At 50.8% G+C, this 57,671-nt stretch carries 45 protein-coding genes (2 of these 45 running past the window's edge); 32 read left to right on the top strand and 13 right to left on the bottom strand.

Annotated elements, in window-relative coordinates:
- The 3 genes from Pan241w_RS20770 to Pan241w_RS20760 form a co-directional block, all read right to left on the bottom strand.
- Positions 1 to 627, bottom strand: the 5' portion of a protein-coding gene (locus tag Pan241w_RS20770; RefSeq protein ID WP_145219538.1) for a hypothetical protein. Its footprint begins 738 nt before the window's first position; only the first 627 of its 1,365 coding nucleotides appear in the window; its start codon is at positions 625 to 627; its stop codon lies off the left edge, out of view.
- A gap of 182 nt (positions 628 to 809) precedes the next feature.
- Positions 810 to 2,267 (bottom strand): APC family permease, encoded by a 1,458-nt coding sequence (locus Pan241w_RS20765; RefSeq protein WP_145219536.1) that lies wholly within the window; start codon positions 2,265 to 2,267, stop codon positions 810 to 812.
- A 52-nt stretch (positions 2,268 to 2,319) separates the two neighbouring features.
- The gene (locus Pan241w_RS20760) at positions 2,320 to 2,982 is read right to left on the bottom strand and encodes a class I SAM-dependent methyltransferase (RefSeq protein ID WP_145219534.1); all 663 of its coding nucleotides are present in this window, start codon (positions 2,980 to 2,982) and stop codon (positions 2,320 to 2,322) included.
- Positions 2,983 to 3,314: 332 nt separating this feature from the next.
- Between Pan241w_RS20760 and glgC the strand changes: the two genes are divergently transcribed.
- Positions 3,315 to 4,550 (top strand): glucose-1-phosphate adenylyltransferase, encoded by a 1,236-nt coding sequence (gene glgC / locus Pan241w_RS20755; protein ID WP_145219532.1) that lies wholly within the window; start codon positions 3,315 to 3,317, stop codon positions 4,548 to 4,550.
- Between the two features lie 516 nt (positions 4,551 to 5,066).
- Positions 5,067 to 6,485, top strand: a complete 1,419-nt coding sequence (locus Pan241w_RS20750) for an arylsulfatase (RefSeq protein ID WP_145219530.1) — start codon at positions 5,067 to 5,069, stop codon at positions 6,483 to 6,485.
- An 89-nt stretch (positions 6,486 to 6,574) separates the two neighbouring features.
- On the opposite strand, the gene Pan241w_RS20745 is transcribed toward Pan241w_RS20750, so the two are convergent.
- Complete coding sequence (locus tag Pan241w_RS20745; protein WP_145219528.1) at positions 6,575 to 8,461, bottom strand: DUF1598 domain-containing protein; 1,887 nt, start codon at positions 8,459 to 8,461, stop codon at positions 6,575 to 6,577.
- Positions 8,462 to 8,726: 265 nt separating this feature from the next.
- Here Pan241w_RS20745 and mutM point away from each other — a divergent pair, with 265 nt between their 5' ends.
- The 5 genes from mutM (at position 8,727) to Pan241w_RS20720 (ending at position 16,184) form a co-directional block, all read left to right on the top strand.
- Complete coding sequence (gene mutM / locus Pan241w_RS20740; RefSeq protein WP_145219526.1) at positions 8,727 to 9,575, top strand: DNA-formamidopyrimidine glycosylase; 849 nt, start codon at positions 8,727 to 8,729, stop codon at positions 9,573 to 9,575.
- A 201-nt stretch (positions 9,576 to 9,776) separates the two neighbouring features.
- Positions 9,777 to 11,504: an ATP-binding protein gene (locus Pan241w_RS20735; RefSeq protein ID WP_145219524.1), complete on the top strand. Its 1,728-nt coding sequence runs from the start codon at positions 9,777 to 9,779 to the stop codon at positions 11,502 to 11,504.
- A gap of 92 nt (positions 11,505 to 11,596) precedes the next feature.
- Positions 11,597 to 12,358, top strand: a complete 762-nt coding sequence (gene rlmB, locus Pan241w_RS20730) for a 23S rRNA (guanosine(2251)-2'-O)-methyltransferase RlmB (protein ID WP_145219522.1) — start codon at positions 11,597 to 11,599, stop codon at positions 12,356 to 12,358.
- Positions 12,359 to 12,747: 389 nt separating this feature from the next.
- Positions 12,748 to 13,722 carry an SDR family oxidoreductase gene (locus Pan241w_RS20725; RefSeq protein WP_145219520.1) on the top strand — a complete coding sequence of 325 codons (975 nt, stop codon included), beginning with the start codon at positions 12,748 to 12,750 and terminating at the stop codon, positions 13,720 to 13,722.
- A gap of 89 nt (positions 13,723 to 13,811) precedes the next feature.
- Positions 13,812 to 16,184, top strand: a complete 2,373-nt coding sequence (locus Pan241w_RS20720) for a polysaccharide biosynthesis tyrosine autokinase (protein WP_145219518.1) — start codon at positions 13,812 to 13,814, stop codon at positions 16,182 to 16,184.
- 12 nt (positions 16,185 to 16,196) lie between these two features.
- Here the strand turns inward: Pan241w_RS20720 and Pan241w_RS20715 are convergent, their stop codons facing one another.
- Positions 16,197 to 17,552 (bottom strand): sigma-54-dependent transcriptional regulator, encoded by a 1,356-nt coding sequence (locus Pan241w_RS20715; protein WP_145219516.1) that lies wholly within the window; start codon positions 17,550 to 17,552, stop codon positions 16,197 to 16,199.
- Between the two features lie 24 nt (positions 17,553 to 17,576).
- Positions 17,577 to 19,037: a sensor histidine kinase gene (locus tag Pan241w_RS20710; RefSeq protein ID WP_145219514.1), complete on the bottom strand. Its 1,461-nt coding sequence runs from the start codon at positions 19,035 to 19,037 to the stop codon at positions 17,577 to 17,579.
- 463 nt (positions 19,038 to 19,500) lie between these two features.
- On the opposite strand from Pan241w_RS20710, the gene glgA reads away from it, so the two are divergent.
- From glgA to Pan241w_RS20690, 3 genes are all read left to right on the top strand, one after another.
- The gene (gene glgA / locus Pan241w_RS20700; RefSeq protein ID WP_145219510.1) at positions 19,501 to 21,012 is read left to right on the top strand and encodes a glycogen synthase GlgA; all 1,512 of its coding nucleotides are present in this window, start codon (positions 19,501 to 19,503) and stop codon (positions 21,010 to 21,012) included.
- Between the two features lie 49 nt (positions 21,013 to 21,061).
- The gene (locus Pan241w_RS20695; protein WP_145219508.1) at positions 21,062 to 22,057 is read left to right on the top strand and encodes a galactose-1-phosphate uridylyltransferase; all 996 of its coding nucleotides are present in this window, start codon (positions 21,062 to 21,064) and stop codon (positions 22,055 to 22,057) included.
- A gap of 353 nt (positions 22,058 to 22,410) precedes the next feature.
- A complete protein-coding gene (locus tag Pan241w_RS20690; protein WP_145219506.1) occupies positions 22,411 to 24,606 on the top strand; it encodes an alpha-amylase/4-alpha-glucanotransferase domain-containing protein in 2,196 nt (731 codons plus the stop codon).
- Positions 24,607 to 24,639: 33 nt separating this feature from the next.
- Here the strand turns inward: Pan241w_RS20690 and Pan241w_RS20685 are convergent, their stop codons facing one another.
- Together Pan241w_RS20685 and Pan241w_RS20680 are read right to left on the bottom strand one after the other, a co-directional pair.
- Positions 24,640 to 25,920: a DUF1501 domain-containing protein gene (locus tag Pan241w_RS20685; RefSeq protein ID WP_145219489.1), complete on the bottom strand. Its 1,281-nt coding sequence runs from the start codon at positions 25,918 to 25,920 to the stop codon at positions 24,640 to 24,642.
- Between the two features lie 72 nt (positions 25,921 to 25,992).
- Positions 25,993 to 27,861, bottom strand: a complete 1,869-nt coding sequence (locus Pan241w_RS20680; protein ID WP_145219487.1) for a DUF1549 domain-containing protein — start codon at positions 27,859 to 27,861, stop codon at positions 25,993 to 25,995.
- Between the two features lie 175 nt (positions 27,862 to 28,036).
- On the opposite strand from Pan241w_RS20680, the gene Pan241w_RS20675 reads away from it, so the two are divergent.
- The 3 genes from Pan241w_RS20675 to Pan241w_RS20665 are packed head-to-tail and all read left to right on the top strand — an operon-like array spanning position 28,037 to position 30,771.
- Positions 28,037 to 29,740, top strand: coding sequence for a GntP family permease (locus tag Pan241w_RS20675; RefSeq protein WP_145219485.1), 1,704 nt, complete (start codon positions 28,037 to 28,039; stop codon positions 29,738 to 29,740).
- A 45-nt stretch (positions 29,741 to 29,785) separates the two neighbouring features.
- Positions 29,786 to 30,367 (top strand): hypothetical protein, encoded by a 582-nt coding sequence (locus Pan241w_RS20670; RefSeq protein ID WP_145219483.1) that lies wholly within the window; start codon positions 29,786 to 29,788, stop codon positions 30,365 to 30,367.
- Between the two features lie 20 nt (positions 30,368 to 30,387).
- Positions 30,388 to 30,771 carry a VOC family protein gene (locus Pan241w_RS20665; protein ID WP_145219481.1) on the top strand — a complete coding sequence of 128 codons (384 nt, stop codon included), beginning with the start codon at positions 30,388 to 30,390 and terminating at the stop codon, positions 30,769 to 30,771.
- Between the two features lie 127 nt (positions 30,772 to 30,898).
- Here Pan241w_RS20665 and Pan241w_RS20660 read toward each other — a convergent pair whose 3' ends face one another.
- The gene (locus tag Pan241w_RS20660; RefSeq protein ID WP_145219480.1) at positions 30,899 to 31,543 is read right to left on the bottom strand and encodes a leucine-rich repeat domain-containing protein; all 645 of its coding nucleotides are present in this window, start codon (positions 31,541 to 31,543) and stop codon (positions 30,899 to 30,901) included.
- A 266-nt stretch (positions 31,544 to 31,809) separates the two neighbouring features.
- Here Pan241w_RS20660 and Pan241w_RS20655 point away from each other — a divergent pair, with 266 nt between their 5' ends.
- Genes Pan241w_RS20655 through Pan241w_RS20640 form a run of 4 tightly spaced genes read left to right on the top strand, consistent with a single transcriptional unit; the run spans position 31,810 to position 34,437 of the window.
- Positions 31,810 to 32,223: a hypothetical protein gene (locus tag Pan241w_RS20655; RefSeq protein ID WP_145219478.1), complete on the top strand. Its 414-nt coding sequence runs from the start codon at positions 31,810 to 31,812 to the stop codon at positions 32,221 to 32,223.
- Complete coding sequence (locus Pan241w_RS20650) at positions 32,216 to 32,857, top strand: CDP-alcohol phosphatidyltransferase family protein (protein ID WP_145219476.1); 642 nt, start codon at positions 32,216 to 32,218, stop codon at positions 32,855 to 32,857. Before Pan241w_RS20655 ends, Pan241w_RS20650 begins: the two co-directional genes overlap by 8 nt.
- A 2-nt stretch (positions 32,858 to 32,859) precedes the next feature.
- Positions 32,860 to 33,792 (top strand): phosphatidate cytidylyltransferase, encoded by a 933-nt coding sequence (locus Pan241w_RS20645; protein WP_145219474.1) that lies wholly within the window; start codon positions 32,860 to 32,862, stop codon positions 33,790 to 33,792.
- Positions 33,793 to 33,795: 3 nt separating this feature from the next.
- Positions 33,796 to 34,437, top strand: a complete 642-nt coding sequence (locus Pan241w_RS20640) for a lysophospholipid acyltransferase family protein (RefSeq protein WP_145219472.1) — start codon at positions 33,796 to 33,798, stop codon at positions 34,435 to 34,437.
- A gap of 77 nt (positions 34,438 to 34,514) precedes the next feature.
- Here Pan241w_RS20640 and Pan241w_RS20635 read toward each other — a convergent pair whose 3' ends face one another.
- Both Pan241w_RS20635 and Pan241w_RS20630 read right to left on the bottom strand, forming a co-directional pair.
- Positions 34,515 to 34,922: a hypothetical protein gene (locus Pan241w_RS20635; RefSeq protein WP_145219470.1), complete on the bottom strand. Its 408-nt coding sequence runs from the start codon at positions 34,920 to 34,922 to the stop codon at positions 34,515 to 34,517.
- A gap of 136 nt (positions 34,923 to 35,058) precedes the next feature.
- The gene (locus Pan241w_RS20630; protein ID WP_145219468.1) at positions 35,059 to 36,012 is read right to left on the bottom strand and encodes a DUF1559 domain-containing protein; all 954 of its coding nucleotides are present in this window, start codon (positions 36,010 to 36,012) and stop codon (positions 35,059 to 35,061) included.
- Positions 36,013 to 36,302: 290 nt separating this feature from the next.
- Between Pan241w_RS20630 and Pan241w_RS29465 the strand changes: the two genes are divergently transcribed.
- Positions 36,303 to 36,461, top strand: a complete 159-nt coding sequence (locus tag Pan241w_RS29465; RefSeq protein ID WP_198000051.1) for a hypothetical protein — start codon at positions 36,303 to 36,305, stop codon at positions 36,459 to 36,461.
- An 85-nt stretch (positions 36,462 to 36,546) separates the two neighbouring features.
- On the top strand, positions 36,547 to 38,133 hold the full coding sequence (locus Pan241w_RS20625; RefSeq protein WP_145219466.1) for an arylsulfatase: 1,587 nt from the start codon (positions 36,547 to 36,549) through the stop codon (positions 38,131 to 38,133).
- Between the two features lie 39 nt (positions 38,134 to 38,172).
- Here Pan241w_RS20625 and Pan241w_RS20620 read toward each other — a convergent pair whose 3' ends face one another.
- Both Pan241w_RS20620 and Pan241w_RS20615 read right to left on the bottom strand, forming a co-directional pair.
- Complete coding sequence (locus Pan241w_RS20620; protein WP_145219464.1) at positions 38,173 to 39,738, bottom strand: hypothetical protein; 1,566 nt, start codon at positions 39,736 to 39,738, stop codon at positions 38,173 to 38,175.
- 152 nt (positions 39,739 to 39,890) lie between these two features.
- Entirely contained in the window at positions 39,891 to 40,859 is a 969-nt protein-coding gene (locus Pan241w_RS20615) for a C-terminal binding protein (RefSeq protein WP_145219462.1), read from the bottom strand.
- Positions 40,860 to 41,210: 351 nt separating this feature from the next.
- Between Pan241w_RS20615 and Pan241w_RS20610 the strand changes: the two genes are divergently transcribed.
- The 13 genes from Pan241w_RS20610 to Pan241w_RS20550 all read left to right on the top strand — a co-directional run.
- The gene (locus Pan241w_RS20610; RefSeq protein WP_145219460.1) at positions 41,211 to 41,657 is read left to right on the top strand and encodes a hypothetical protein; all 447 of its coding nucleotides are present in this window, start codon (positions 41,211 to 41,213) and stop codon (positions 41,655 to 41,657) included.
- A 155-nt stretch (positions 41,658 to 41,812) separates the two neighbouring features.
- A complete protein-coding gene (locus Pan241w_RS20605) occupies positions 41,813 to 43,309 on the top strand; it encodes an efflux RND transporter periplasmic adaptor subunit (RefSeq protein ID WP_232107217.1) in 1,497 nt (498 codons plus the stop codon).
- Positions 43,310 to 43,381: 72 nt separating this feature from the next.
- Positions 43,382 to 46,618, top strand: coding sequence for an efflux RND transporter permease subunit (locus Pan241w_RS20600; RefSeq protein WP_145219458.1), 3,237 nt, complete (start codon positions 43,382 to 43,384; stop codon positions 46,616 to 46,618).
- A gap of 67 nt (positions 46,619 to 46,685) precedes the next feature.
- Positions 46,686 to 47,249, top strand: coding sequence for a hypothetical protein (locus Pan241w_RS20595; RefSeq protein ID WP_145219456.1), 564 nt, complete (start codon positions 46,686 to 46,688; stop codon positions 47,247 to 47,249).
- Positions 47,250 to 47,600: 351 nt separating this feature from the next.
- The gene (locus tag Pan241w_RS20590) at positions 47,601 to 48,035 is read left to right on the top strand and encodes a hypothetical protein (RefSeq protein WP_145219454.1); all 435 of its coding nucleotides are present in this window, start codon (positions 47,601 to 47,603) and stop codon (positions 48,033 to 48,035) included.
- 133 nt (positions 48,036 to 48,168) lie between these two features.
- On the top strand, positions 48,169 to 48,870 hold the full coding sequence (locus Pan241w_RS20585) for an RNA polymerase sigma factor (protein WP_145219452.1): 702 nt from the start codon (positions 48,169 to 48,171) through the stop codon (positions 48,868 to 48,870).
- Positions 48,867 to 50,867: a hypothetical protein gene (locus tag Pan241w_RS20580; protein WP_145219451.1), complete on the top strand. Its 2,001-nt coding sequence runs from the start codon at positions 48,867 to 48,869 to the stop codon at positions 50,865 to 50,867. The genes Pan241w_RS20585 and Pan241w_RS20580 overlap by 4 nt, the downstream gene beginning before the upstream one ends.
- A 212-nt stretch (positions 50,868 to 51,079) precedes the next feature.
- On the top strand, positions 51,080 to 52,387 hold the full coding sequence (locus Pan241w_RS20575; RefSeq protein ID WP_145219449.1) for a tetratricopeptide repeat protein: 1,308 nt from the start codon (positions 51,080 to 51,082) through the stop codon (positions 52,385 to 52,387).
- A gap of 73 nt (positions 52,388 to 52,460) precedes the next feature.
- Positions 52,461 to 54,116: a CRTAC1 family protein gene (locus Pan241w_RS20570; protein ID WP_145219447.1), complete on the top strand. Its 1,656-nt coding sequence runs from the start codon at positions 52,461 to 52,463 to the stop codon at positions 54,114 to 54,116.
- A 188-nt stretch (positions 54,117 to 54,304) separates the two neighbouring features.
- Entirely contained in the window at positions 54,305 to 55,303 is a 999-nt protein-coding gene (locus Pan241w_RS20565; RefSeq protein WP_145219445.1) for a DUF1559 domain-containing protein, read from the top strand.
- A 431-nt stretch (positions 55,304 to 55,734) separates the two neighbouring features.
- Positions 55,735 to 56,733: a DUF1559 domain-containing protein gene (locus Pan241w_RS20560; protein WP_145219444.1), complete on the top strand. Its 999-nt coding sequence runs from the start codon at positions 55,735 to 55,737 to the stop codon at positions 56,731 to 56,733.
- Between the two features lie 170 nt (positions 56,734 to 56,903).
- Complete coding sequence (locus Pan241w_RS20555) at positions 56,904 to 57,224, top strand: hypothetical protein (RefSeq protein WP_145219442.1); 321 nt, start codon at positions 56,904 to 56,906, stop codon at positions 57,222 to 57,224.
- Positions 57,225 to 57,431: 207 nt separating this feature from the next.
- Positions 57,432 to 57,671: the beginning of a DUF1501 domain-containing protein gene (locus tag Pan241w_RS20550; RefSeq protein ID WP_145223455.1), read on the top strand. 1,206 nt of this gene lie beyond the right edge of the window; only the first 240 of its 1,446 coding nucleotides appear in the window; its start codon is at positions 57,432 to 57,434; its stop codon lies off the right edge, out of view.

Here is a 57,671-nt window from a genome sequence, read left to right as displayed (position 1 = left end):
TGGGATTTCTCCCTTGGTCCAGTAGCCAAAGGCGGTTCCCGACTGAAACCAGATTGCGACAATCCGTTCGGGGTATTGCATCTGCATCAGGCTCGACCAGAACCCGCCCCCCGAATGCCCCCACAGACACCAGGGAGCCGTTGCGACTTCAGGGTGACCGGAGAGCTTCGCCAGTTTTTTCAGCGATTCGATAAAGACTTTGTTCGAGCCGTTCCGAGGATCACACCACAGGCGGCAGTTTTGTTCTTTGGCCTGATGAAAGCTGGGGCCGAGCAGGGCACAGTTGTTTTTTCGCGCCAGTTCCTGCCAGTGTAGATCGTGGGCCGCGGTCACACTCCCCGTACAGGATCCTGAACCACAGCCGTGCTGATGCACGATAATCCCGCGGACTTCTTTGAGACCTTCGGGAATCCACAGCGTATAAGTCACGCCAATCTGCAGCTGCCCTTCTTTCGGATCGGTGGGCTGTTCGTAGGTCGTGCTATAATAGGGCGGCTGAAACGAAGCATCGACTTTCGGCAGTTCCAGCGGTGCAATTATTTTGGTTTCTTCCGCAGCGACAGGACAGATCAGCGTCTGTATCAGAAACAGGAGGGCGAGGGCAATCAAAGCGGCGCGTGATTTCATGGTTGTAATCCAGTAATAAAAGACCGGGGTGGGTTTCAGTTTCGATGGACATTCAGTTTACGCAATGATGCGTTTGCATGCCAGTTAGTGTTGCTTTATTCGAATGAGTCCCGGGAAAAGAAAGACATCAACATGTGCAGTCAAAAATGGAATGGGAAGGAACCGGGGCTAACGCCCTGCGGCTAATTGGGAACGTCTGACTGCTTGTTGCGGCTCATCCAGTACAGAGGTATGCCGATCAGAATGGGGATCACTCCCAAGAGCGTCAGTCCCCAGGCATACATCAGGCTGGAATACAGCATGTAAATCGAGGTGCCGCAAAACAGCAGCGGCGTGATAGGGTAGAGGGGCACGCGAAACGGGCGGTTCAGATGCGGGAGTTTGAACCGCAGCAGAATCAGACTCAGCCCCGTCAGCAGGAAGAAAATCCAGAACAGGGGCGCGGTCGCCGCCAGCAGGGTTTCAAAGCCGCCCCCATACATTTTCCAGTCGATGATATCCCAGTTCAACAGTTTGAAGGGGAGTTCCAGCAGACTCTGGCCGGCACCGGTGCCAACCAGAACAATCATGGCAACCGAAATCAACCCCTGCGTGAGTAGTGAGTATATCGGGGCGTTCACGCGATGATTCCACCGTGCCAGCATCGCGAAAAACCGATGATCCATTCCCAGACGCACATTCACCCGCGAACCGGTCAGGATCAAGCCGTTGATTGCGCCCAGAGAGGAAATCATGATGATCACGCTGATCATTTTCTGTCCTGGATCTCCCCAGGCATTTCCCAGCAGAGTGGCGGCCGGTGTGGGGGAATCGAGCAGACCCTGATAACCCAGCCCGAACAGGTACGCAGCGTTGATCAGCAGATAAATCACCAGGATGCCGATCGTGCCGACCATCAGTGCCCGCGGAATATTTCGGCCCGGCTCTTTGACTTCCGCAGCCACGAACGCGGCGTCATTCCAGCCGCCAAACGCATACAACACGAAAACCATCGCCAGACCCAGGTTGGCTCCGGAACTCGACTCGCCGACGACTGCTTCGGGCGCTGGTGTGGTGTTTGTTATGCCGAGGTAGATGCCGGCTCCGGCGATCGCGGCCAGCCCGATAACTTTCGCCAGCGTCAGAATATTCTGCGCCCATTTACCAACGACCAGCCCCAGCAGGTTTAAGCCAATCAGGATGCAGACCGAGAAACAAGCCAGCATTACCATCCAACTGTTGTAGACCTCGGAATTTGGCCCTTGTAAAAGTAAAAACGAAACCGCGTAGTCTGCGAAGACATACGACATGATGCCGATATTGGCCGGGTTGATCACGATGAACTGTGCCCAGCCAAACAGAAAACCGGTTCCGCTGCCGTATGTGCGCGAGAGAAAGACATAGTCTCCCCCCGTTTCAGGGATCGCAGACGCCAGTTCGGAATAACAGAGTGCGCCGGCCAGCATCAGGAGGCCTCCCAGTCCCCAGACGACAAAGCCCGCTTCGATGGATCCGGCAAAACTGAATACCGCGCTCGGCACTTTGAAGATCGAAACGCCGATCACAATTCCGATGATGATGTTGACCGTGTCCCACAGGCTCAGCTTTTGCAGGTAGCGTTCCGTCGATTCAGCCACTGGCTCTGGTTGATCTGAAGACATAGCTTGTCGGGTTCCCGAAAAGGCTGATTCTGAAAAGAAGTGCTACTCCGGATCAGTCCGGTGATTGGCCGACCAGAGCCGCCACTGGCATGGTCCAGATATCCAGCGTCTGTTCCGACTTGATCTCGAAACCGGCATCTTTCAGCAAACCAACGGCATTGATGGGCTGGCAGTCGACAATATGCGGGAAGTGCTGATGCATCCACTTGTAGGTCTTTTCCAGAACGCTGTCTTTTTCTCCCTCTTTAGGCAATGCCATCGAAACCACGCCCAGTCGTCCTTCCGGTTTCAGCACGCGTCGGATTTCCTTAAGCACTTCCGGAATCGTCTCCAGCGGGAACAGTTCCAGGGTAAAGCTCATACTGACGACATCAAACGTGTTCTCGTCGAACGGGAGGGGCGGCGTTATTGCGACAGAGAGTTCGACGCGATCGGCCAGCCCCGCTTCCGCGACTCGCTTTTCAGAGACCTTTTTCATCCCGTCCGAGATATCAACTCCATAGACTTTGCCCGATGCTCCGACCGCTTCGGCCAGCGCCACCAGGGAGTGGCCGGTGCCGTAACCGATTTCCAGAACGGTCTCACCTTCTTGAATCGCCAGTGCTTTCAGACCCTTTTCGCGAGCCACGTGCTCGTTGGAGTCGGCGATTAAGTCATAGGAATGACTGATACGATCGTAAAAAGATTTGGTGAGTTTTTCGTCAGAAGTACTCATGGATGCGTTCTCCGGAATCAAAGGTGAGAGTGTAACACCTCGGATTATAAATCGATCAATTCTCGGAGAGAAGTTAGAACCATGAAAACAATTCGAAGTTCATCAATTTGCAAAAGCCGTTCAGGAATTCAGGTAGTCTGTTTCAGAGCCGGGCATCCGGTTTTTAGGGAACAGAAAATACAACTTCTTCAAAACCGGGATTTTTAGAATTCCTTTCATTGCCGGAGCATGCTACAACATAGAGATCATACAATATTCATTTACGAATCGTGATCGCAGGCGAAGGAATGAGCCTGCTGAGATCGTGTTCCATATTTAAGGAGGGAGCAAGAATGCGAAATGTATTGGCTTTGGTTCTGGCCGGCGGTAAAGGGACGCGTCTGGAGCCGCTCACCCGGGATCGGGCGAAGCCTGCGGTTCCGTTTGGAGGCGGATATCGGATTATCGATTTCACTCTTTCCAACTGTATTAACAGTGGTTTACGTCGGATTCTGATTCTGACGCAATATAAAGCAGCCAGTCTGGACCGTCATATCAATTTGGGCTGGCGGTTTCTCTGCCGCGAGCTGAATGAATTTATTGATGTTCTGCCGCCGCAACAGCGGATTGATGAGCAGTGGTATCAGGGAACCGCTGATGCCGTCTACCAGAATATTTACACCATCGAACGGGCCCGCTCGGAACATATTTTGATTCTCTCCGGCGATCACATCTACAAAATGGATTATTCCAAGCTGATTCGGGACCATAAGGAATCGGGGGCGGAAGTCACCATCGGCTGTATTCCCGTCGATCGTACCGAGGCGACTCAGTTCGGTGTGATGGGCGTTGATGAGGATATGCGGGTCGTCAAGTTTGAAGAAAAGCCGGTTTCACCCGCACCGATGCCCAATCATCCCGATAAAAGTCTGGCGTCGATGGGAATTTATGTCTTCAACACGAATTTCCTGTTTGAGCGTCTCTGCTACGATGCGACTCAGTTAGACAGTTCGCACGATTTCGGAAAGAATATTATTCCCTCCATCATTGATGATCATCTGGTCCGCGCGTATCCCTTTCAGGATAAAAATACGGGCGACGGGCATTATTGGAGAGATGTGGGAACGATTGACGCCTTTTACGAGGCGAATATGGACCTGGTCTCGGTCCACCCGCAATTAAACCTGTATGACAATACGTGGCCCATTCGTTCCTACCAGCCGCCGGAACCACCTCCTAAGTTTGTGTTTGCCCAGAGCGAAGGTTCTAAGCCTCGCGTAGGGCAGGCGGTGGACAGTACGGTTTGCCCGGGGTCGATTATCTCGGGAGGCCGTGTCAGTCAGTCGATTATTTCGACCAACGTGCGCGTGAACAGTTGGGCGGAAGTCGATAATTCGATTTTGTTCTCCGGCGTCAATGTCGGCCGTCATGCCAAAATTCGGAACGCCATTATCGATAAGGGCGTCTCCATCCCCAAGAATTGCGAAATTGGCTATGACCTGGAGCAGGATAAGAAACGTGGGTTTACCGTTTCGGAATCGGGTATCGTGGTCATCGGCAAGATGGATGGATTCCCCGGCGAAGGGTAAAGCAAAAAAGCAAGCCGCGGAAGCATCTAAGACAATAGAGATGCTTCCGTCGGGCTATGCGCATAAAAATTCCCGGAAGCAGTAGCCCAGGGGGGGGAAGGACTTGTACTACTTCCGGGAGGCGATTGTTCGCCTTTGTATTTTCTGTTTCTTGATTGATTCGAGCCAGCTGACAGATTGCTTTAACTGCTTCAAAAGATCGATGCCGCAGCTTCCGTGCTTTGGGCATTCGATCTTTCCATTGAGAGAATAAAATCGCTCAACGGACACCGGTATTTGCTTGAAGGTTGAAAAAGGAATTGATAACTGTCAATCTGAGGTGTGATGTTATCAGGAATTGTTTTTTCGAAGTTTGTCAATCAGCGTGATTGCTGATGGTGCGGGGAGAATAAATTTTCAATCTGATTCGGTCAACCCCAATCTAAAACGTTTTTTAAAAATGATTTCTGAAAACATGATCCGCGTGTAAATTTTTCAAAAAGCGACTCCAACACAAAACAGGAAAGGTTCTGGCATATGCTTTTACGATTCGTTTTTCTTGCAACCCTGTTGTGCTGTCTGGCCGGGTATTATTCCCCAGTCTCCGAGGCGGCAGAACAAAAACCCAACATTATTTTTATCATGGCAGATGATCTCGGTTACGCCGAACTCGGTTGTTATGGTCAGACGAAAATCAAAACGCCGCACATCGACAAGCTGGCGGCAGACGGAATGAAATTCACCCAGGCATATGCAGGTTGTATGGTGTGTCAGCCTTCGCGGAGCGTGTTGATGACGGGGCAACACACGGGGCATACCGCCGTTCGTGCCAACGATCTAAATCAGCTGTTGTATGAAGAAGACAAAACCGTAGCCGAAGTGTTGAAAGCAGCCGGCTATGCGACGGGCATGTTCGGCAAGTGGGGCCTGGGTTATGCAGGAACGCCTGGACAGCCTCTGAAGAAGGGCTTTGATACCTTCACCGGTCAATTACTGCAGGTGCATGCTCACTTTTATTATCCCTTCTGGATCTGGCACAACAATGAAAAACGGATGCTGCCGGAAAACGAAAATAATCAGCGGGGCACCTATATCAACGACCTGTTGCACGAAGATGCGATGAAATTCATTCGCAAAAATCAATCGCGCCCCTTCTTCGCCTATCTCCCTTACATTATTCCGCACGTCGAACTGGTGGTGCCGGAAGAATCAGAGCGTCCCTATCGCGGGAAGTTTCCTAAAAAGCAGATTCTGGACCCGCGTCCCGGCTATATCGGCTCGGAAGACGGCCTGACGACCTTCGCCGGTATGGTTTCACGTCTGGATGATAATGTCGGCGAACTCGTCGCGATGCTGGAAGAACTGGGCATTCGTGACAATACTTTGATTATCTTCACCTCTGACAACGGCGGGCAGGGGGGAACCTGGAAAGAAATGACCGATTTCTTTAACGGTAATGCACCACTACGCGGTCACAAAGGAACGATGTACGAAGGGGGCCTGCGGGTGCCGTTCATCGCCAGTTGGCCGGGTAAGATCAAACCGGGAACAACGTCCGACCTGCAGATCGGCTTCTGGGATATTCTGCCTACCTTCGCACAAGTGGCGGGGACCAAAGTGCCGGAAGGCATTGACATCGATGGCATTTCGTTTTTGCCGACGCTGCTGGGGAAAGGGACACAGGAGAAACAGAAATATCTCTACTGGGAATACACGAAGGATAAAATCCGTTCGCGTGCCCTGCGGAAGGGCGACTGGAAAGTGGTGCAGAATCGCATGAATCAGCCGGTCGAACTGTATGACCTCAGCAAAGACATTGGCGAGACGAAGAATCTCGCCAAACAGAATCCGGAAAAGGTCAAAGAGTTGACCAAAGTCATGCAGCAGGCTCATACAGAGCCGCGTGATTTTCCTCAAAACTTGAAGCCCATCGGCATCAAAGGCTATGTGAAATAGAGCTGTTTCCGGCAGTCAAAAATAAAAACCGCGGCCTGATGAACGGGCCGCGGTTTTTTTATGTCGTCTGATTGAATTCAATCAGGGTATTAGTTAGCCAGATCCCACCACCAGCGACCTACGGGCAATGCAGGAGCCTTGGATTGCGTGGAGACAGCGCCGACTTTCGGTGAGACTTTCAGGTTGTTCTGGTTTTTGACAACCGAGCCAGTATCGACGCGAACGCCGCCTGCGACCTGAACGACAACGTCTTTGCCGTTGAACACCCGGTGATTCACAACGGTTTCGACGGTGTGAGCCGGTTCGAATTCAGCAGGATGATAAGCACCGTTAGAAGCGAACGCGGTCATTTCCCAGTCGGCACGATCAGCCAGTTGTTCATTCCGCATCAGAGCAGCTACGAGAGCCAGGTCAAAAATGTTCTGCAGGTCGGCATATACCAGATCCTGTTGTGCCAGTTCCTGATAGTGTTTTGTGAAATTGGCAGCGAATTCCCGGTTCAGCTTTTCAGCCTGACCAGTCTGCAGCCGTTGACCTTCTTTGGTTACGATCTGATTTTCAGACTGACACAGAACGGAGGAACCAACCACCTGATACGCGGTCCGTTCGGCGTTGTGCAGGACGGAATCGTACTTCATGGTCAACCACCAGCGGAGGGCTTCCAGGTTTTGTGCTCCTTTGTTGTTCTCTTTTGCCAGCAGATCAAAGTAGCTGGGGATATTTTCGCCAGCATCCATTTTTCCGATGCCGATCAGCTTCATGCGGTAGTCGGCTTCGATCAGGACGCGGGCGACGCGTGAGGTATTAGGAACGCCGTACAGGGTGATGTCCTGCACGCCGAGCTTTTCTTTCAGTTGACGAGTCCAGCTGCGAACGCCGGCTCCGGCACGCAGCGGGCCGCGTGCATTGGACTGAGCGACGAATTCTTTGACGCGGGCCAGTCCTTCAGGACGAGGGTCAAAAGAACAGCCGAAGATTTCTTCACCTTGATTCGAGAACGTACGCAGGACAGTCACGAGGTCGTCCAGCTGCAGGACAGGGCGGCCGCTTTCCACGCCGACTGCCAGTCCCTGTTCGTTGTAGATCCAAGCTTCTGCCGGACCGGCAACGACAACTTCGTTTTCTTCCGGATAAACAAATACGTATTCAACTTTCGTCAGTCCTGCCAGCATCTTCATCGTTTCGACAGGAGAACGTCCTTCTTCAATCAGCTGCTGGACTTCTTTTTCCAGACGGGTCAGCGAAACAAGACGCAGTTGACTGTTCTGAGCCACGTTTTGATTCAGGTCGGCTTCACGGGCTTTAATTCCCAGAGCCGCCAATCGACCGTTGAGTTCCTGTTTGCTGATGTGGTGCAGCAGACCGTTGGGATCAACGCGCACCCCACTGTCAAACTGTCGGATCGATCCTTCACCTTCACCGGTGTCTTCCCAAAGTCCTGATGTCTGTGTCTGAATCAGTTCAATCAGCTGAGTAAAGTCAGCCAGCTGTGATCCCCCGGCCATTGACATGGCTTTGGTGCGTTCGCCCATGGCTTTCGTGCGTTCTTCTGCCAGTGGAATCCGATTGATGGTTCCCAGGGCGGCGACAAAGTCACCCGAGTTCAGTTGAGCTTCGACAACCATTCGCAACAGTTGTGTCCGTTGGTGAAGGTTCTCAACCGTTTCAGCCACTTCAATGGCCTGACCGAATTCACCGGCTTCTAAATGAGCGGCGACCTGTTCTTCAGGAGCGACGCGCGGTGTTTCGACGACAGGTTCCGTCTGCACTTCAGGAACCACAGTCACTGTTTCTTGTTCTTCCAGAACAATCGGCGATTCTTCTGGAGCTTGAATTTGTTCCGGAGTGTTTTCTACAGTCACAGCCGGTCGTGGTTTGACCAGATAAAAGGTGACTGCCAGAACGATAGATAAACAGGCGACTGTTGCCAGAACTGAAACAACACTGGAGCCTACTCGAGGGTTTTTAGGGCGCATGGACGCTCTCCGATTGGGCACTTATGACTAACGGACTATCTTGCGGTTCGTATGTATACTTTCTGCAAGATCGGGAAGTTATAGACTTTAGGTCTAGGATCGTCCAACTTTGCCCCAACGTCAAGCGTAATCTTAAATTTCTTGGCCTTCCTATTTCAGCTCAGCTCCGAGATCCAGAGAACAGTTACAAGTAGTAGAATAGAAACACATCGTTCAAAATCTGTTACGCCGTCCAAAACCTTTGATTGATACAGAGAGAATATCCGTGCCAGAGCTACCTGAAGTCGAAACAATGGTTCGCGGCATTCGCGAGGCGGTCGAAGGCCGTCAGATCACTGAATTTCGAAAATGCCCCTGTTCCTGTAAACCGCTGACGATGACTCCTAGCTTTAAAACCATGCAGACAAGGGCTTTAAATCAAACAGTGATCGCCGTCAGACGACTTGCCAAACGGGTCATCCTCGATCTGGAAAATGAGAGCTCCTTCGTCATCGAACCTCGGATGACTGGACTGATGCTACTATCGGACCCGCCCGATGTAGAACACTTGCGCCTGGAGTGGCGATTGAAAAAAGGGCGTTCCCAGCACTCACTCTGGTTCTGGGATCGCCGCGGTCTCGGAACGGTGCGGCTCTATCGCAAAGCGGAATTAAAAACCGCATTAGGACCAGAAAAACTGGGTCCCGATGCCCTGCTGATCACGTTGAAGGAGCTCAAGCAGCGTTGTGCGGCAACCAGCCGTGCGATCAAAGTCGCGTTATTGGACCAGAAACTGGTCGCCGGCATTGGAAATCTGTACGCCAGCGAAATCCTGCATGTGAGCCGAATTCACCCCGAACGCACCGCAAATCAATTAACAGATTCAGAAATTAAGACGATGCATCAAGCCATCAAACGCATTCTCAAAACCGCCATTCGCTATGAAGGTTCGACGCTGGGAGATGGGACGTACCGGAACGCCTTGAATCAATCCGGCAGCTATCAGAATCAGCATCGAGTCTACAGTCGCGAAGGAGAGAGATGCGGATCCTGCAAAGGGGCAGAAATTGTGCGCATCGTTCAGGCACAACGTTCTACGTTTTACTGCCCCTGTTGTCAGGTGGTCCAACAATAGTGTTCTTCGCTGGCGATTTAAGATAGAGACAGGAGTGGCTCTGGTGAACGTTCCTGCCAATATGAAATCTGACAAATTTCAATGAATTGCAGTGAGATTCTCAGAATCATGCTTTTCTATTCCGACGCTTATGGCTTAAGATCAAAGGGTATCAGGCGCAAGTCCCTGCTCTCTTTCTGATCCATTGGTTGATGGAACTTCATGTCGTACCGTGCTTTCAAAAAACTGTTGGGCGAAACCAACCTCGAACGGAAGTGTCGTTTTCTGTTTGGCGGCGGTTTAATGGTACTGATTACCGCCAGTTTTTCATTGAATACCTGGTTGAACAACCAGGTGCTCGACGACCAGAATATCACGTCTGCCCGTTTACTAGTGGCGCCCATTATTCTGGAAAAGCATTGGAAGTGGTCTGAGAACGATAAGAATTACAAAGACCTGATTGAGAAAATCGTTCAGTCAGTAAAATCAAAAGATCTCGGCGATTACAGTTGGGCCGTGTTTAAACCCAATCCCTCTGATGCCGATTCCAATGAGCGTCCGATTGACAGTGCCGGTTACGAAGCGCTGGAACGCATCAAAGAAGGCGAGACGGAAATCTTTTATCAGGATGAGACTGAGGGACGATTTCAGTATTACAGCGCGATCTATGCTTCGGAGTCCTGCGTCGACTGTCACCGACTGCACGACGATCCGAATTTACAGCTCGGCGGTCTGATCGGGATTGTTAATATCCGCTTTCCCTCTCAGAAGGTAGAGCAGGCGTTGAACTGGAACAAAGCGATCAACCTCGCTTCCGCGATCGTGACCGCCTTTCTGGCGATGCTGGCTGCCTATGCGATTGTACGATATGTGATCGTGAAACCGGTCTTGCACTTAAAAGATGTCAGTGACGAAATTGCCCACGGAAACCTCGACTTAAGAGCCGACATTCGCACGGGAGATGAATTCGAAGAACTGAGTTACGCGTTCAACCGCATGTTGCGGCACCTCGTCACCGTGCAGGAAGAATTGCGAACTGTGAATACCGACCTGGATACCAAGGTCGATGAACTGGCGCAGGTCAACTTGCGGCTGTATGAAATGAACAAACTCAAAGACGAGTTTCTGGCGACGATGAGCCATGAGCTGCGCACGCCGCTTAATAGTATTCTGGGTTTCAGTGATTTGCTGGCGAACTCCAAAGATCTGGGAGAGAAACAGAAACGCTACGTGGCCAACATTCAAATGTCTGGCAAAAATCTGCTCGCCCAAATCAATGATGTTTTGGATCTCGCCAAGATCGAGAGCGGCAAGATGGAATTGCAGCTTTCTGAAATTGCCATTGCCGATCTGATTGAACGCCGGGTCGGCACGATGCTGCCTCTGGCCGATAAGAAAAACATTGAAGTCACTTCGGAAATCGACCCGAAAATTCCGATCCTCTTTCAGGATTCCGTTAAGATTCAGCAGATCCTGAATAACCTGATTTCCAACGCGATCAAATTTACGCCCGAAGGGGGTCGCGTTCATGTTGCCGCAACTCTCTGTGAAGATGATCCTGATATGATGGAACTGGTTGTGGAAGATACCGGCATCGGGATTCCCCTGGATGAGCAGGAACACATCTTCGAAAAATTCCGCCAGGGCAAGTCGTCTCCTGAATCAAGAGACGCGTTAACCCGTTCCTATGAAGGGACCGGCTTAGGGCTTTCCATCATTCGCGAGCTTTCGAAGTTACTGGACGGCGAAGTCTTTCTGGAAAGTGAGTTCGGCCGCGGGAGTAAATTTACCGTCAGGCTGCCTGTGAAGATGAGTGTCGACCAGGAGCATCTGCTTTCTGATTTGAACGATACTGCTGTAGGCATGAATCGCATTAATACCTCAGATCTGGCCGAGTATGCACAGGAAAAACTCGCACAGAACAAACATTCTGAGACGCGCACTCCTTGAAACTGCCGTAAAGAGACTCTACCCTTTGCCTTCTACCCGGCGATTGCCGTTCTTCTTATTCGTTCCCGTTGTTGACTCAGGAAGTGAATTCTGTGGCTCTGGAGTTGAAAAATCCTCATAGTGTTCTGGCTGCGCTGCAATCGCGGCCCATCGATGTCACAGAGATTCGGCTTTCAGCGGGTTCCGCACAGGGGAACTGGGGGGATGTCGCCGATGAGGCACGCAGCCATCGCATTCCCGTGGTCATCAAGAAGTCGGCTCCGCAGAAGATGAAACGCAAGCAATCGGAAGAGCAGGGGCGTCGCACCGCAGGTTCCGTTGCGCTGGTCAAGCCGCGTACGCCTTCTTCACTGAGAGAAATCTTTGCAGGATCGGAAGACGGCACGGAACTGAGTGGTCTCTGGCTGGCGCTGGATTGTATTCAGGACCCGCACAACATCGGCGCCATTTTTCGTACGGCTGCCTTTTTTGGTGTGCGGGGCATTGTGCTCACGAAAGATCGTTCGGCTCCACTGAATGCGACCGTGTACGATGTCGCTTCAGGCGGAATGGAAGCGGTTCCGTTTGCAGTGGAAACAAATTTAAGCAGAGCCATCACCGATGCAAAAGAATCCGGCGTCTGGGTGATGGGAACCTCCGAGCACGCCGAAGATGATGTCTCGACGTTTCATCAGGATCGCCCCTGGATGGTGGTCATCGGCAACGAAGAAAAGGGACTCAGACGTCTCACACTGGAACAGTGTGATGTGGTCTGCCGCCTGACGCCCACCGGGCTTGTGGATTCACTGAATGCCTCTGTGGCCGCCGGAATCATGATCGCGAGATTCTCTCCCTTTGGCCCCGGCGTGAAATAGCGCGACGTGCTTTCACGCGAAATTCATCTGATAATGGGTACAATCATCAAAATGTCGATGATTGCTACAACACGTGTTTCACGTAGCGATTAAATCGGATTTACCCGTTATCTCTCTGCACCAGGTTCCAAATCTACAGGTGCACTCTGCCGCAGGACTGCTCATTATTTTGGTTGTATGGGAAATGCCTGTCTATAATATGAAGTAAGGCCGCGGGTTGAGGATGTTCGATAATTTCTAAGAGGAATACTCGGAATTCATAACTTATTCCGCGCAAAAGTCATGCTACATTGAAGGTATAGATTCGGGAAACTCCGATTGAGAGGCCAGGGCGTCTGCTGATTGATCGTGAGACCCAGTACAACATTATCAATGCAGGAAATAATCACGTGACAAATTATTTAGTAACCGGTGGTGCAGGATTTATTGGTTCTCATATCGCAACGCGTCTGGTCAAGGAAGGGCACACCGTGCGTGTGTTTGATAATCTCAGTACCGGGGCATTGAAAAACCTGGCGCATCTCAAAGATCAGGTCGAATTCGTGGAAGGCGATCTGCGAGATTTAAAAGCAGTCGAACAGGCCACCAAAGGCATTGATATTGTTTTTCATCAGGCCGCGCTGGCTTCGGTCCCACGGAGCATTGATCATCCGCTCGATACACACGAAGCCTGTGTGACGGGAACCATTCATGTGCTGGATGCCGCCCGCCGTCTGGGTGTGCAGCGTGTGGTCTATGCCGGTTCGAGTAGTGCGTATGGGAATCAGAAACAAATGCCCAAGCACGAAGGCCAGACACCGGAAGTACTCTCGCCGTATGCTGCAGCCAAACTGGCAGGGGAACTTTACTGTCAGGCGTTTGCGAATTCTTACGACCTGGAAACCGTTCGTATCCGCTACTTCAATGTCTTCGGCCCACGTCAGGATCCCAACAGTCCCTATTCCGCCGTGATTCCTTTGTTCGCCTCCGCATTGCTCGAAGGGCGACAACCTGTCATTTACGGCGACGGCACTCAGTCACGCGATTTTACATACGTTGACAATGTTGTGCAGGCGAATCTGCTGGCTTCACAGGCAGACGCCAGTGTCGTCTCGGGAAATGTTTACAACGTCGCCTGTGGCAGTTCTTTGAACCTGATTGATCTCTTGAAGTCGATCTGTGAGCAGTTAGAGAAGCCTTACAATCCCGATTTCCAGCCGCGACGGACTGGAGATGTGCTGCACTCATGGGCGGATATCTCTGCGGCGCAGCGGGATCTCGGCTATGAGCCCGTGGTGGATATCAAAGAAGGCTTACGCCGCACGATTGACTGGTATGCCGAATATGTCAAATCGGAATCCAAACCCTGTCTGGGCGGCTGTTAGTCAGACAGCCAGATCAACGATTTCTTAAAGATTAATTTTGAATATTTGCTGAAGCATCTCAGCGTTTAGATAGACCAGGACCTGGTGTCGTGAATAACGAATTTCAACCTCTGGATCAACAATCCGATTTTGCCATCGATGGCATGGAAGAGCATGCGCCGATCAATTCTTCCGGTCCCGGAGTTGATATTGTACGTCTGTTGTTTCGGAATAAATTTCTGCTGGTCACCGGCCTGGTCGCAGGTCTATTGCTGGGGCAGGTAGCTTACATGAAGCTGGGCCCCATCTATTCTGCCAGTACCAAGGTCCAGGTTTCACAGAAAAACCCCGTCCCGATTAAAGAGGGAGAAGTTCAGACATTCGGTGAACTGACCGCACACATCGACGTGATTAAAAGCCCGCGGATTGTAGGTGAAGCGGTCAAAGAAGCGAAACTGAATGAACTGCCTTCACTGGCGGGAGAGAAAGATCCCACGCAGGATATTATCGATACGTTAAAGGTTAAACGCATTTCGGGGAATGACCGCGCGTACTTGAACATTCTGAGTATCACTTACGAAAATCCATTGTCGGCAGATGCCAAAGCGGTGACGGAAGCAGTCGTCAAAGCATATCGCAAATACCTGAACGATGTCAGTGACGAAAACACCAAAGACATTATCAAGCAGCTGAATGTGGCGAATCAGCAGATTTCGACTGATCTGGAACAAAAGAAAAAAGAGTACAAAGAGTTCCGGGAAAAGGCACCCCTGTATTGGGAAAATACACCCGGTTCCGAAGCCGCCGTCGCCGGCAGCACCAACGTGCATCAGGAGCGGGTCAAAGCCATCGACAATGAACGCCGCCTCAATTTGCTGAAACTGACTGAACTGAAATCAAAAATCGATTCACTCAAAGCGGCAATCGCCAGTGGAGAATCTAAAGAAACACTCGAACTTCTGGCGCAGCAGTTCCTGATGGGACAGACCCGCGGACAAGCGGGCAACGCCAATGCGAATCAAGGTCAAATTGCCACACCCAATACGACGCAGGTTGACCGCGCGCGTGCCGCTCTCGAAACACATCTGATGCCGCTGTTGATTCAAAAACATCGTCTCGAACGCGACTATCAAAAAAATCATCCCGATCTGGATGCCGTTAATCGCAGTATTGAAACTGTGATCAACCTGTATCGACGACAGGGGCTGGATATCTCGGCTGAGAATCTCGAATCGGGCGACTTCAAAATTGCCAAAGTGAAAGACGTCGATTTTGTGAACGTCTATCTCAAATCGATGGAGCAGCAGCTCAAAGAACTAAATAATCGGGAAACCGAACTGACCAAACTGTTCGATCAGGAAACGGCACTTGCTAAAAATGTGGGGAACTTTCAAGTTGTTGATCAGTCATACAATGAAGAAATCGCCCAGTTGAAATCACAACGCGAAGATATTTTCAAACAGTTGCTGTTGGAAAAAGTCTCGCAGGGAGATGCTGGTTATACATTGACTCAACTCGCTCCGGTCAAAGATGAACTGGTCATCAAACGCCAGTTGAAATTCCTGATGGCAGGTGGCGCCGTTGGTCTGGGGCTCGTTCTGGCCATTTCCTACTTCAGAGAAATGCGTGATACCACCGTGAAGTCGGTCGATGAAATCAGAAATCAATTCCACTTGCCAATTCTGGGCGAAGTTCCCGCATTCGCCGAAAGCGAAGCGGCTATGGACGACAGCGATTTTGATCCGGCGCTCTGGTATTATTATCGCCCCGCTTCCCGGGAAGCCGAAGCATTCCGCTCTCTACGTACGTCGCTACTGCTGAAAACAGATCGCAGTGGTGCCAAAGTCCTGCAGATGACCAGCGCTGAACCCGGCGATGGAAAAACGACTTCCATTTCCAACCTGGCTCTGGCGATCGCGCAAACAGGCCGCAAGGTTCTGATTGTCGATGCCGACCTGCGGCGACCCACCGTACATAAATTGTTCGGCCTGGCGAACGCCATTGGGTTAGGCGATGTCATGGCTGAAGAGATCGATGCCCAGACGGCGATTCGTGAAACCAGAATCAGTAATCTCTCGATCATGACCGCGGGAACGCTGCCGGAGAATCCATCCGAAATGCTGATGTCGCGGCGTTTCATCGATTTAATCAAACAGTTGCGTAATGAATATGACTATGTTCTCATCGATACGCCACCTCTGGTCGTTGTCAGCGATCCGTCAGTGATTGCCTCAACGGTGGACGGTGTGCTGCTGGTCGTACGCCTTGATAAGAACCGCCACGGCGTGATCCGCAAAGTGCAACAGATCATTCAGACTAACGGCATCAAAGTGACCGGCGTCCTGGCCAACGGCATCTTCTCTGGCCGCTATGGCGAATACGATTACGGGGCCGGCGAAGGCTATCAGGAATATTTTGAGGCGCAGCCGAAAAAGAAAATAAGGCAGCCTGCTGTTCCGGTAAATTCGGATATCACCGGCTAAGTCTGATCGCTGTTATTCGAGCTCAATATCCAGCTCTTCAATTTTACGATACAGACTGGAAAGGCCGAGCTTTAACCGCTTGGCTGCTTCCCGCTTGTCGGTGCTGTCTTTCAACACGCGCGTAATATGCATCCGTTCGTAATGCCGCAGCGCCAGACGCAGATCGTCCACATCCGGTAACGGAGGCTCATTCTGATGCAACTCTGGCGGCAGATCATTCAGACAAATCAGTGTGTCATCGCACATCATGACGGCGCGTTCGATCGCATTGTCCAGCTGTCGCACATTGCCTTTCCATTCCGCTGACATCAGCGTCCGAATCGTTTCGCTGGTCGCACCGGTGACCCGTTTCCCCATTTTGCGTGAGTGCTTTGAAATGAAGTATTCAACCAGTTCCGGAATATCATCCACGCGCTCGCGTAATGCCGGAATGTGAATTTTCATCCCGTCCAGGCGATAGAACAGGTCTTCTTCAAACTCTCCTTTTTTGACCATCTCGGCTAGATCCTGTGTCGTCGAAGCGATCAGGCGGACATCGACTTTTACCGGCTCGGCACTTCCCAGCGGCAGGATCTCGCCATACTCAATCGCCCGTAACAATTTGCCTTGTGTGCCTAGAGGGAGTTGAGAGATCTCATCCAGATAGACGGTGCCGCCATCGGCATTTTTGAAAACTCCCGTCTGTTCTGCCTGAGGATACTGCAGTGAACTGGCGGCAGAACCAAAGAGTTGTGACTCCAGTAATTCAATTGGACGCATCCCGCAGTTCACCGCCAGAAAACGTTGTTCCTTTTTCGGTCCATTCGCATGAATCGAACGGGCAAACAGTTCTTTTCCCGTTCCCGATTCGCCAAACAGCAGCACGTTCGAATTAGTGGCGGCAATCTTACGAATCGTACTTTGCAGTTTCTGCAGTGCTTTACTGCTGCCCACAATCTCTTCGATGCCGGGACTGCGTGCCAGTTCGCGTCTTAAGATCTGGTTCTCGTAAAAGATTTTCTGATATTCAAACAGGCGATTCAGTTTGTGCGACAAGTCATCAAAGATCACCGGCTTGACCAGATAATCAAAGGCACCCGCTTTAAACGCCGAGATCGTGTTTTCCACTGTCGCATACGCGGTAATGATCAATACGAAAATGCTCGGCTTGATATTCTGTAACCGCCGCAGCAGTTCAATGCCGTCGCCGTCCGGTAATTGCACATCACAAATTGCGACATTAAAATCCCGGTCCCGCGCCAGCTCCAGTGCTTTGGCGACGGTTGAGGCCTGCATGGTTTCGTAACCTTCGCTGGTCAGAAATTCCGCCAGTGAAGTTCGGATGACTTCTTCGTCTTCAACGATGAGTACAGATCGATTCAGTTGCACGTTGGGTTCAATCCTGTTTTCTGCTTATGTCGTTATTACAAATTTGATTTCATTCGCCGGGCCGGGAGGAATCTCCGCCAACCCCTGTAGTTCGTCACAGTTCAATGAGACGATAAATTTCGCGCCAGCTTTGACACTTTCATCAATTTCAATTGTTCCGGAATTCGAGTGCTCAAGAATATTTTTACACACAAATAAACCGAGGCCCGTTCCTTTTGACTTTGTTGTAAAGTAAGGCTGGAACAGTTTTGGCTTGTCTTCTTCTCGAATGCCCTGACCATTGTCATGCACGGAAATCAAAATCTGGCCGTCGCGGGCTTGTGTGGTGATCTCGATCGATTCCCCTTCTTCCGTCGCGTCCATCGCATTCAGAATCAGATTCAGAAACACCTGCACGAGCTGATCCCGGACCACCTGCACCACCGGCAGATTCTCAGCAAAGCGGGTGATGATCTTTTTGCCTTTTTTGCGTTTATAATACTTCGAAATATTCAAAGACTCGGTAATCAGCTCGTTGATGTTGCAGCGATTGCGTTCCGTCGTCGCCGGTCGACTGAAATCGATCAGTTCCCGCAGGATGCGTTGAATCCGGTGCAGCTGGCCATCGACCTCCTGCAGACGTTTGCACGTGTATTCGTCGTTATTATGCCGATTCAAAAGCTGCACCAGCGAACTGATTCCTGCCAGCGGGTTCCCCACTTCATGCGCAATTCCGGCGGCCAGCAAACCGAAGGCGGCATGCTTTTCCTGCTGCACCAGTAACGCCTGTGATTCCTGCAGATCGTTGGTACGGCGGGCGATGCGTTCTTCCAGCAATTCCTGGTTTTGCTGAAGCTGGGCATTCGCAGCCGAAAGTTCCATACTCGTTCGCTTCACCAGACTCGAAAAGGCAATACTGGCCCACGCGACCCAGCCCATCCAGACAATCATCAGCAGTAATTGCGTCAGCCAGTCGGCAGGGATGGAAGGGCTCGTAAACAGAATCGTCGTAAAACTGATCAGGTGCAGTCCCAAGGTCATATAGGCGATCGCCGGCGAATGCCGGATCGAGCATACAATCAGCGAGAGCAGATAATAAAAACGGAACGGGCTGTTCAGGCCGGCATCGTAATGACAGAGCAGACCGATAAACAGCGCCTCCATCACCGAAATGATCAGCGGCCATTCGCCCAGAAACACGCGACCGCGAAAACTGAAATAGGTATCGGCGAGTGCATAAATCGCACCCAGTGTCAGGATCCAGTTGAGCTGGGGAACCTGAATCGCTGAGTCGTTCCCTACAAAGTTGACCAGCACGTATCCGACACACAGACCAAACCAGCGGATACGCAGCGTGATCTCTTCGGCCGGCAGTTCCCAGGTAAAGGCATCGTGATGAATTTTCGCTTGTGCTGCTGGTGCGGGGGTAGACTGTGCCTGCGCAGACTCATTTTGTGAACTGTCTGTTGAATTCGGTTGATTTTCCAGAATCGAAGGATCATTCATATCAGAAATTAAGACTCAGAGTCGTACTCTCGAAGGGCGGCAAAAGAAGGTTCATAAATGCTACGATTATTATATGCGTGTCGCTTTGAATGACTGGTTGAATGATGGACGCGTTTCACCCGAACCGGGGATTGATGCGGAAAACCCAGGCTATACTATCTCCAATCTGAAATTGATCCGCAATTACACATTCCCTATTTTGCAGCAGAAGTTCGCTATTTTTACTGAACAAACAGGTAAAACCAGACCACCGCACCAACGAGAGTCGCACACACTCATGGGAGGCCTTCCCAAATAGACACTTTTGATGTCGAGATTTCTGAAAAATCTTTATGAATTGAGCGATCCAATACCGGGTTTCGACTCCACTTGTGTTTACAGATCCGTTACTTTCAACCGATAATACCCTATATAATATTGTAGACACGTTCAGAGATCTGAAATCCAGATAGATCGGGAATTTATGAAAATCGTTTTAGCGAGTTCCGAAGCGATTCCATTTGCAAAAACAGGTGGTTTGGCCGATGTCGCCTCGGCCCTCTCAAAAGCGCTGGCAGAAGCCGGGCATGAAGTCACTCTGTTTATGCCGTATTACCCTCAATCGACGGCGAAACGGGGATTGAATCCGGATGACTTTGAAGTCTGCCCGGAAAAGGTTTCGATTACCGTCGGCAGCAAGGAAGTCGAAGCCGGTCTGCGTAAAGCCAGCTTTCCCGAGTCCAGCGTCACCGTCTATCTGATTGATCAGCCCCGCTATTTTGATCGACCGGAACTGTATCACGAAAGCGGTCGCGATTATCAGGACAACTGCGAACGATTCATTTTCTTCAGCCGATCGGTTTTGGAGTTTGCTGACAAACTTGGTTTGAGCCCCGATATTATTCACGCGAATGACTGGCAGACCGGATTGATCCCCGCACTGTTGAAAATTGAATATCAGGACCGCCCCGGTTTTGAAAAAACGGCTTCGGTGTTCACCATCCATAACATGGCCTTTCAAGGTCAATACTGGCATTGGGATATGCTGCTGACCGGCATCGACTGGAAATACTTCAATCGACATCAAATGGAATTCTTCGGTCAGCTCAACCTGTTGAAGACCGGCATCGTGTTTTCCGACATGGTCACCACCGTCAGTCCGACCTATGCGCAAGAAATTCGGACCGAACGTTTCGGCTACGGCTTGAACGGCGTTCTCGATACGCACGCCGAGCGTCTGGTCGGCATTCTGAATGGAGTCGACCCCACAGAATGGAATCCCGAGATCGATCCCAACATCGCGGCCCACTATAACGCGTCGACCGTCACACAAGGCAAGCCGCTCTGTAAAGCCGCCCTGCAGGAACGGATGGGCTTGCCCCAAAAGCCGGATGTCCCGCTGCTGGGAACTATTTCACGCATGACCGATCAGAAAGGGTTCTCTCTGATTCTGGACGCTGCCGAAAATCTGCTGGCGATGGATGTGCAAATGGTCTTTCTGGGGACCGGCGATCCCTATCACGAAGCCTCCTTTTCCGATCTGGCAAAACGCTTTCCCGACAAAGTCGCGACCTACATCGGCTTTGATGAGAGTTTAGCCCATCAGATCGAAGCCGGCCTGGATATCTTTCTGATGCCGAGCCAGTTTGAACCGTGCGGTTTAAACCAGATGTATAGCCTGATTTATGGAACTGTGCCGCTCGTGCATGAAGTGGGCGGACTCGCCGATTCGGTCGTCGATGCCTCGGGAGAGAACCTGGAAAACGGCACTGCCAACGGATTTTCCTTCTGGCATTTTGACTCGACCGTGTTGTATCGACAAATGCGCCGTGCGATCGACATGTACCTGGATAAACCGACCTGGAATCAACTGCAGCACACAGGCATGTCCAAAGACTGGTCCTGGAAACAGAGTGCGCAGAATTATCTCTCGGTCTATCAGCGTGCCGGCAGCTACCGTGCCAATAATACCGAATCGGTTTCTGCCTCGCATTGATGAGCGGTGAACGTCTCTTTTTTTCTGTCCCCAATAGCTAACTGTTTTTATGTCTGAGATCCGCACCGATCCTCTTACGGGTTATACCACTATCTTCGCACCGGAACGTGCACAGCGTCCGATTGCGCTGTCCAGTGATGCGACTCCCTACGAGATGACACAGGAACAACTTGACTCGGATCCGTTTGCCGAAGGCAAAGAAGACGAGACGACTCCCGAATTGTACGCCGTGCGTCCGGCCGAGACTCAACCCAACCAGCCTGGTTGGCGTTTGCGGGTTGTGGCGAATAAATATCCCGCACTGACTCCGTATGCTGTCGCTGCCTGTGGTTCGAATCATTACGGCGTGCATGAAGTCATCGTAGAATGTCCGCAGTTTGAGACGCAGATCACGCGCTTGGAACCATCCCAGTTTCAAGAGATTTTCCGCGCTTATCGACAGCGCGTCGCCACGCATCGCGACGATCCTCAACTGGAGTATGTGATCATTTTCAAAAACCAGGGGATTCTGGGAGGCGCCTCACTGGGGCACGCACACTCGCAACTCGTCGCCAGTCAGATAGTGCCAGAGGCCATGCAACAGGAACTACAGGCCGCACAGAAACATTTCACCGAGACAGGCTGTTCTCTGTTTGAAACATTTTTACGGGAACAGCCGAATCACGTTTCAGGTCTGGTGATGTCGACCCCGCATTTTCATGTGATCTGTCCCTATGCCAGCCGTTTTGCGTTTGAAACCTGGATCGTTCCGCGGACGCTGAAAACCCACTTCGATCAATCCACCGATCAGGAGCTGGAGGATCTCAGCGACCTTAGTCGTCGCCTGCTGCTGGCTTTGGAAGACATCCTCGGCAGTCATGATTTCAACTTTGTCATCCAAACCCCTCCCTTCACGACCAGCGATCAAGGCGGCTATGCCTGGAGTCTGCGCATCTATCCGCGGCTGGCCCATCTGGCCGGCTTCGAGCTGGCGACAAACATGTATATCAATCCGGTCTTCCCCGAACAGGCCGTGGAACGGCTCAAAAAACAGCTTGGTTCCTGATTCTCTCACCCCGTTTGGCTCAGGTGTAAAATAGAGAATCCAGCCCCGGATTCGGACTTGTCCCAGTTAATCAATCTGGCGAAAAATTACCTGCTTTAACATTTGACCTTCCTTCGACAGTATTTCGGGACCGCGAGTATCGATTTTACGGGGACTTGGATTTTATTCTCATAAAAAGTCCTCTATGATTAATAAAAGATTGGCTTTACTATAAGCCGGATTCGTTCCAAGTCCTGCGGGATCAGCGATTAAAGCAGGAGCGGGCGGTGCTCGCTCGTGTCATAAATCAAATAATACTATTTCTTAGCGTAATCGATAGTTCTGTGTATTACACAGATGAAAGGATGCGGCCCATGGGCTGTCGACTTCGGCTCGTCTTAGTCATTCACAACCATCAGCCAGTCGGGAATTTTGAAGGGGTTTTTGAAGAATCCTATCAAAACAGCTATCAACCCTTTCTGGATGTTTTGTCGGAATACCCTGATATCCCTTTTTCTCTCCATACTTCGGGCAGCCTGATGGAATGGCTGGTCGAAGCACATCCCGAGTATATTGATCGAGTACGGGGACTGGCGGAATCCGGACAGGTAGAGATTCTGGGCGGACCATTTTACGAGCCGATTCTGGCGGGCATTCCCCGCTGTGACCGCATCGGCCAGATAACCGCGTATACGGATTACCTCAAGAAACTTTTCGGCACACCGATTCGCGGAATGTGGGTTCCTGAGCGCGTCTGGGAACAGGCTTTCGTTTCTGATCTTGTTGATGCCGGCATGGAATACACGCTGCTGGACGATTCCCATTTCAGTGCCGCCGGCGTACGGGCTGAGAAAATGCATGGGTACTATCTTTCGGAAGATGAAGGCCGTCTGCTCAAAATCTTTCCCGATAACGAAACCCTGCGTTATCAGATTCCGTTTACTGACCCTGTCGAAACGATTCACTACCTCAAAGAAATTGCCGATCATCATCCGCATTCCGTCGTGGTGTTTGGCGATGACGGCGAAAAGTTTGGCGCCTGGCCTGGCACGTACGATCATGTGTACCGGGATGGTTGGCTGAAGCGTTTTCTGGATCTGCTCCGCCAGAACAGCGACTGGTTAAAAGTTACTACAATGTCCGAATCCGTGGACACCGTCTCGCCTATGGGCAGTTGTTATCTTCCTGATGCCAGTTATCGCGAGATGACCGAATGGGCGCTCACCTCAGATCGCCAGCTCGAACTGGCCGACTTGAAAGAAAAATTTAAGGACGTTGAAGGCTTCGATCGCTTGAAGCCATATTTGCGTGGCGGCTTCTGGCGCAACTTCCGTGTGAAATATTCGGAACTCAATGAAATGTATTCCCGGATGTTGCTGGTCAGTAATCGGCTGCAAAGTCTGGAAGCGACCGGCGTGGACGCCGATGATCTGCCGATTCTGCACGAAGCACGTACCGAACTCTATCGCGCACAATGTAACTGCCCGTATTGGCACGGTGCCTTTGGCGGGCTGTATCTCCCGCATCTGCGGAACGCCATCTACAAACATCTGATTGCCGCAGACAGTCTGCTGGAAAAAATCACACACCGCGATGCCAACTGGCTGGAAGTCGAAGCCGCCGATTTCAACCTGGATGCTCGCAAGGAAGTCCGTCTGGCCAGCAATCGCCTCGTCGGATTTCTGGCTCCTGCCCACGGCGGTCATCTCTATGAACTGGATGTCCGTGGTGCCAAACACAATATTCTGGCAACGTTGAATCGTCGTCCCGAACCCTATCATGACATCATTCGCAAAGCAGCAGAGGAACGGGCAGAGGGATCTCAAAACGGCGAAGACATCGGTAAGATTCATAACGCCGTCCGTTTCAAACAGCCTGACTTGGATAAAAAACTGCACTACGATCACACTCCCCGAAAATCGCTGGTCGATCATTTCTATCAACCCGGCGTTGATCTCGATACCGTGGCCAACGGCGGCGGAGAAGTCGGCGACTTTGTGCAGGGCGTGTATCTCAGCTCACTGCGTCGCACCGATGATTACTGTGAAGTGCGGATGACCCGCAAAGGGCACGTTGGTCCCTACGAAGTGGAACTGACCAAAACTGTCTCGCTAGCCAAGAATGCGGCAGGCACGTTGGAGTTCCACTATGAACTGTCACAACTGCCCGCAGATGTTCCCCTGCATTTTGGAGTCGAGTTCAATTTTGCCGGCCTCGCCGCCGGTGCCAGTGACCGTTATTACTACAACCATCTCGGCAAGCAGCTGGGACAGTTGGAATCGAAACTGGATCTGGAAAAAATCGACCGCATCGGTCTCGTTGATGAATGGCTGGGATTAGATGCCGCTCTGGACTTATCCTCGCCCGCCAACATCTGGACCTTTCCGATCGAAACCATCAGTCAGTCGGAAGGCGGCTATGAACTTGTGCATCAAAGCTCGGTGGTCATTCCTCACTGGGAGTTTGTCGCCGACGAACAGGGACGCTGGTCTGTCACGATCACACTCTCGATGGATACCTCAGCCGCGCAAGCCAAAGCACTCAGTGAAGCAGCCACTTCCGGAGCGTGATGTTCACTGAGCGCTATGAAGAGTCGGTTTGATTCAGGAAAACAGTTCGGTCACGACTTCGCCGCCATCCACGATTTTCATCGGACGGCCCAGTGGACTCATGTTTTCCTTTTTCGGATCGACTTTGAGCGAATGGCAGATCGAGCTGAACAGATCGGTAACGTTCACGGGCCGATCTTTCACAGCCGAACCATCGTCGGTTGAAGCGCCAATTACCTGTCCGCCTTTGACGCCGCCACCAGCGAGGGCGGCATTAAAGACACGCGGATAATGATCTCGACCCGCGCGGGCATTGATCTTCGGCGTACGACCAAATTCACCCATCCAAACCACCAGGGTTCGATCCAGCATGCCACGCTGTTTGAGATCGGTAATCAGCGCCGCCATGCCCTTGTCGACTTCCTGTGAACGGGGGGAGATCACTTCAGAAAGGTTAAAGTGATTGTCCCAGCCATTGGAACGGACTTCAATAAATGTCGAACCCGCTTCCACCAGACGGCGTGCCAGCAGGCAGCCTTTCCCGAAGTTGCTTTCTCCATATTGTTGACGGAGTGAGTCGGGTTCCTTGCTCAGATCAAACACCTCCGTCTGTGGGCTCAATACCAGCGAAGAGGCTTTGTTATAAATCTTGCTATGATTCTTCACGACCACTTCACCGCCGCGGCTCGCAAATTCGGTATCGAGGCGCCCTAACAGACCCAGTCGTTTCTGATAGCGTTGATCAGGCACAGTCGCAGCGACGTTGTTGGGAATGCTGCCCGGATTGTTGACGTTAAACGGTTCGTAGTCCACACCCAGAAAACCAGCGCCAGTGGTGGCACCAACGGAGACAATCGAAGGAATATCCAGTTCACGGTTGCCAATTTCCCGTGCGACATTCGAACCCAGGCTCGGATGCTTCACGCTGCCCGAAGGCACATAACCTGTATGCATCTGATAGGTGGCACGTTGGTGGTTGCCTTCTTTGTTCGTCATTGAGCGAATCAACGCGATGTCCGACATGACCTTGGCTGTGTTTTTCCAGTCTTCGGAAATTTCGATTCCGGTGACAGAGGTTTGAATCGCACTTTTATCGCCCGCACTCGAAGTGTTGGGTTTGGGATCAAACGTTTCAAACTGGCTCGGTCCGCCCGCCATCCAGAGCAGAATCATTGAACGGCCCTGCTTGCGAAGTTCTTCTGCCGAGACACTCATTAAGTCGTGAAAACTGAACGTTCCCGCAGCCAGCGCCCCCAGGGAAACATTGCGGAGAAAGCTGCGGCGTGAAAAGCCCCGACGGCTCGTCTGAACGTGTTGGTGATGATAAAGACTCATGAAAAACTCCTCAGCCTGAGGGATGGTATTGATCTAAAGTAAACGCAACGCGAAATCGGTCTGCTCACACAATCAACGTTTGGTAATGAACTCACTGGAATTGAGGAGACTCCACATCAGATCCTCCAGCGCTTCCGCACGGTTGCTGGTTTCCTGAAAATAATCCAGGCAGATCTTCAATTCCGATTTGCTCGGTTCTCGTGAGAGCGTCAGCAGATACAGTTCCTGTACGGCGTCTTTGTTATCTGGATAATCTTTGGCGATCTGTGCCAGCTTCGTGTTTCGGTTGGTTCCCAGCATGCCATTGATGGCGGTGGAATTCATCATGAACAATGCCTGTGGAACGTCTCCTGTGATCTCCTCTTGTGATGTGGAAGGATCGAAAGTAAACAGGTTGCTGAATTGACTACGAGCTGACCGGCCCCCCTGGAAACGTCGATTACCGCCGCTTCGATTGGCCTGCAGGTCATCCACACCAAACACCTGAGTGATGGCTGTGAAGATCTGATCGCCTCGCAAACGGGTGGGAGACTGGGCAGCAAACGGGGTATTGAGTTGACCTTCCGTTCTCTTTTGCATCTCTCGCTGATAGGCCCGGGTGTTGGTAATCGTACGGCAGAGCCATTTCAAATCGTATCCGCTGGCGGTGAAACCATCGGCTAATGCGTCGAGCACTTCCGGATAGACGGCACTCCGTTCGGGGCCGATATCATCAATGGGCATGTAGAACCCTTCTCCCAGCATTTCTGCCCAGAGACGATTCACAATCGCTCGGGCAAACCACGGGTTCGATTTTGAAGTCAGAAATTTCGACAGGGTTTCCCGGCGATCCAGATCGTCCAGACCTTTACCGGGGGATTTTTTATCGACAAACAGAACTGGATGCACGACCGTGCCGACGGACGTCGGGTTGTTCAAATCGGGCATATAATATTCTGACATGAATCGGCGGGCATTCTCGGGAACCGGAATGCTTTTCAATTCTTCAGCGGTTAACGCTTTGTCTCCGTTTTTGTCGGCACGGGAAACCAGCTGTTCAAAGCGTGGCGCCATGCGTGTGCGTTGGACTTCCTGTTTGGTCAGCTTGCCATCCCGGTTACGGTCATAAGCGCGAAACAGCATCGTCGGATCCTGCAGCATTTTCATGCGTTGTGCAATCTGATTGCTGTTCTGGTTCATTGAGACCACTTCAAACGTCCGCGGCATCGCATCACGCACCGGACGCACTCGCACACGAGGAAAGAACGCCGCCAGTTCATGAAAACTGTCCCGCTTCCACTTGTCGGTCGGATGATCATGACAGTTGGCACACTGGATTTGAATTCCCAGAAAGATGCGTGATGTTTCCGCAGCCAGTTCAGCCGGATCACCCTGATGGGCGAACATCAACGCCGTGTTTCCATTTTCGCGGACATCACCAGTGGCGGTCAACAGCTCCGTGGTGATCTGATCCCAGCTTGTATTTTCGTTGAGCTGTGACGTCATCCAGTTGACAAACGAATTTTCATTCAGGCGTGAACGGGCATCAGTGGCCCGCAGGTAAATCACATCCCGCCAGTAGCGCGCCCAGTTGACGCCGTATTCATCTGACTTGAGTAAGTCATTGATAACCGCTTTCCGTTTGTGGGGGGTGGAATCCAGACCAAACAGAATCACTTCTGAAGAGGTCGGCTTGCGGCCCGCCAGGTCGAAGGTCACGCGGCGGAGAAAGTCTTCATCGTTGGCCAGGGGGGCTGGCTCGATTTTTGATTTCTTCAGCTCTGCTTCAATCAGTTGATCCACTTTTTCTGCCAGCGTCGATTCATCGACTCTCTGCTGTTTCTTCGATTGTGGGGAACTCTTTGTTGCTGCGAAAGTGGAAGACTGGCATAATGGGACCGACACTGTAAATAGAAAAAGACAAACTATTTGTGTCGTTCGTTTCACGGAAAAACTCATCATGACATTTCACCTGATTGAATTAGGGTAAATAGGCTCCCGGCATAATGCGGGAGTCAGACAGATGCGATTGCGTGTCTGATGTGTATTAAACCCGATCTGACTCAGAATGTGTCGTAAAAATGGTGATTTTCACAAAATAAAATAATCAGAACCTGAAAACCAGACTGGTAGAACAATGGATCAAAGCGCTTGGGTCATCGTTGTTATCTTGTCAGGGGTCGCCATCGTGATTGGTGGCGTCCTGTTTTTCCGCCTGCATGCCTTTCTCGCTCTGCTGGCAGGGGCCATTTGTGTAGGCGTTTTGACGCCCGCTCAACAGATTGAAGAGACAGCCCTCCGGAAAAACAAACTCAAAATCATTGAGGTCAGCCCAGACAATCGCCAGATCGTCGTGGAGGTCGACAAGGCAGGCACGATTCAGCCCGGCATGATGCTGCTGATTCTAGGTTCAAATCAACCGGAGTTCCCCTTGATCCCGATTGCCGAGACGGAAGTCCAGCGCGTGACCGCGAAGTTTACAGAAGGGAGTAAAAGAATCATCATTGCCGACTTGAGTGTTCGTGATGACAGTGCCAGCCGTCAGATCGGCCTGGACGATTTTGCGATTACACCCTCCAATTATCAGGCCGCCATCGTGCAGGGCAAACAATCGGTGGGAGAACGCGTGGCAGCCGGCTTCGGTTCTACCTGCGCCAAAATTGGCATCCTGATCGCGCTCGCTGCCATTATCGGCATGTGCCTGCTGGAAAGTGGAGCCGCCGAACGCATTGTTCGCTCGTCGGTGAATTTTGTCGGCGAGAAACTGGCACCCCTGGCGTTTATGGCCAGTGGATTTTTATTAGCCATTCCTGTCTTCTTCGATACGGTCTTCTATCTGTTAATTCCACTGGGGAAAGCCATGCGCTTCCGCACAGGCAAGAACTACCTCCTGTATGTGCTGGCGATTGTCACCGGAGGCACGATGGCCCATTCACTGGTTCCTCCTACGCCCGGCCCACTGTTTGTCGCAGAGCAACTGGGCGTCGATATCGCCACGATGATGATTGGCGGCATGATTGTCGGCAGTATCGCGGCCTTCTTCGGTCTGGGATACGCGGTGATGATCAACAAACGCTGCGTCCTGCCGTTCCGTGATTCCGCCGACGTGACGAAAGAAGACCTCACCAAACTGGCCTCCAGCAAATTGGAAGATCTGCCGGGACTCTGTTTATCGCTGACACCGATTGTGCTGCCTGTGTTGCTCATCGCCGGCTCGACGATGTTAAAATTTGAATCGATCAAGAATCTCTGTTCGCCCGAAGTCCAATCATTGATCAAGACACTCGGAAATAAAAACCTGGCGCTGGGCATCGCCACGGTGATTGCCCTTGGCACACTGATCCGGCAAAAGAAGTCATCGATGGCAGATCTTTCCGCGTCCATTCAGGCAGCCCTCTCTACGGGGGGCGTGATTATTCTGATCACCGCAGCCGGCGGTGCCTTTGGCGGCGTGTTACAGCAGACGGGCGTCAGCTTTCTGATCGAATCACTGCCCGATGTCTCTCCGCTGATGTTGGTCACACTGGCGTTTCTGATTACCACCGCCATCCGCAGTGCCCAGGGCTCGTCGACCGTCGCCATGATCACCACAGTCGGCATTCTGGGCGGCATCGCCGAATCGACGACGCTCGGCTTTCACCCGGTTTACCTGGCACTGGCGATCGGCTGCGGCTCGAAACCCATTTCCTGGATGAACGACAGCGGCTTCTGGGTTATCGGAAAAATGAGTGGCATGACCGAAGGCGAAACCCTGAAATACGTCACTCCCATGACGGCTCTGATGGGCATCGCCGGTTTGGTCGTTGTTCTGTTAGGTGTGCAGTTTTTCCCGATGGCGTGAGCTTTGAATATGGACAGTAAAGACGAGTTACACATAGAAAATAAGGTGTCCGACTCATCGGCGAGTGTAGAAACGAAAGCGGTTTCCCCCTGGCGAATCGTGAGCTGGGTTTGTGGTACCGTCATTTTGGTCAGCGTTTTCTCATGTATTGTGATGGCGGTGCTGCGCAGCGAAGGACTCAGGGAAATCAAGGTCACAGCACTCGATGCAGAACTGGAGCCGCGCGATCATAGTCTGCCGTTGATTAAGAAGTTTGATGCATTGCCAGACTATGAGATACTTGTGAGAACAGAGGGCTTATTCAGAACCAATCTTGGAGCAAAACCGAACAAGTCTGCCCAAGAAGGTCTGACCTGGAGGCTGAAAGAACTGATTCCCGTCAGTGAGATTACCAGTATTTGCTTACAGGATCAGGATAAGGTCATCTCGGATGCACTGGTTGAAGTGCAGATCACTGGACCTTCAGTGGTTGCCGGTAACTACCGTTTTGATTTTCAAACAGAACACTCTGCTGAATTAGGTGTGAAATCGTTTTTCAAAACTCCTGTCGGGCAGGCGATCAGCATTGCGTTTACAATTTCCATTATCATCGTTTTGCTCCGATTCTTCAGTTTCTTTTTTATCTGATTGGCCCAGCGGGTAACAACATGGAAGTCAACCATCTGGATCACTTGGTCTTAACGGTAAAAAACATCGAAACAACGCTGACGTTTTACGAGACCGTATTGGGCATGCAGCGGGTGTCGTTCGGTGCAGGGCGGTTTGCGCTGACATTTGGCAATCAGAAAATTAATCTGCACGAAGTCGGGCACGAATTCGAACCCAAGGCCGAGCACGTGCAGGCCGGCAGTGCGGATCTCTGTTTCATTCTCAAAACCCCAGTAGAAGAGGCGATCAAAGATCTACAAAGCCAGGGCGTGGAAATCATTGCCGGTCCCGTAGAGCGAACCGGCGCCCTTGGGAAAATGGTTTCGGCATATTTCCGTGATCCCGATGGGAATCTGATTGAAGTCTCGAATTATACGGACTAAGAGTCGTCTGCTTGTTAGGATGTGCCTTGTTTCTGGATCTGTTGTATCCATCTAAAGCTACACACATGACGGGAATGTTTCATGAACTCTGAAGCCACAAACGCCGCATCTATTTTATTCGCAAAATTCAATCTGATTTTACGGACAATGTCAGTAACTGCTCCGGGCGACTTACTTCGTTTGAAAAAGTAATCACCAGCTTTTTATCCCTCTGTGTGCTGGAAGTCAGATTCTCTTTGAGCTGATTGATCTTGGACCGTAGTCGATTCACTGCAACGGGCGTGACTGCGGTCTGTTCCAGATTAATCAAAAGCAGATAGGGTTTGTTTTCTAGATGACGCAGACCCTGGTCGGTAATTTGCGTCCCTTTCAGGTTGATTTCTCGAAGGTTTTCGAGATCCTTAAGGCGAGTCAATGCGATATCAGAGACGTTACAGTTTTCCAGTTTCAAAAAATCGAGATAGGTCATCCGTTCGAGACCACGTAATGTTTCATCGGAAACCTGGCTATTATTGGCGTCGATATCATAGACTCTGGGTTTGACAGGCAGGTCGATGAAGTGCAGATGCGGTCTGAGAAATGCAGGCATGCTGCTGACTCCGAACCAGGTATAGCGAACGGTTGCTCCGGCATCCTTTAGCCTCTGTGCCAGGGCTTTTCGTTTTTCAAAGCAGTATCGGTGATAGGCGTGGAATGAGAGAAATCCGATCAGGAGGATCAAGAGCACCAGCCGTGTCGAAATTTTCAATCCAGATTTGGGCCTGACGTCCATTTTTGCGTGTTCACTTTTCTGGAGTGTGCCTTTGTGAGATGCGGCAACCTGTACTGAGTATCTGTTTTTTGATTCACTGATGCCAGAAAATAATCTTAATTATTATAAATAAAATCAGCTAAGAGAGATCTTTTCTCCTCTTTTATTTATATTGAATTAGAATGCGGCGATGAGTAAGCGTTTTTAAGAGTTATCGCGGGCTACAGGAGGAATCTTATGCCAGCCAATCTAATAATAGCAAACACCAGACAAGCAACCGGAAATCCATGAGAGAAAGTATTCGCACGACGCGGCTGTTTAACTTCCTTTCTGCTGTACTGGCATTTTTGCTGTGGGGCGGCTGGGCGTACCATATTAATTCCGCCAGCTCGCCGCAATCGGGAGTGGTTGCGGCACTCACCCAGGGAACCGCCAGTTTTCTGATCACGCTGTTTATGGTGCATGCGGTGACGTTTTTGTTTCATCGCTTTCAGAAGCCGTTTGTGAAAGTGATCCTGCCTGCTGTTCTGGTCAACAGTGTGACCGGGTTCTGTCTGGTGAGTGTGCATACGCTGATGGGAACCCCGCGTGTGTTTGCCACGATTCTTCCGGCACTCACGGTTGCGTTTTCGTTCTGTATTTTTACCGCCTGCAAGTTATTGAAATTATTCCAGCAGCAGGGAAACACATCATATGAATGAACCCAGTGCCCGCCGTCCGCTCAAAATACGCGATGTCAAAATAGTGAATTCATTTGCGCGTTACCTGAGCGGCAAAAATATTACTCCCAATCAGATCTCGGTGACCAGCGTTGTTTTCGCAGCGCTGTCGGCTGGTTGTTTTCTCCTGTTCGCTCAAAATCAGCACTGGTGGTTGCTGATCCTGGCGGGGTTGATGATTCAATGTCGCTTGCTCTGTAACCTGTTTGATGGCATGGTCGCCGTCGAAGGGGGCAAAAGCACGAAGTCAGGTGAGCTGTTCAATGACATTCCCGATCGCGTGGCGGACCCTTTGATTCTGGTCTCCGCCGGCTATGCGATACATGTCGTGAGCTATGGTGGCGAACTCGGCTGGTGTGCCGGTCTGCTGGCGGTGATGACGGCTTATATTCGGACGCTCAGTGCCAGCATCGGAGCGCCCGTTGATTTCAAAGGACCGATGGCCAAACAACATCGGATGGCGGTGCTGACGTTTGCCTGTGTCTTTGCTGCCATCGAAGTCGTGCTGCAGTATACCGATTATTCACTGCTGATTGCGCTGACGCTGATTGTGGTGGGCTGTGTCATCACCTGTATCCGCCGCACGATCTCTGCCTATCGATTTCTGGAAGCCTGATTATGTGGGATATCCCGTCGCATTCGTTTAATGCCATGCTGGTTGTTTTGGTCTTATTACTGACCGCGACGACCAGCCGACTGATTCTGGCCCGTGTCAAACACGAAAAAGACTTTACTGAACTGCGACAGCGGATTCAGTCCTGGTGGTGGATGATCGGCATTCTGTTTGTCTGTCTGGTTGTTAGTCACACCACCGCCATCATTCTGTTTGCCTTCATCAGTTTTCTGGCGCTCAAAGAATTTTTCTCCATCGTGCCCACGCGACAGGCAGACCGCCGCGTTTTGTTCTGGGCTTATATGGCGATCCCCGTTCAATATTATCTGGTCAGCATCGGCTGGTACGGGTTGTTTATTGTCTTCATTCCCGTCTATGTCTTTTTGTTATTGCCGATGCGCATGGTCCTGATCGGCGAAACCAAAGGCTTTATTCATTCCGCGGGTATCATTCACTGGGCGGTGATGCTCACCGTGTTCTGCATCAGTCATATCGCGTATTTACTCGTACTCCCCGTGAAAAACCTGGAAGCGGGCAGCATTGGCCTGGTGATTTATTTACTGTTCATGACGCAGTTCAACGACGTCTGCCAATACATCTGGGGCAAGTTACTGGGCAGGCATAAGATTATTCCGAAAGTCAGTCCCAATAAAACCTGGGAAGGTTTCCTGGGCGGCGTAGCGACGATTACGCTCGTCTCTGGTTTTCTCGGCCCCTACTTAACGCTGCTTTCATTTCGCTTCAGTCTACTGGCCGGTCTGTTGATCAGTTGCTCCGGCTTTATTGGCGATGTGGTGATCTCGTCCATCAAACGTGATCTGGAAATCAAAGACAGCGGGAGTCTGATTCCCGGTCATGGCGGAATATTGGATCGCTGCGATAGCCTGATGTTTACCTCGCCTCTGTTTTTTCATTTCCTCTATTATGTGAACTATTAAAACATGGATCGCGTGCTCAAAATCCTGTTTTTTGCATTCATCGTCAGGCCGATTGTGTTTATCGTGCTCGGTTTGAACCTGCGCGGGAAACAGAATCTGCCGCAATCAGGCCCCGCGATGATTGCGGCCAACCATAACAGCCACCTCGATACGCTGGTGCTGATGAGCCTGTATCCGTTATCCAAAATACACAAAGTGCGGCCCGTCGCCGCCGCCGACTATTTTCTCAAAAACCGGTTTCTCTCCTGGTTTGCCCTCAACTGCATCGGTATCATTCCCATCAATCGCACGGGCCGCCAGCGAAAGAGTGAACTGTTTGCCGGCTGCCATCAGGCGTTGGACCAGGGAGACATTTTGATTCTCTTTCCGGAAGGGAGTCGGGGGAACCCGGAAGAGTTGAGTGAGATCAAACGCGGCATCTATCACATCGTGCACGACCGAACCGACACCCGGGTGACGCCCGTGATGATGCACGGTTTGGGCCGCGCATTACCCCGCGGCGAGGCGTTGCTGGTTCCCTTTAACTGTGACGTGATTATCGGAAATGAACTTCCCGATGCCGAGACCGCAGAGCAACTGGTGAATGGAATCAAAGAATCGTTTCTCGAACTCCAGAAATATTGTATTACCTGTTGGCAAGTGTGAGTTTTTGTGAAATATCTGCTATCAAAAAAACAGCCCCGTTACCTGTGTAAACGGGGCTGTTCTATTTTCAGCGCTGTTTATTTTGATTTCAGTTCAAAAGTATATTTGTTTTCGCCGTCTGCTTTCACGTCGGCGGTGAGTGTCGTTTGAGAGTTGTATTGAGCGGGGATGTAGGATTCGGTGATCGGCTCGTCGTACTGGTCTTTTTTGCCGGTATCACGAGAGGCGGAAATCAGGACTTTTTTCTGACCAAGCTGACTGTCGAACATGAATTTCCCGTTCTCAATCCCGCCGGCAGAAGAGCCTCCTTTACCGTCGGCCGGGTCGAACACGATGCTGCCTTCAGAGAGCGGCTCTCCATCGAAGGTGACGGTTCCCTCGACTTTCACGGTCGTGGGCGCATCTGAGCTACCGCCGCAGCCTGTGACGAACAGCAGGCAAGCCGCCAAACAGGCCAGTTGTAATCTAACAGAATAACCTCTCATGTTCTCTCCTTTGATCAGCGAGGCGAGTGCACCTCCAGCTGAGTTGTGATTGATGCAGACTCAAGTTGTGAAACAGAAATTGCCTGTGGCCTCGTGTGAGATCTGACCACAGGCAATTCTCAAATCGTAAGACAGCTTAGAACTCACCGATGGTTTCTTTCCCTTCACGGGTTCCCAATGCCTGGAAGGTGTTCGTATCGATATTCTCAGAGACGAAACGCACAGAGCCATCCGCCAGGAGAGTATGCACGCCTCCCACATGACGGCTGCGTGCATGAATTTCATTGTTAGTACTGGAACAGGCACGGCAGGGTGCGTCTTCCGTACCGTTACAGTATTGGGCCAGGTCGCCGGTGGGCGTATTGGGCGGACGAAGCGTGGTAAAAGTCAGTCCGCCATTGTGATAGCTGTTATGATAACGCCCGCGCAAGTCGTGTGTGCCGCCACAGACTACGTTCCCCGCACCTTGCGCTGAAATCGAATCTTCGGCAATATTGATTTCGCTGCCCATGATAGTGTTGGTAGTCCCGTCAACCACGTCGCGGATGCGAGTTTTGGAAAGGTTGTAAAACATTCCATTCAGTTTGGGATACGTGCCTGCAGCGCCCTGAGAAGTTGAACCGGAACAGAGCAGGTAATTTCCATGAAACCCTTGTTGGGCGACCTTACCGGCTTTGGGGTCAGAGGGGCAACTGAAGAGCGGAACGACAATCGTTGCTTCAGGCCAGCCACCGGGAAACTGGTTCGCTTGAATACGGGGGGCGATGGTGTTGTAAAGCGGTGCCTGGTCGACGAATGGCAGTAGCATGTGAAACCATCCCTGCCGGGTATTGGAGGTTGCTGCGGGAGCAGTCGAAGCAGCGTTGACGCGACAGACGGTCGAAAAAGGAAACACGGTGTGGGTTTCATTGTAGTTATGCAGTCCCAGCCCGATCTGTTTCAAGTTGTTCTTGCAGGTCGAACGTCGGGCAGCTTCGCGTGCCTGCTGGACCGCTGGTAAGAGCAGGGCAATCAGAATAGCAATAATCGCGATCACCACTAGCAATTCGATCAGCGTGAATCCACGTCTCTGTAAATGTTTCGAGTACATGATCCTTTTCCTTTGAAATTTATTAATGAGGAAAGTCAGTATCAACAGAAAAATATTTACTGGAAAATAACGAATCAATTTCCATAAATATCAATATATAATTATGTGTTTGTCGATAAATGAGAATAGGAGAGTGGTCGCTTTTCACTCATTTCGTACACTCTCTCAGAAATAGTCGATGTGATTGCGTGAAATTAATACAATAGTATATTAATGGACTAATGTATTAATTTAGTCTACAGTGGGATGCGCAAAAAAGTCAATTGATATCTGCCCAAAAGCAGATTTGGATGAATCATCGACCATTCTGGGGTCTCACAGATTATGCTGAAGCCATTCTTGACATCGACTCGATCCTGCCCTACCCCCGCTGCTTCCTGCGGTTAATGATTCCCCGCTTTTTCCCTGTAGTTCTGATCTGGAAACCGATTTTTCAGATTTCCCTCTGAGGGGCTGACATCAAGTTAAGCAGACGTTTATAGTAGAGTCTTGCTTTCTGATACGCATCTTGAGTTACTTCAGGGAACGTGAAAAATGGTTTCGACTTTGCTTCGTCATCTCGCCTGTATTTTGTTCTGTCTGACCACTCTGCTTACATTTCGGAGTACCAGCTACGCAGAACCTGAAAAAAAAGCACCTCGTCCGAATATCATTCTGATCATGTGCGACGACATGGGATGGTCTGACATTGGCTGTTATGGCGGTGAAGTCCAGACGCCGCATTTGGATCAGATGGCCCGAGAGGGGCTGCGGTTTACGCAGTTTTATAACAATGCCGTTTGCTGGACGACCCGTGCTTCACTCGTCACCGGACTTTATCCGCGCTATCCCCGGCCGCACCTCAATCTGAATATGGTGACGCTGGGCGAAGTGCTGCAGCAGGCGGGATACCAAACTGCCCTCAGCGGTAAATGGCATCTGGGTAGAACCGATTCTACCCACCCCGTTTATCGCGGCTTTGAAGATTTCTATGGCCTGCTCGATGGATGTTGTAACTTTTTCGATCCTTATTATCGTGATCCCAAATACAAACGCGGAATTACCGGAGACGGATATCGCTTCTTTGCGAAAAATACGACACGCATTACCGAGTTTCCGGATGATTTTTATACCACCGACGCGTTTACCGATCATGCGATTCAGCAAATCAAAACGTATTCCCAAACAGATCAACCCTTCTTTCTTCACCTTTGCTATACCGCACCCCATTACCCGCTGCATGCCAAACCGAAAGACATCGCAAAATATAAAGGTCGCTATTCCGCAGGCTGGGAAGCGTTACGCAACGAGCGGCATCAGCGGCAGTTGAAAATGGGGCTTGTGGATCCCCAATGGAAACTTCCTGCCCGCGATCCGGAATCGGCAGACTGGGAGCAGGACAAGTATCCTCGTGACTGGCAGGAACGTCGCATGGAAGTGTATGCCGCCATGATTGATTGTATGGATCAGAATATCGGGCGCCTGATGGCAACACTCAAAGAGACGGGCGTAGACGAAAATACGATCGTCATGTTTTTGTCCGATAACGGGCCGGACGCCAGCGAGCCGGGCGGAGCGAATCCCCAACAGATTCCCGGACCGAAAGAGTACTACACCACGTGCGGCCCCAGTTGGGCCTTTCCGCAAAATACACCCTTTCGCCGGTTTAAAACATGGATGCATGAAGGGGGGATTTCGACACCTTTTATTGTGCGCTGGCCGGGGAAGATTCAACCTGACACACTCGCAAAGCAACCCGCACATATCATTGATGTGATGCCAACCTGTATTGATCTGGCTGGAACGAACTATCCGGAAACGTTTCAGTCTCGTAAGATCATTCCCCTTGATGGGAAAAGTATTCTGCCGATTTTAAACGGAGAAACACGCACGCCGCATGAGTCGCTGTTCTGGGAGTTGAGAAATAATCAGGCAATCAGGCAGGGGAAATGGAAGCTTGTCGCGGACCGTACCATCAACCGCTGGGAGCTCTATGATCTCGAACTGGATCGGACTGAAACCAACAATCTGGCGGCTCAATATCCCGATCGCGTCGCCCGCATGAAAGCGGCCTGGCAGAGCTGGTCCGAGAAGACGGGGCTCGCGAACCAGAAGCATCAGCGTGGGAAGCAGATTCCCTGAGAAGAGTGCAGAGAACTGTAATCGTCGCTGGAACGACGCTTAGTTAAGAAAACCGAGCCAGCGTTTTTTCTGGTCGTCGTTCAGCTGGTTTTCGTCGGGCACTTCTTCCTCTTCGCTGCGTTCCAGATTCAGACCCAACTGTTTTTCTTTCTTGCGAATTGCTTCTTCGCGTCCCTGAAGCATTGATTCGGTACGTGAAAGTCGGGCTCGTTCAATGGAAATTTCAACCTCGGCTAAGCCCAGATTATGTTCCAGATCGTGATGCAGTGTCTGTAGCTGTTCCAGTAGCTCTTCCGGAGCATTATTCAATTGTTCCCAGTTGACGGGAACGAGTGCCGTTTCGGCTTCACGGACGCGCTTGATTAACAGACTGATGTATTGATCGCGCTCGTTGACTGCCTCGATCAACTCAGCCTGCGTTGCCTGTTCATAGTTGATTTCTGCAGGAGCATCCGGCAAGGGGGGCTTATAGCTGGCTAGTGTGCGTCCATTGGAACCAGATGGTCCTGTTTCCTCATTTCCCACTGCAGGCTGTGTTACCTGAGGCGGAGCAGGGGCGGGGGGAGGTGCCTGTTTTTTAGCGAGGTCCGTGTTGACATCGACTCCCTGGCCAGAAAGCAGTTTTTCTTTCATGGCCTCCCAGCCGCTTGCCGTAGAGTCTTCAGCAGGGGGGCTTGTTACCGGCTCCTCAGGTGTCTGTTCTTCCTCAGTGCTGAGTGGTTCCTCTTCTATCGGGGTTTCCCGGTCTGGTGAAGCGAGATATTCAACCAGGCTGGCTGGCTTGGGAGCGACGGGTCCCTTTTCCAGTCCATCTTCTACCAGTTTTTTCAGTTCGGAGATCTGCAGTTCAATTCGGGCCAGGGAGGATTCCGTATCCATTCCCTGCCATTGTTCGAGTACCGATTGCAGGTCCTGCGAAAGTTTTTGCTGCTCTTCAATCACTTCCTGGGGAATACCACCAGCCGAGATCGTCATGCCTCGATCAGCGCCCGTGCGATGTCGGCGATCCAGTTGTTCGGCGACCTGTTCCAGACGTTCTGTCAGGATCACCACCAACTGTTCTTTTTCCTGCAGTTCCGCTTCGAGCTCTTTAACGCGTTGGTTTTCTGCAGCCGTGAGTTCTTCGTTCTCGCGCTGGCTCTGTTTCAGTTGTTCGACAACTTCGCTCAGACGTTCCTTTAGACTGGCGACCAGCTGTTCTTTTTCATGCAGCTCGGTTTCCAGTTCCTGCAGGCGCTGATGTTCTACAGCGGCATCGTGCAGGGAATGCTGGTCGTGATCCAGTCGTTCGACAACCTGTTCCAGTTGTGCGGTGAGGGTTGTCACCAGCTGTTCTTTTTCCTGCAGTTCTGATCGTAGTGCTTCAACGCGCAGGTGATCGTCGGAAGAGGAATCGGAGGCGTTCTCAGGTGTAGAAGCTGCAGGCGCTGGTGGCGTTTCAGAGGCAGGCGGTGATTCCGGCTTTGCTGGTGGTGCTTCAGGCTTAGCCGGTGGCGTGGGCGTACGCTCCTCCCGCTGAATCGAATCAGAGTCACTGGTTGGCGACGTCGATTCGATCATCTGCTCTTTGATCTCAGATGCGGGGGAGTGACTATTGGGGTCCATCCATTCTTACCTGAATCTATAACCTTTCAGACTGTTATTAAGCTAAAAATAGAGAATGCTTACTCTTAGCCTAGTTCATTTTCACGCAGTCTTAATGGGTTTCGCTGATCCAGTGATGCCATTTTTCTACATCTATTTGCGGATGGTATCAGTTATTCAAATACTGACGGGTTTACCACATTAGTGGTTTCCCTCCCTACGAGAACATCTGCCACCTGTCGGGCCGCCTGTTGTCGAAGTTCGTCCAGTGATTCCTTGGAAATAAAGGCCGCATGCGGGGTTGCGATGACCCGTTCGTGTTGAAAAAACGGGTCCGATAAATCCGGTGGTTCCGGATCGAACACGTCGAGAGCGGCTCCGGCGATGTCCTGGTTTTGAATGGCGGATTTCAACGCAGCAAAATCAATCAGTCCGCCGCGGGAAGTATTGATGATCAAAGCAGTTGACTTCATTTGTGCAAACGCACTTTGATCGAATTGATGCTGTGTCTCTTCCGTAAGGGGCGCATGAATGGAAATCACGTCGCTTTTCTGAATGAGCTCCTCGAACGGCACCATGGTCGTCCCGGTTCCATAATCATTGCCGGAAGAATTCGTGGCCAGCACATCCATGCCGAAGGCGCGTGCCCGCTCGGCGACTGCCTGTCCCGTCAAGCCAAATCCGAACACGCCCAGAGTCAGTGAACTGACTCTCCGAGGCAGGGGCGCCGCCGAGAGATCATAGATCCCCTGCTTGGTCTGGTGATGAAAAAAAGCGACATTTCGCAGACTGGCCAGCATCAACGCCATCGCATGGTCGGCGACTTCCGGGATGCAGTAATCGGGGACATTGGTCACCGGAATCTTTTGCGAGGTTGCATATTTGACGTCGATATTATCCAGGCCGATTCCCAGACGGGCGATGGTTTTGCAATCGGGGGCAGCGGCAATTACGGCCTGGGTAACCGGAGCCCAGCATGTGGCAATGGCATCCACGCCGGTTGCTTTTTCAATCAGTTTCTGTTCATCAGCGCCGGGCGGGGCTTCGATGACCTCGGCATCAACGAGCGCTAATTCTTTGCGTTCCACCTCGCAGTCAGGCCAGGCACGATCGGTAATTAAAACACGAAATTTCGCAGACACAAATCACTCCCTTTCATTGTGAAAATGTTGCAACGCTTGATGCTCTCAGGATCGCGGTTTTCACACTGGTTTACAAGTCTATCCCTCCGGAAAATGGGAAGCAGCCTTGATTCCCGAAACCATAGAGTCAGGTTGATGACAGTGCATTCAAATTTATGACGGTCCGAATCAGAAAGCGATTGAGAGTGGTTTTGAAATCGATCTGCTAAAACAAGAGGCAGGAACGACTTGCGAGCGCGATTCAAGAAAACGTGTTTTGTGGCCTCGATTTTGCGTCTAGAGAGATGTCTTGACACATTTCCGTTTTAGTGCCATGATTCCAGTGAAGAACGTACCATTCTAAGGGTTTTTATGTATCAATCGTTGATTGCCATTCTGATGCTGCTTTCGATGCTGTCCCATACATTGTTGGGATGTGGCTGGCATCATGCGCACGACTGTCATGCAGGACAATCCAATTCCTGTCAGACCGTCGCCTTGTGTGGGCATCAGGCAGAACATGCACATCACGATCATGAACATGCCCACAAGCATCAGGCAGAACCAGCATCTGAAGAACAGCCTGCCACTCCGGAATCGGATCCTTGTCAGGAAGGCCGCTGTTCGTATCTGGCCTCTGCGTCCGTGAAAGTCCTGGAAGAAACGCCCCAGTCTGTCAGTCTGCTGCCTGCCTGGGATCTGCTCTATTCTGCTCAGGAACAACAGTACGTAGAGCACATGTTCCAGCTTGCCTCGTTGTCATCGATTGCAGCGCCCGGAGTGCGCGCACAGGCGCAAACCACCGTCTGGTTGCTATAGGCACCGCTTTTCTCTAATCGTCTTTCGATATTGCCTGGGGATGAATCTGCGCTGAAAACGCATTCATTCTAGAACGCAAATCGCCCATTCTCGATACCCGTACGATACCCGTTGCGCACTTTTTATAAGTACATGTGCTGCCTGAATCGAGGCTCATGATGAATCATTCAATGCTGAAACAAAACTGGAAATGGATTTTAACTCTGGTCATCCTGATACCGGCTGGGCTGCTGGCCTGGAGTTCTCAGGAACAATGGCTACCTGCGGTTCAAGGGTGGACCCAAAGTAAGCAGACCGCAGAGAAGCAGACTAAGAGCAAGGAAACCGCAGATGCGCATGGTGACGAATCGCACCACGATCACGATCATGCCAGGCACGACGAAGCCAGCTCGCTGGAGCTCTCTCCCCAGGCGCGAAAAAATGTGGGCCTGACCGCAGATAAGGTGATTCCGGTCAAGCTGCAATCATTCACACGCACGATCACGATTCCTGCGATCGTGGTCGAACGCCCGGGGAAAACCAGAATCACCATCGTCGCACCCATGACGGGTATTATCACGAATGTGAATGTGATTGCGGGAGAAGCGGTTAAGCCAGATCGCGAGTTATTCAAGCTGCGACTCACTCACGAAGATCTCGTCCAGGCACAGACGGCCTATCTGAAAACACTGGGCGAACTCGATGTCGAAAATAAAGAGATCGAACGCCTTACGGATATCACGAATCGAGGAGTGATCGCCGGTAAGGTGTTGCTCGAACGGAAATACGAGAAGGAAAAACTGGAAGCGATTCTGAAATCACAACGTGAAGCACTCTTACTGCATGGATTCAGTAATGCCCAGGTTGATCGAATCGATCAAACACGCCGCTTGATCAAAGAGCATCAGGTGTACGTGCCGATTCTCAATAATCAATCGGGAGAAGTGCAGATGCCAAACATGAAAATACGACGGATTTCGGCAACCGATGATTCCTCTCTGGACTCCAGAACACTCCCGCCACAGTCGATGTTTATTGTCCAGTCCCTGAATGTCAGTAAAGGCGACTTCGTAGAGGCGGGAGATACGCTGTGTGTCTTAGCGGACTACAGTGACTTGTATCTCAAAGGTCAGGCGTTCGAGCAGGAAGCCGATGAACTCACGCGCTGCATGGAAAAACAATGGCCCGTTGAGGCGATTCAGGAAGTGAATAATAAAGAGAAAAAACTGATCCGCAATCTCAAAATTGATTATCTGGATAACCAGATTGAAACCGATTCCAGAACCTTTTCCGTCTTTGTGAACCTGCCTAATAAGATTCAGTATGACACCGTTCGCCAACATGGAAAACGTTTTGTGAACTGGGAATACAAGCTGGGGCAGCGGATGCAGCTGCGGGTTCCTGTTGAGATCTGGGAGAAACAGATTGTCCTTCCCGTGGAAGCCATCGCCACGGAAGGTGCCGAACATTTTGTGTTCCAGGAAAACGGCGACCATTTTGATCGACGACCGGTGCATATTCTCTATCAGGATCAGTTATCCGCAGTGATTGAAAATGATGGTTCGATATTTCCGGGTGACAAAATTGCGCTCGCCGGGGCACATCAGTTACAGATGGCATTGAAAAATAAGGCCGGCGGTGGCGTGGATCCGCATGCAGGACACACGCATTAACGTTCTGATAACGAGAAACCGTTTAAAACATCGCCTCCTTTTGAATCAACGTTAGAGATCTGGATCATCATCATGTTGAATGCCATCATTCGATTTTCTCTGAAACAGCGACATTTGACGCTGGCGTTCTCGCTGTTTCTGATTGGCTTCGGGACCTGGCAGGCGTTCAGCATGGGAATCGACGTGTTCCCGAACTTGAATCGCCCGCGTGTGGTTGTGATGACGGAAGCACCGGGCATGGCGCCCGAAGAAGTGGAATCGTTGATCACCTTTCCCCTGGAAACCACATTAAACGGCGCGACCGGCGTGCAGGCCGTGCGCAGTTCTTCCGGCGTGGGCATCTCCATCATCTACGTCGAGTTTGAGTGGGGAACCGATATCTACAACGACCGGCAGGTGGTGAATGAACGGCTGCAACTGGTGACCGAGCAATTACCCGATGGCGTCAAGCCGCAGTTGGCACCGATCTCTTCCATCATGGGCCAGATCATGATGCTCGGCATGTGGAGCGAAGATGACAAAACGTCGCCACTCGAAGTTCGTACGCTGGCAGATTGGGTGGTCCGACAACGGCTACTCACGATTCCCGGCGTCTCACAAGTCTTCACGATGGGAGGCGGACGCAAGCAGTTTCAGGTCCTCGTGAATCCCGAGGCACTCGTCAAATATGGAATCACGCTGCACGATGTCAGAAAGGCCTGTGAAGAGAGTAACGTCAATGCGACCGGCGGCTATCTGGATGAACAGGGACCGAATGAATTTCTGGTTCGCGCGTTGGGCCGTATTCAAACACTGCAAGATCTGGAAAAAGTAGTAGTTGCTACGAAAAAAGGCCGCCCCATCGTGCTTTCGCAGGTCGCCAAAGTTGTCGAAGGAGCTCAGGTCAAACGGGGAGACAGTTCCGCATTCGTGAAACAGGAAGACGGGACGTTTGCCGGCGGTGATGCCGTGGTATTGACCGTCAACAAACAACCCGATGCTGATACGCGCCGCGTCGCCCAGGATGTGATACAGGCTTTAAAAGAATTGAAGCCTTCATTACCAGCGGATATCCGTATTCAACCCGAACTCTATTCCCAGAAATCGTTTATCGATCGTTCCATCGAAAATGTGATCGACGCCCTGGTTGACGGCGGGATACTCGTCGTGATTATTCTGTTTCTGTTCCTGATGAACTTTCGCACGACCTTCATCACGTTGACAGCGATCCCCCTTTCCATCGCCGTGACCGCGATCATTTTTGCTGTCTTTGGCCTTTCGATAAACACCATGACGCTGGGGGGGCTGGCGGTCGCGATTGGCGAACTCGTTGACGATGCCATCGTTGATGTGGAAAACATTTTCCGCAGGCTGCAGGAAAATCGCTACCAGAAAAATCCCAAACCAACCTTGCTCGTCGTGTTTCAGGCGAGTTGTGAAATCCGGAATTCCATTGTCTTCGGAACGATCATTGTGGTGTTGGTCTTTATGCCGCTGTTTGCACTGTCGGGCATGGAAGGCCGCCTGTTTGCTCCGCTGGGAGTCGCCTATATCGTTTCGATTCTGTCATCGCTGCTGGTTTCACTTACATTAACTCCCGTGCTGTCTTACTGGCTGCTCGGAAAGAAATTCGGGTCACCCGTCAGTTCAGATGATCCTGCCGAGCAACAGGCGCATCAGGACGGCCCTCTGCTGCGTTTCTTGAAATGGATTGCCGGTTATGTCATCAGTTTCAGTATTCGCCTCTCCGTGCCGATGTTGATCACGGGTGTTGTCGGTGTGTTTGCAGCGTCACTGCTGCTGATGCAACTCGAACGCGATTTTCTGCCCCCCTTTAATGAAGGGGTGGCACAGTTGAACGTGGTCCTGCCGCCGGGGACTTCGCTGAAAAAATCAAACGAAATTTCTGAGACCGTGATGGATCGGCTGAAGAAGATCAAAGGCGTCTCCGCGTTTTCCAGAAGAACGGGGCGTGCCGAACTCGACGAACATGCTGAGGGAGTGAATATCTCTGAATTCATTATCACCTTTGATCCGGAATCTGGTCGCAGTCGCGAAGCGGTGCTCGACGATATTCGTACTTCGATGGAAGACATTCCGGGAATTGTCATCTCCGTCGAACAGCCGCTGGCGCATTTGATCTCGCATATGGTATCCGGCGTGAAAGCTCAGGTCGGGATCAAGATCTATGGCGAAGATTTAACAGTTCTGCGTAACACGGCTAAAAAAATGGAAGGGGTTATGAAAAGTGTGCCGGGAGTTACCGATGTTCTGGTCGAACCCCAAGTCGAAATTGACCAACTGCAGATCAAACTGGACCGAGACAAACTGCGACTGTATGGCTTAACCCCGGCATACGTGAATGAATATATCGAAACCGCGATGAATGGTATGGTCGTCTCACAGGTGCTGCAGGGCCAGCGGACGTTTGACCTGTTGATTCGCATGGATGAGAAATACCGGGAAGATCTACAGGCATTAAAACGACTGTCGATCGAACTTCCCAACGGAGGCACAACGCCGCTTTCGTCGGTGGCAGACATTTCCGCCTCTTCCGGTCCCAATACGATCAATCGCGAGAAAGTTCAGAAACGGATTATCGTGCAGTGTAATGTATCGGGACGCGGACTTGTGGATGTCGTAAAAGACATTCAGGCAAAGCAGGAACCGATTATTGAAGCACTCCCCGCCGGTTATTTTGTGGAATACAGTGGACAGTTCGAAAATCAGCAGGCTGCTTCACGTATGATCTCGGCACTGTTTCTCGTCTCGATGCTCGGTGTCTTTCTGGTTCTGTATACCATGTTTCATTCCGCGAACTTCTCTCTGCAGGTGATGGCGGCACTGCCAATGGCCTTTATCGGTTCGGTGATCGCGCTCGTCGTGACCGGGCAGACGCTGACGATTGCGGCAATGGTCGGTTTTATCTCACTGGGTGGGATCGCGTCGCGGAATGGAATTCTGTTGCTCAATCATTATCTGCATCTGGTGAAGTATGAAGGGGAAGACTGGACCCGCGAAATGATTGTCAGAGCAGGGCAGGAACGATTGGCACCCGTGTTGATGACCGCACTCACGTCGGGCATCGGGCTGGTTCCGCTGGCGATGTCGCAGGGAGAAGCCGGTAAAGAAATTCTGTATCCGGTGGCGACGGTGATTATCGGCGGGTTATTAAGCAGTACGATTCTGGAGTTCTTCATTCGACCGGCGCTCTTCTGGAGCTTCGGACGAAAAGCGGGCGCCAGAATCGTGGAGCAAAGCGGAATTGAAATTCCACTGATTGAAGAACACGAAGAAATTCCTGAGCCTGTCGCCTCAGGGCATGAATGAAACCATTAGATCTTGTAGCGTATTTGTTATGCAAAACAAAAATAAAAATTTTCCAAAAAGGATTTTAATGATGAAACGTAATTTCACAAATTATCTCGCATTGGCTTTCTGCATTGTGGGGCTGACGTTAGCCGGTTGTAAAAACGAAGCAGACCAGGGAAAAACATTTGATGAAGCGGCTCCCGAAGACGTGACGATGGACGAACACGATCATGGGCACGATCATCCCAGTGAGGGACCGCACCATGGTTCGCTGATCGAACTTGGTAAAGAGGCCTATCACGGTGAACTCGTGCATGATGAAAAAAGTGGCGCGATCACCGTCTATATTCTGGATGGCGCCGCGAAAGCCTCCGTTCCCATCAAAGCGGAATCGGTGTTAATCAATGTCAAACATGATGGCAAAGGACAGCAGTTCACTCTGGCTGCTTCTCCAGAGAAAGGCGATCCCGAAGGCAAGTCTTCCAAATTCATGACTGAAGACAAAACATTGGGAGAACTGCTGCACGAAGGTGATACGACAGCGCGGCTCGTTCTGGAGATTGATGGGAAATCCTTCACAGGCGAAATTGATGCCCACGATCATGATCATGACCACGATCACGGACATGACGAAAAGCATGCCCACTAATCAATAAACGATTTCAATTTGATGTTGAGAAACGCCGATTCCTTGTGAGGGACGGCGTTTTTTTTAAACACTTGTACCATTTTGGCCGACGTGGTCCGATTATAAAGTATTCTCCTATGCTCAGCGCGAAATCGTTGTTTTCAGAAATATTCAGAATTCTTCCAGTTTTCCTGCACGGATCTCCCGACGTGCGACACCAATAGATCAGACGGTAGAAACAATCAGGCCTGTTCCTTTACCGAAGTGAATCTGTCTATTTCTTTTAGATCAATTCTGATCACACGAATAATCAATCTGCGGACCGGTTGAAAGACCGGAAGCAGAGTTTTGAACCTGAGGGAGAACAAACTGATGAAAACTTTATTGGCTTTTTGCGCAACACTGGGACTGCTGATGGTAACGAGCACCGCTTCGGCCCATACTTCACCCGAAGATCTGGCGGCCCGATGTGTGGGAGCTGTCAACGGAATCGTGGATCGCTGTCAGAATGCAGCCGCTGATGAGACACAGGAGTGTCTCCAGAAAATTCGCCGCTTATTAGCAGAGGGACGGGAACGGGCCGCACGACGTGTGGCTGCGGACTGCATTGAATCAGCCACCGAACGTACCGAAAACTGTGCCAAACGTATCAATCGAATTTGTGACGAATGTGTTGATCAACTGGTCAGTCTGGGAGCACCACAACTGGCACGCCGCGTGAATAGTGCGTGTGAGGATGCGATTTCCGATTTGCGGTCTACTCTGCAACGCCAGAAAAACGCGATTCGCGGAGCATTTGGAGGATAATTCACGAAAAACAATTTCTTGTATCGAGTCCGTCAACCGCATAAGATAATTTGTGCGGTTGACGGCTTTATTCTTAGCCTGAGGTCGTTCGCAGCTGGCGAACACTTTAAAAACATTTGATTAAGTCATCTCAATGACACCCACTGATTTTCCCGCGATCGATGATCCACCCAGCGATGCGCCGACCAGGCGTTCGTCGAAGGAACGTCAACAGCCAGGCAAAGAAAATCAGCCAACAGCAAAGAATCACGAAGAGCGAAAATTCATTTTGTTGTTACTCAAACGTGATTCACAGAGCTGGAATGAATTTGTGGAGCGATACGAACGGTTAATCGTCAGTCGTATTCTCTCCACCTGCCGTGAGTGCGGCTTATCTCCCGGATCGGATCTCGTGGAAGATTGCGCAGCAGAAGTGATGGCGGCTTTGTTTCAGAACGAGATGCAGGGACTGCGCCAGTTTCAGGGACGCAGTAAACTCTCAACCTGGCTGGCAGTGATTGTGCGGCGGATCACCTTAAACGTGTTGCGGCGGCAAAAGCGAGACAACGAGAAGATTCGCCCCAACGATAGCCAGTTCGATATCGCCACGGTTCCCGATTCATTTCCGCAAGAAACGAACCAACAGTCTGCCGAAGATCGAACTCAACTTCAGGCGTGTATGACCCGGTTGAAGCAAACGGATCGTCAGGCACTGGTGATGTACTTTGATCAGAAAAAGAGCTATGCCGAAATCGGACGCGCTTTGGGAATTACTGAAAACGCAGTCGGGCCGAAATTACACCGTGCCCAAAAACGATTGAAAAAACTAATGAAAGCGACCAGCAAACAGACATGAATTCGAATCACGCACAACTACTGACATTGATCAAACTGCGGGAAGGTCATCTTTCCGACGCAGAAGGTTTGACGGTGCGCGAGCAGTTAGCCTCGGATTCGCTGTTATTACAGCGCTGGAAAACACTGACTCAGTTATACAAACAACCCCTCAAACCCGTTGAGGTGCCTCGCCACTCAGACATCGACGCAGAAGCGGTCGCTGCATTCGTGGAAGAGGAGATGAGTCCTGAGCAGAGCGAGGCATTCGAATCGGCGTGCTGGGATCAGTCTAAGTTGCTGCGCGAAGTCATCGCCGCCTATCAGGCAGCGCATTTCGATTTTTCAGTCAGCAGTATTTCCGAAGAATATGCACAACAGGCATCACAGCGGATGCAAGACATTCTCTCTGCGCAGACTCAGTTAGCTGATACGAAATGCTCTGATGCAAATTACCTGGCGCCTATTGAAGACGAGCAGCAAACGGTTTTGGAGTCAGCTTCGATTGAAGTAGAAAAGACGCCGGTCAAAACACGTTCTTCAAGTCGTCCTTTGCGAGGAGAGCCGAAGAAACAAAACGGAGTGTTCTGGTTCTCAGTCGCAGTCGCCGCGATTCTGATTGTTGTCCTTCCGGCTTATTTTGTGTTCGTTCACAATCATGCGAAGACATCGATCACAAAAGCGCCGTCTCCTGCGCCGCAGCCTTTGGTTCCTGATCAACCCCTCGAAGTTGAGATCACGCCTGAACTGGCAGCTGTTCCTGAGCCGAAACCAGAAACGCTGCCGCCAGTGACTCCCGAAATGGTTCCGCAGCCACCCGACAGAGAAAACGCACTCAATGCGAAGCCGCTTGTCGCAAAGAAGCCATCGCTGGATAGACCGGCGGAGCCGATTCAACTTTCGCTGGACTGGACGAAAGTGGCGGGCATCATTGGTCTGAAAACAGATTCTACGTCTCCCTGGAAAGGCATCCTGGCTGAGGGAACCACGCTGAAAGCAGATCAGACGATGCAACTGGAATTGCGCACATTGCCGTTCAGCTGGTTGCAGGCCACGCTGGATTCTGGTCCGGAACTGGTCATGGATTCGAATTCAGAAGCATCTCTTTCTGTTCAAGGTGTTCCACAGAAAGCGAAACAGACAAACATTGATCTACAGTTACACTCTGGCAAGGTTGCGTTCACGCACCTGAAAACAGGTGATGTTCTACGATTACAGCAGCAACGTCAGGAGTGGCTGGTTGAGGTGAAACAGGATGAGACGTCCATCGGCATTTTGCAGAAGGAGGGAAATAAACAAGAACTCATGGCGTTTGCTGGAGAAGTGCTCATTACGGTTCCATTATCCGAACAGCCGATTTCTTTAAAAACAGATCAAATGCTGGTGATCAAAGATCAGTCTGTCAGTCTGCCTTTGAAGCTGGCAGGTAATCAAAACTGGCGCTCCAAACCATCGGGAACGCTGAAGTTAAAACCATCATTGATTGAGCGTTTGAATCAGAGCGAAAACTTACTCGCTTCCCTGATGATGGTGCCTGCGGGGCAACCCGGGCTGGAAGTGCTTGCCAGTACGAATCTCGGATTCACCCTTAATCCCACTGTTGCGGTGCCGCGTGCGACCTCGTCACCATCAGAAGTCCAACGGACCGCTGCCATTGAGTGGCTACTGGCGGCGAAAGATAATCCGACGACGCGTGCGGTTTGGAACCGGATTAAAGTCATCGAAAATGCAACGACGCCCACCCTTTCAATCCAAACCTGGTTTCAAATGTCACAGCGGAAAGTGCCCGGGAATCAGCAGCTGCTCAGAGAGCTATCACTGGGGCTGGGAGCGAAGCAGCCGCTCTTTGTCCGACAATGTTCGATTCACTTTTTGCGACAACTCACGCGACAGCGTTTCGCTGAGTATGATCCCAGTGCGCCCACGCCAGCCGCCATCAACAGTGTTCGCCTGAAGCTCAGACGGGCAACCGGCAACTCAGGTCGACCTTCGGGCAATACGACGCGTCGACAACGCTGACTTTCTGCTAATGCAGATGATTTATCGACTGAGAATGAAGCATGTTGTCACAAGTCTGCGAGGCGTGTTATAATCGCTGGATTACGCAGTGAATAGGTGTTTTTATTCTTAGAAATGAGTAAGATTGCGTATTATTAATGATCGCAGTGAACGGGCTATCGCGTAGTAGATTCAGGCGACATTAGATCATCTCCGGTAATATGTGAGTGTTTATGACATCACAAGTCAAAGAATCTCATAGCAGCGATCAGAAAACCAGGCGCCCTTCCAAAATCATCGTGGCGGGTCTGTGCGTGGGGATTGTTGTTGCCGGCTTGCTCTGGGGAAAATCAGCCTGGATCAATATTTGTCAATGGCAGGCCGAACGAAATCTTCAGTCGCGTGATACCGAACAGGCACTGAGCTGGATTTCCCAAGCCTATCAGGCAGACACTCAGAATCCCGAGACCCTGCTGATTCTGGCGCGTGCCCATCGTCGTGCACATGACGTGGAACCTGCCATTAAAACTCTGAAGGAGCTATTCAAGGTTGCCGGACCTTCTGAAGAGTTGCGTCGCGAACAGTGGCTTGTCGAAGCGCAGGTGGGAGATGTTTCTAACCTGGAGCAGCACCTGGCCGACATGTTAATTGACCCGAGAGGCAATGCGCAGGATATCTGTGAGACGTTTGTGAACAGTTGTGTGTTGAATTATCGTTTTCGTGATGCCATCAAAATTATTGAACTTTGGCAGGCAGACTTCCCGAATGACCCGCTCCCTCATTACTACCTCGGCCGTATTCTCGAACACCAGGGAGACTGGGAGAGCTCAGCCAGAGAATTCAGCGCTGCATTGAACGTGTCTCCCGGGCATATTCCCTCAGCCTATAATCTGGCACGTGTCAATTTATCGCATAATCAGGTGGATGCCGCTCTGGAAAACTATCGGCTGTGCACAAAATATCAAAAGGATCATGCAGCCGCACTCGTTGGCATCGCACGCTGTTTGCGAATGAAGCAAGATGCCAATGCGGCCAGAGCAGCGTTGAAAACGGCGCAGCAGGTTCCCGAGTCGCAACGGCTGAAGGACTTTCGTGCGGTCGGAGATCCCGCTTATGTGGCCAGCAATGCAATTCTGCTGGAGCTGGGGCAATTGGAACTCACATCAGGAAACTACAAACAAGCGGTCGCCTATTTAGAAGAAGCGCTGGAACGGAATCCCAAAGATCGAAAAGCACGCCTGGCTTTAGCCGATGCTTATCGGGGGGCGGGAGAACTTGAGAAAGCAGAACAACAAATTCAAATCGTGCAGAAAACACAAAAAGCGATCAAACGTCTGGATGAATGTTTTGATCTGCTTCAAAAAGATCTGGAAAACGCCGACCTGCGTGCTGAGATCGGACAAATATTTCTGGAACATATCTCGGAAAATCAGGGAGTCGTCTGGCTCAAAAATGCGCTGTATTACGACCCCAATCATCAGCAGGCCAAACAGGCCTTGGCCGATTATTATGCAAAACAACGTTCCCCTTCAAAGAACTGAGTTTCAAGAATATTATTACCCTACTGAGATTTCTTACTGAGGTGCTCTCATTCCACGATTTATAGTGTGCAGCATGTTGCTCCTGGTTCTGTTCGGGTGTCGTTCCGAAACACCGGTCAGTTCGCCAGATGAGAAAAAAGAAACGGAAGCTGCCACGCACACTCCGTCTCCCATCAATTTTGTCGATGTCACCGATTCACTGGGGATTGAGTTTGAATACCACAACGACGAACAGGCAAACACATATGCGATTCTAGAATCCATCGGCGGGGGAGTCGCTGTTTGGGATTATGATCTCAACGGGCACCCCGATCTGTTTTTTCCAGGCGGCGGTTCATTTAATGGAGGGAAGCAACTGACCGGACTTCCCTCGGTACTGTTCAGTCAGGTCTCTGCGGGCCAATATGTGAATCAGAGTCTGAATTCCGGTATCGCACCAAGCCCCTATTATTCTCATGGCTGTACTGTCGCCGATTATGACAACGATGGATTCCCGGATCTTGTCGTCACAGGTTACGGGGGTATTCTCTGCTGGCATAATCTGGGAGATGGCACGTTCGAGGAAGTGGCACAAGTATCTGGACTGATCGATCCCAGCTGGAGCACCTCTGCCGGATGGGGAGATTTAAATGGTGACGGGGCACTGGATCTGTATCTGGCACACTATGTGGACTGGTCGTTCGAGAACGATCCGGTGTGCGGCGATCCTTCCGGAACGAGAGACGTCTGCCCTCCACGACAATTTACCGGTCTGGATGACCGGGTCTTTTTCAGCAATGCGGATGGAACGTTTCGGGATGCTTCAAAAGAAGCCGGCCTCGTGGAAAAGGGAAAAGGTCTGGGGGTCATTCTGGGGGATGTGGACGGCGACCTGGATCTCGATATCTATGTGGCCAACGATACGACGAATAATGTGCTCTATCTGAATGAGGGGAAAGGCAAATTACTAGAAGCCGGGCTGGCACGTGGCGTCGCCGTTGATGACCAGGCGGTGGCGAACGGAAGCATGGGCGTTGATCTCAGTGATTTCAATGCGGATGGTCTGCCCGATCTCTGGGTCGCCAATTATGAATCGGAAGCATTTGCGCTTTATAAAAATATTGGGAAAGGGCAGTTTCTCTATGCCAGCCGCGAGACGGGCGTCAGCGCGATTGGAAATTTGTTTGTCGGGTTTGGGACGCAGTTTGGCGATTTTGATTCGGACGGCGACGAAGACATTGTGGTCACAAACGGGCATGTGATTCACTCACCCCGGCATACAACGGTGAAGCAACTGCCACTGGTTCTGGAAAATGAAGCCGGTCAATTTCAAACGTTGAAGTTTGACAAAACCGACTATCTGGGACAGTTGCATTTCGGTCGCGGCGTTGTCGCCGATGATCTTGATGAGGACGGGGATTTAGATCTCGTTTTCGCCAATTGTAATGAGCGCGCCGCAGTGCTTGAGAACCAGACGCAGACGGAATCGAAGTGGGTTCAAATTCGGCTGGTGGGTACCGAATCGAATCGTGATGGAATCGGCGCCAGCCTGACAATTCACACCAGCAAGGGGGATCTCTCCCGCTTTGTGACAGGTGGCGGAAGTTATTTGTCACAAGGAAGTTATGTAGCACACTTTGGTGTGCCTTCCGATGTCGAAGTTCAGGGGGTCACAGTCCGCTGGCCGTCCGGGAAGACTCAAACGGAATCAAAAATGCCCCTCAATCATCGGCTTACGTTTATTGAGTGATTTCTACTGAACTCTTGCAATTCGCTTGAATTTGAGGAATGAATGTTTGAGCGCCAGGTTCTTTAAGTTATCATAATCTATGTATTAATTCTTAATCAATTAGTGCAAGGCACTAGTTCGACTTTTTTAGGGACACCAATTCATTTATGGCCTATTAATTTTTCTATTCATATTGAAGGGAGAGTTCTATGAAGCGTCTTATGCGACCACGTGGTTTTACGTTAATTGAATTGCTGGTGGTAATTGCCATCATTGCGATTTTGATTGCGTTATTACTTCCCGCCGTTCAACAGGCCCGTGAAGCGGCACGCCGTTCTACCTGTAAGAACAACCTGAAGCAATTCGGCCTGGCGATGCACAACTACCATGATGCCCATGGTATGTTTCCGATTTCAAATACGCCTTCCGTACATGACTCAGGGACCCTTGGAAGCTGGTCATGGCGCGGCATGAGTGCCCATGCTTTACTTCTGCCTTACATGGATCAGGCCAGCGTTTATAATCAGATCAACTGGAATGTACGTTATGATATGGCACCCAATAGTACGCTAAATAACACAAAGATCCCCGCATTTTTGTGTCCTTCCGATTTAAAATATCCAGGCGGAGATCCCGGCAATAACTACGTCGTGAGTGCCGGACCATCTATGTACTGGAAAGTCGGCTTTGGTGATCAGGTCGGAATGTTTAATGACCGCAAGCCTGTTCGCGTGAGCGATGTGCTGGATGGAACATCCAACACGATCGCGGCGAGCGAAAGTACCGTCGGCGATAACAACGGAAGTAAATTTGATGTCAAAACAGATCTGGTTCGTGCGCAGGCTGTTCCATTTTCACAACGGAGTTTTATTTCGAAAGCAAATCTGGATGCCTATGGAACTCAATGTTTAACGGGCACCTCCAACACTCACAGTCATGTGAACCGCGAATGGATGAACGGCATTGGTGGTCAGACTATTTTCAACACATTGAACGTGCCGAACTCACCCAATCCGGATTGTCATCCCTGCTCCGGCTGTGGCTGGTATGATTCGATCGGCGTCTGGTCTGCCCGCAGTCGGCATACGGGTGGGGTGCATGTCCTGTTGGGGGATGGTGCTGTCCGTTTTGCCAGCGAGAATATTGATATCACTGTGTGGCAGTCTCTCGGCTCGGCTGCCGGTGAAGAGACGGTGGGCGAATGGTAAGCCTGATGCTTTAAGACTGAAAGCGTAGTGTGATTTAAAAGAGCGAGGCTCATTAACGTGAGTCTCGCTTTTTTTATCTGGCGATCACGCAAAACGGATGCAGTCTGACCTGGTAGCTGAAAGCGTGACATCTAATGTGAGGTACGAGATGAAGATGATCATTGTGTAGTGCGGGGACTCAAGTTGAACTGAAGTGCACCAATGTGAATGGGAAATGTGCGAAATCTAATTATTTATTTTGTTAAATAATGCAACGTCGTTCCCAAAATGAACTTTAAGTGAAACATTAGTTGCTACAAATACGTCTTATTGGCTAATATCTTATAAGTGATATATTTTATAAAGTAGACGCTGATACTGATCCGAGGATTGGGATAGGTGTCCATGCGGGCTAATTTATTATTTTTTTACTAATTTTTGGGGAGAGTATTATGAAGCGACTAGTTCGACAACGGGGGTTTACGCTGATTGAGTTGCTGGTGGTGATTGCCATCATTGCGATTTTGATTGCGTTATTACTTCCCGCCGTACAACAGGCCCGTGAAGCGGCCCGCCGTTCAACCTGTAAGAACAATCTGAAGCAATTCGGTCTGGCAATGCACAACTACCATGACGCGCATGGAATGTTTCCGATTTCTAATACGCCTTCCGTACATGACTCAGGGACCCTTGGAAGCTGGTCATGGCGCGGCATGAGTGCCCATGCTTTACTTCTGCCTTACATGGATCAGGCCAGTGTCTATAATAGGATCGACTGGAATGTGCGCTATGACATGGCACCCAATAATACAGTTGATAATACAAAGATCCCCGCATTTTTGTGTCCTTCTGATTTAAAATACCCCGACGGGAATCCTGGAAATAACTATGTCGTGAGTGCCGGACCATCCATGTACTGGAAGGTAGGCTATGGTGATCAGGTTGGTATGTTTAATGACCGCAAGCCTGTTCGGGTTCGTGATGTGCTGGATGGAACTTCCAATACGATCGCGGCAAGTGAAAGTACTGTCGGCGACAATACCGGAAGTAAATTCAACGTCAAAACAGATCTCGTTCGTGCTCAGGCTGTTCCGTTTTCGGAACGGAGCTTTGTTTCGAAAGCAAACCTGGATGCCTATGGAGCTCAATGTTTAACGGGAACCTCTAATACTCACAGTCATGTGAATCGAGAATGGATGAACGGGATTGGTGGCCAGACCATTTTCAACACATTGAATGTGCCGAACTCTCCCAATCCGGATTGCCATCCCTGCTCCGGCTGTGGCTGGTATGATTCGATTGGCGTCTGGTCTGCCCGCAGTCGGCATACGGGTGGAGTGCATGTTCTGATGGGCGATGGTGCTGTCAAATTTGCCAGCGATAATATCGATACGCTTCTCTGGCAGCATCTTGGTTCAGCTGCTGGTGAAGAAGTGGTTGGCGAGTGGTAAGCCAAACTATTTGAGTATTTAAGTTTTGAAAGAGAGCGATTCTCGTTATAATGAGTTTCGCTCTTTTTTTAATTCTTTTTCTGCTGGTTCAACAAACTGTTCACAGAGAAAAAGTGGGCCAATGTGAACTTACTAGTACAACATTATTTCGATTGAAAAGGACCAGAACGATGAAAGCGATTCCGGCAATTCTATTGCTGTTTGTAATGACTTGCGTGGGCTGTGGAGGCGGTGATGCTGGTAGCGAAGATACCGCTGCTGAGACGAACAATATCACTTCAACAGCCGATATGAAATCAGCTTTGGAATCGATTGCACAAACAGGCGAAATGGGGAGTGCTGCAATGGGCTTTCGTGAAACACTGGAAGGCCTGAAACAATCGGATGCTACGAAAGCCGATAAACTGCTCTCCGATCTGGATAAGCTGGAAGCTGCTTCGTCACCAGCAGCGACCAAAAAAATTGCGAAACAAATGGCTGATCAGCTTTAAATTCAGCTGTTATTTTGACCTAAGCCCCTGATGGAATGATTCGATCAGGGGCTTTTTTCATTGGGATACTTCCCTGGAACTCAATGGAGAATGCCATGTTATGTTAGACACAATCCGGGAACATATGATATAATTCCGATGTATCAGGCAGGGAGCGGCACTTCATTCCTGCTCAAAGAAAATTCGTTGGGAATCACGGTTGACGAAATGAAGCAACATTCGACAAAGCAGAAATCAACGTTGCAAGGGCATGCAGCAGCACGGCGCGAGTTTTTAAAAATTGGCCTGGGTGGGTTTGGCAGCCTTTCCCTGCCGGGGCTTTACCAGTTGCAGGCTGAGACGAAACAGGCCAACGCAACAAAGAAACCCAAAGAACGAACGGCTGTGATTCTGGTCTGGTGCCGTGGTGGTATCAGTCACTTGGAGACCTATGATCCCAAACCGGAA

Origin of the sequence: Gimesia alba, from assembly GCF_007744675.1 — a bacterium.
Lineage (GTDB): Bacteria > Planctomycetota > Planctomycetia > Planctomycetales > Planctomycetaceae > Gimesia > Gimesia alba.
Note: the sequence above shows the minus strand (reverse complement) of the source record. Positions and strands in the feature narration are given on the sequence as shown.

Bases quoted from the DNA above. Each gene is read 5' to 3' on its own strand.
- Pan241w_RS20735 (WP_145219524.1), top strand. From the start codon at position 9,777: ATGTCGTACCGTGCTTTCAAAAAACTGTTGGGCGAAACCAACCTCGAA.
- Pan241w_RS20665 (WP_145219481.1), top strand. From the start codon at position 30,388: ATGGAAGTCAACCATCTGGATCACTTGGTCTTAACGGTAAAAAACATC.
- Pan241w_RS20555 (WP_145219442.1), top strand. From the start codon at position 56,904: ATGAAAGCGATTCCGGCAATTCTATTGCTGTTTGTAATGACTTGCGTG.
- Pan241w_RS20745 (WP_145219528.1), bottom strand. From the start codon at position 8,461: ATGCGCCCTAAAAACCCTCGAGTAGGCTCCAGTGTTGTTTCAGTTCTG.
- Pan241w_RS20600 (WP_145219458.1), top strand. From the start codon at position 43,382: ATGTTGAATGCCATCATTCGATTTTCTCTGAAACAGCGACATTTGACG.
- Pan241w_RS20645 (WP_145219474.1), top strand. From the start codon at position 32,860: ATGTGGGATATCCCGTCGCATTCGTTTAATGCCATGCTGGTTGTTTTG.
- Pan241w_RS20605 (WP_232107217.1), top strand. From the start codon at position 41,813: ATGATGAATCATTCAATGCTGAAACAAAACTGGAAATGGATTTTAACT.
- Pan241w_RS20685 (WP_145219489.1), bottom strand. From the start codon at position 25,920: ATGAGTCTTTATCATCACCAACACGTTCAGACGAGCCGTCGGGGCTTT.
- Pan241w_RS20610 (WP_145219460.1), top strand. From the start codon at position 41,211: ATGTATCAATCGTTGATTGCCATTCTGATGCTGCTTTCGATGCTGTCC.
- Pan241w_RS20765 (WP_145219536.1), bottom strand. From the start codon at position 2,267: ATGTCTTCAGATCAACCAGAGCCAGTGGCTGAATCGACGGAACGCTAC.
- Pan241w_RS20650 (WP_145219476.1), top strand. From the start codon at position 32,216: ATGAATGAACCCAGTGCCCGCCGTCCGCTCAAAATACGCGATGTCAAA.
- Pan241w_RS20575 (WP_145219449.1), top strand. From the start codon at position 51,080: ATGACATCACAAGTCAAAGAATCTCATAGCAGCGATCAGAAAACCAGG.
- Pan241w_RS20630 (WP_145219468.1), bottom strand. From the start codon at position 36,012: ATGTACTCGAAACATTTACAGAGACGTGGATTCACGCTGATCGAATTG.
- Pan241w_RS20690 (WP_145219506.1), top strand. From the start codon at position 22,411: ATGGGCTGTCGACTTCGGCTCGTCTTAGTCATTCACAACCATCAGCCA.
- Pan241w_RS20580 (WP_145219451.1), top strand. From the start codon at position 48,867: ATGAATTCGAATCACGCACAACTACTGACATTGATCAAACTGCGGGAA.
- Pan241w_RS20655 (WP_145219478.1), top strand. From the start codon at position 31,810: ATGAGAGAAAGTATTCGCACGACGCGGCTGTTTAACTTCCTTTCTGCT.
- Pan241w_RS20750 (WP_145219530.1), top strand. From the start codon at position 5,067: ATGCTTTTACGATTCGTTTTTCTTGCAACCCTGTTGTGCTGTCTGGCC.
- Pan241w_RS20695 (WP_145219508.1), top strand. From the start codon at position 21,062: ATGTCTGAGATCCGCACCGATCCTCTTACGGGTTATACCACTATCTTC.
- Pan241w_RS29465 (WP_198000051.1), top strand. From the start codon at position 36,303: ATGAATCATCGACCATTCTGGGGTCTCACAGATTATGCTGAAGCCATT.
- Pan241w_RS20660 (WP_145219480.1), bottom strand. From the start codon at position 31,543: ATGGACGTCAGGCCCAAATCTGGATTGAAAATTTCGACACGGCTGGTG.
- Pan241w_RS20680 (WP_145219487.1), bottom strand. From the start codon at position 27,861: ATGATGAGTTTTTCCGTGAAACGAACGACACAAATAGTTTGTCTTTTT.
- Pan241w_RS20570 (WP_145219447.1), top strand. From the start codon at position 52,461: ATGTTGCTCCTGGTTCTGTTCGGGTGTCGTTCCGAAACACCGGTCAGT.
- Pan241w_RS20560 (WP_145219444.1), top strand. From the start codon at position 55,735: ATGAAGCGACTAGTTCGACAACGGGGGTTTACGCTGATTGAGTTGCTG.
- Pan241w_RS20620 (WP_145219464.1), bottom strand. From the start codon at position 39,738: ATGGACCCCAATAGTCACTCCCCCGCATCTGAGATCAAAGAGCAGATG.
- Pan241w_RS20635 (WP_145219470.1), bottom strand. From the start codon at position 34,922: ATGAGAGGTTATTCTGTTAGATTACAACTGGCCTGTTTGGCGGCTTGC.
- Pan241w_RS20760 (WP_145219534.1), bottom strand. From the start codon at position 2,982: ATGAGTACTTCTGACGAAAAACTCACCAAATCTTTTTACGATCGTATC.
- glgA (WP_145219510.1), top strand. From the start codon at position 19,501: ATGAAAATCGTTTTAGCGAGTTCCGAAGCGATTCCATTTGCAAAAACA.
- Pan241w_RS20595 (WP_145219456.1), top strand. From the start codon at position 46,686: ATGATGAAACGTAATTTCACAAATTATCTCGCATTGGCTTTCTGCATT.
- Pan241w_RS20590 (WP_145219454.1), top strand. From the start codon at position 47,601: ATGAAAACTTTATTGGCTTTTTGCGCAACACTGGGACTGCTGATGGTA.
- Pan241w_RS20565 (WP_145219445.1), top strand. From the start codon at position 54,305: ATGAAGCGTCTTATGCGACCACGTGGTTTTACGTTAATTGAATTGCTG.
- Pan241w_RS20625 (WP_145219466.1), top strand. From the start codon at position 36,547: ATGGTTTCGACTTTGCTTCGTCATCTCGCCTGTATTTTGTTCTGTCTG.
- Pan241w_RS20710 (WP_145219514.1), bottom strand. From the start codon at position 19,037: ATGAATGATCCTTCGATTCTGGAAAATCAACCGAATTCAACAGACAGT.
- Pan241w_RS20585 (WP_145219452.1), top strand. From the start codon at position 48,169: ATGACACCCACTGATTTTCCCGCGATCGATGATCCACCCAGCGATGCG.
- Pan241w_RS20640 (WP_145219472.1), top strand. From the start codon at position 33,796: ATGGATCGCGTGCTCAAAATCCTGTTTTTTGCATTCATCGTCAGGCCG.
- Pan241w_RS20675 (WP_145219485.1), top strand. From the start codon at position 28,037: ATGGATCAAAGCGCTTGGGTCATCGTTGTTATCTTGTCAGGGGTCGCC.
- glgC (WP_145219532.1), top strand. From the start codon at position 3,315: ATGCGAAATGTATTGGCTTTGGTTCTGGCCGGCGGTAAAGGGACGCGT.